84 protein-coding genes (1 of these 84 cut by a window edge) are annotated in these 50,213 nt (G+C 68.2%); 43 read left to right on the top strand and 41 right to left on the bottom strand.

Annotated features, from left to right (window positions below; genetic code table 11):
• The 18 genes from AB0K35_RS28080 to AB0K35_RS27995 form a co-directional block, all read left to right on the top strand.
• Positions 1–242: the 3' end of a hypothetical protein gene (locus tag AB0K35_RS28080; RefSeq protein WP_363889033.1), read on the top strand. 322 nt of this gene lie to the left of the window's left edge; only the last 242 of its 564 coding nucleotides appear in the window; the start codon falls outside the window, past its left edge; it ends in the stop codon at positions 240–242.
• Between the two features lie 108 nt (positions 243–350).
• Entirely contained in the window at positions 351–1,805 is a 1,455-nt protein-coding gene (locus tag AB0K35_RS28075; RefSeq protein ID WP_363889031.1) for a glycine-rich domain-containing protein, read from the top strand.
• A gap of 18 nt (positions 1,806–1,823) precedes the next feature.
• A complete protein-coding gene (locus AB0K35_RS28070) occupies positions 1,824–3,596 on the top strand; it encodes a polysaccharide deacetylase family protein (RefSeq protein ID WP_363889029.1) in 1,773 nt (590 codons plus the stop codon).
• Positions 3,597–3,607: 11 nt separating this feature from the next.
• A complete protein-coding gene (locus AB0K35_RS28065; RefSeq protein WP_363889026.1) occupies positions 3,608–4,018 on the top strand; it encodes a hypothetical protein in 411 nt (136 codons plus the stop codon).
• A 14-nt stretch (positions 4,019–4,032) separates the two neighbouring features.
• Positions 4,033–4,461, top strand: coding sequence for a DUF6093 family protein (locus AB0K35_RS28060; protein ID WP_363889024.1), 429 nt, complete (start codon positions 4,033–4,035; stop codon positions 4,459–4,461).
• 14 nt (positions 4,462–4,475) lie between these two features.
• Positions 4,476–4,829, top strand: a complete 354-nt coding sequence (locus AB0K35_RS28055; RefSeq protein ID WP_363889021.1) for an HK97-gp10 family putative phage morphogenesis protein — start codon at positions 4,476–4,478, stop codon at positions 4,827–4,829.
• Positions 4,822–5,268, top strand: a complete 447-nt coding sequence (locus AB0K35_RS28050; protein ID WP_363889019.1) for a hypothetical protein — start codon at positions 4,822–4,824, stop codon at positions 5,266–5,268. Before AB0K35_RS28055 ends, AB0K35_RS28050 begins: the two co-directional genes overlap by 8 nt.
• On the top strand, positions 5,261–5,584 hold the full coding sequence (locus AB0K35_RS28045) for a hypothetical protein (RefSeq protein ID WP_363889017.1): 324 nt from the start codon (positions 5,261–5,263) through the stop codon (positions 5,582–5,584). Before AB0K35_RS28050 ends, AB0K35_RS28045 begins: the two co-directional genes overlap by 8 nt.
• 172 nt (positions 5,585–5,756) lie before the next feature.
• On the top strand, positions 5,757–5,969 hold the full coding sequence (locus tag AB0K35_RS28040; protein ID WP_363889014.1) for a hypothetical protein: 213 nt from the start codon (positions 5,757–5,759) through the stop codon (positions 5,967–5,969).
• A 5-nt stretch (positions 5,970–5,974) separates the two neighbouring features.
• Positions 5,975–6,475 carry a hypothetical protein gene (locus tag AB0K35_RS28035; RefSeq protein ID WP_363889011.1) on the top strand — a complete coding sequence of 167 codons (501 nt, stop codon included), beginning with the start codon at positions 5,975–5,977 and terminating at the stop codon, positions 6,473–6,475.
• Positions 6,476–6,571: 96 nt separating this feature from the next.
• Positions 6,572–6,781 carry a hypothetical protein gene (locus AB0K35_RS28030; protein WP_363889009.1) on the top strand — a complete coding sequence of 70 codons (210 nt, stop codon included), beginning with the start codon at positions 6,572–6,574 and terminating at the stop codon, positions 6,779–6,781.
• Positions 6,778–7,392, top strand: a complete 615-nt coding sequence (locus AB0K35_RS28025; RefSeq protein WP_363889007.1) for a hypothetical protein — start codon at positions 6,778–6,780, stop codon at positions 7,390–7,392. Before AB0K35_RS28030 ends, AB0K35_RS28025 begins: the two co-directional genes overlap by 4 nt.
• Positions 7,393–7,514: 122 nt before the next feature.
• The gene (locus AB0K35_RS28020; RefSeq protein ID WP_363889004.1) at positions 7,515–7,802 is read left to right on the top strand and encodes a hypothetical protein; all 288 of its coding nucleotides are present in this window, start codon (positions 7,515–7,517) and stop codon (positions 7,800–7,802) included.
• A gap of 408 nt (positions 7,803–8,210) precedes the next feature.
• On the top strand, positions 8,211–10,904 hold the full coding sequence (locus tag AB0K35_RS28015) for a hypothetical protein (protein WP_363889001.1): 2,694 nt from the start codon (positions 8,211–8,213) through the stop codon (positions 10,902–10,904).
• The gene (locus AB0K35_RS28010; protein ID WP_363888999.1) at positions 10,905–12,293 is read left to right on the top strand and encodes an SGNH/GDSL hydrolase family protein; all 1,389 of its coding nucleotides are present in this window, start codon (positions 10,905–10,907) and stop codon (positions 12,291–12,293) included. It begins immediately after the preceding gene.
• Between the two features lie 18 nt (positions 12,294–12,311).
• Positions 12,312–13,730 (top strand): hypothetical protein, encoded by a 1,419-nt coding sequence (locus AB0K35_RS28005; protein ID WP_363888996.1) that lies wholly within the window; start codon positions 12,312–12,314, stop codon positions 13,728–13,730.
• Between the two features lie 44 nt (positions 13,731–13,774).
• Positions 13,775–14,896, top strand: coding sequence for a DUF5047 domain-containing protein (locus AB0K35_RS28000; RefSeq protein ID WP_363888992.1), 1,122 nt, complete (start codon positions 13,775–13,777; stop codon positions 14,894–14,896).
• On the top strand, positions 14,896–15,606 hold the full coding sequence (locus AB0K35_RS27995) for a hypothetical protein (protein ID WP_363888989.1): 711 nt from the start codon (positions 14,896–14,898) through the stop codon (positions 15,604–15,606). The genes AB0K35_RS28000 and AB0K35_RS27995 overlap by 1 nt, the downstream gene beginning before the upstream one ends.
• Here the strand turns inward: AB0K35_RS27995 and AB0K35_RS27990 are convergent, their stop codons facing one another.
• Positions 15,607–16,161 (bottom strand): DUF3152 domain-containing protein, encoded by a 555-nt coding sequence (locus AB0K35_RS27990; protein WP_363888986.1) that lies wholly within the window; start codon positions 16,159–16,161, stop codon positions 15,607–15,609.
• A 68-nt stretch (positions 16,162–16,229) separates the two neighbouring features.
• Between AB0K35_RS27990 and AB0K35_RS27985 the strand changes: the two genes are divergently transcribed.
• The 5 genes from AB0K35_RS27985 to AB0K35_RS27965 all read left to right on the top strand — a co-directional run bounded on the left by AB0K35_RS27985 (position 16,230) and on the right by AB0K35_RS27965 (position 19,419).
• A complete protein-coding gene (locus tag AB0K35_RS27985) occupies positions 16,230–16,754 on the top strand; it encodes a hypothetical protein (RefSeq protein WP_363888983.1) in 525 nt (174 codons plus the stop codon).
• Between the two features lie 214 nt (positions 16,755–16,968).
• The gene (locus tag AB0K35_RS27980) at positions 16,969–17,673 is read left to right on the top strand and encodes an HNH endonuclease signature motif containing protein (RefSeq protein ID WP_363888980.1); all 705 of its coding nucleotides are present in this window, start codon (positions 16,969–16,971) and stop codon (positions 17,671–17,673) included.
• Positions 17,624–18,517 (top strand): hypothetical protein, encoded by an 894-nt coding sequence (locus tag AB0K35_RS27975; protein WP_363888977.1) that lies wholly within the window; start codon positions 17,624–17,626, stop codon positions 18,515–18,517. The genes AB0K35_RS27980 and AB0K35_RS27975 overlap by 50 nt, the downstream gene beginning before the upstream one ends.
• Positions 18,518–18,542: 25 nt before the next feature.
• On the top strand, positions 18,543–18,818 hold the full coding sequence (locus tag AB0K35_RS27970) for a hypothetical protein (RefSeq protein ID WP_363888974.1): 276 nt from the start codon (positions 18,543–18,545) through the stop codon (positions 18,816–18,818).
• A 109-nt stretch (positions 18,819–18,927) separates the two neighbouring features.
• Positions 18,928–19,419 carry a hypothetical protein gene (locus AB0K35_RS27965; protein WP_363888971.1) on the top strand — a complete coding sequence of 164 codons (492 nt, stop codon included), beginning with the start codon at positions 18,928–18,930 and terminating at the stop codon, positions 19,417–19,419.
• Here AB0K35_RS27965 and AB0K35_RS27960 read toward each other — a convergent pair.
• Positions 19,416–19,748 (bottom strand): hypothetical protein, encoded by a 333-nt coding sequence (locus tag AB0K35_RS27960; protein WP_363888968.1) that lies wholly within the window; start codon positions 19,746–19,748, stop codon positions 19,416–19,418. The genes AB0K35_RS27965 and AB0K35_RS27960 overlap by 4 nt on opposite strands.
• Positions 19,749–19,839: 91 nt before the next feature.
• Here AB0K35_RS27960 and AB0K35_RS27955 point away from each other — a divergent pair, with 91 nt between their 5' ends.
• Entirely contained in the window at positions 19,840–20,253 is a 414-nt protein-coding gene (locus AB0K35_RS27955; RefSeq protein WP_363888965.1) for a hypothetical protein, read from the top strand.
• A 308-nt stretch (positions 20,254–20,561) separates the two neighbouring features.
• Here the strand turns inward: AB0K35_RS27955 and AB0K35_RS27950 are convergent, their stop codons facing one another.
• Both AB0K35_RS27950 and AB0K35_RS27945 read right to left on the bottom strand, forming a co-directional pair.
• Positions 20,562–20,879 carry a hypothetical protein gene (locus AB0K35_RS27950; protein WP_363888962.1) on the bottom strand — a complete coding sequence of 106 codons (318 nt, stop codon included), beginning with the start codon at positions 20,877–20,879 and terminating at the stop codon, positions 20,562–20,564.
• A 188-nt stretch (positions 20,880–21,067) separates the two neighbouring features.
• The gene (locus AB0K35_RS27945) at positions 21,068–21,220 is read right to left on the bottom strand and encodes a hypothetical protein (protein ID WP_238670248.1); all 153 of its coding nucleotides are present in this window, start codon (positions 21,218–21,220) and stop codon (positions 21,068–21,070) included.
• Positions 21,221–21,346: 126 nt separating this feature from the next.
• Between AB0K35_RS27945 and AB0K35_RS27940 the strand changes: the two genes are divergently transcribed.
• Positions 21,347–21,568: a hypothetical protein gene (locus AB0K35_RS27940; protein WP_363888960.1), complete on the top strand. Its 222-nt coding sequence runs from the start codon at positions 21,347–21,349 to the stop codon at positions 21,566–21,568.
• A gap of 74 nt (positions 21,569–21,642) precedes the next feature.
• Here AB0K35_RS27940 and AB0K35_RS27935 read toward each other — a convergent pair whose 3' ends face one another.
• The 3 genes from AB0K35_RS27935 to AB0K35_RS27925 form a co-directional block, all read right to left on the bottom strand.
• Positions 21,643–21,849, bottom strand: a complete 207-nt coding sequence (locus AB0K35_RS27935) for a DUF397 domain-containing protein (protein WP_363888957.1) — start codon at positions 21,847–21,849, stop codon at positions 21,643–21,645.
• Between the two features lie 238 nt (positions 21,850–22,087).
• Positions 22,088–22,333, bottom strand: a complete 246-nt coding sequence (locus AB0K35_RS27930) for a hypothetical protein (RefSeq protein WP_363888954.1) — start codon at positions 22,331–22,333, stop codon at positions 22,088–22,090.
• Complete coding sequence (locus tag AB0K35_RS27925; RefSeq protein WP_363888951.1) at positions 22,330–22,587, bottom strand: hypothetical protein; 258 nt, start codon at positions 22,585–22,587, stop codon at positions 22,330–22,332. The genes AB0K35_RS27930 and AB0K35_RS27925 overlap by 4 nt, the downstream gene beginning before the upstream one ends.
• A 141-nt stretch (positions 22,588–22,728) precedes the next feature.
• On the opposite strand from AB0K35_RS27925, the gene AB0K35_RS27920 reads away from it, so the two are divergent.
• From AB0K35_RS27920 to AB0K35_RS27910, 3 genes are read left to right on the top strand one after another with little or no spacing between them, the layout of a single operon-like run.
• Complete coding sequence (locus AB0K35_RS27920) at positions 22,729–23,946, top strand: helix-turn-helix transcriptional regulator (RefSeq protein WP_363888949.1); 1,218 nt, start codon at positions 22,729–22,731, stop codon at positions 23,944–23,946.
• A 56-nt stretch (positions 23,947–24,002) separates the two neighbouring features.
• Positions 24,003–24,245 (top strand): hypothetical protein, encoded by a 243-nt coding sequence (locus AB0K35_RS27915; protein WP_363888947.1) that lies wholly within the window; start codon positions 24,003–24,005, stop codon positions 24,243–24,245.
• Between the two features lie 21 nt (positions 24,246–24,266).
• Positions 24,267–24,809: a GNAT family N-acetyltransferase gene (locus tag AB0K35_RS27910; RefSeq protein WP_363888944.1), complete on the top strand. Its 543-nt coding sequence runs from the start codon at positions 24,267–24,269 to the stop codon at positions 24,807–24,809.
• Between the two features lie 120 nt (positions 24,810–24,929).
• On the opposite strand, the gene AB0K35_RS27905 is transcribed toward AB0K35_RS27910, so the two are convergent.
• From AB0K35_RS27905 to AB0K35_RS27875, 7 genes are all read right to left on the bottom strand, one after another.
• Complete coding sequence (locus AB0K35_RS27905; protein ID WP_363888942.1) at positions 24,930–25,175, bottom strand: hypothetical protein; 246 nt, start codon at positions 25,173–25,175, stop codon at positions 24,930–24,932.
• On the bottom strand, positions 25,172–25,906 hold the full coding sequence (locus AB0K35_RS27900; protein WP_363888939.1) for a hypothetical protein: 735 nt from the start codon (positions 25,904–25,906) through the stop codon (positions 25,172–25,174). Before AB0K35_RS27900 ends, AB0K35_RS27905 begins: the two co-directional genes overlap by 4 nt.
• A gap of 1 nt (position 25,907) precedes the next feature.
• Entirely contained in the window at positions 25,908–26,522 is a 615-nt protein-coding gene (locus AB0K35_RS27895; RefSeq protein WP_363888937.1) for a GIY-YIG nuclease family protein, read from the bottom strand.
• Complete coding sequence (locus AB0K35_RS27890; protein WP_363888933.1) at positions 26,519–28,729, bottom strand: hypothetical protein; 2,211 nt, start codon at positions 28,727–28,729, stop codon at positions 26,519–26,521. The genes AB0K35_RS27895 and AB0K35_RS27890 overlap by 4 nt, the downstream gene beginning before the upstream one ends.
• Complete coding sequence (locus AB0K35_RS27885) at positions 28,699–30,006, bottom strand: hypothetical protein (protein ID WP_363888932.1); 1,308 nt, start codon at positions 30,004–30,006, stop codon at positions 28,699–28,701. The genes AB0K35_RS27890 and AB0K35_RS27885 overlap by 31 nt, the downstream gene beginning before the upstream one ends.
• Before the next feature lie 229 nt (positions 30,007–30,235).
• Positions 30,236–30,493, bottom strand: coding sequence for a hypothetical protein (locus tag AB0K35_RS27880; RefSeq protein ID WP_363888929.1), 258 nt, complete (start codon positions 30,491–30,493; stop codon positions 30,236–30,238).
• Positions 30,494–30,591: 98 nt separating this feature from the next.
• Complete coding sequence (locus AB0K35_RS27875) at positions 30,592–31,857, bottom strand: hypothetical protein (RefSeq protein ID WP_363888927.1); 1,266 nt, start codon at positions 31,855–31,857, stop codon at positions 30,592–30,594.
• 220 nt (positions 31,858–32,077) lie between these two features.
• On the opposite strand from AB0K35_RS27875, the gene AB0K35_RS27870 reads away from it, so the two are divergent.
• The 3 genes from AB0K35_RS27870 (at position 32,078) to AB0K35_RS27860 (ending at position 34,449) form a co-directional block, all read left to right on the top strand.
• Entirely contained in the window at positions 32,078–32,392 is a 315-nt protein-coding gene (locus AB0K35_RS27870; protein ID WP_363888924.1) for a hypothetical protein, read from the top strand.
• Between the two features lie 180 nt (positions 32,393–32,572).
• Complete coding sequence (locus AB0K35_RS27865; protein WP_363888922.1) at positions 32,573–33,994, top strand: helix-turn-helix transcriptional regulator; 1,422 nt, start codon at positions 32,573–32,575, stop codon at positions 33,992–33,994.
• A 20-nt stretch (positions 33,995–34,014) separates the two neighbouring features.
• Entirely contained in the window at positions 34,015–34,449 is a 435-nt protein-coding gene (locus AB0K35_RS27860) for a hypothetical protein (RefSeq protein ID WP_363888920.1), read from the top strand.
• Here the strand turns inward: AB0K35_RS27860 and AB0K35_RS27855 are convergent.
• The 19 genes from AB0K35_RS27855 to AB0K35_RS27765 form a co-directional block, all read right to left on the bottom strand.
• Positions 34,424–34,630 carry a hypothetical protein gene (locus AB0K35_RS27855; RefSeq protein WP_363888917.1) on the bottom strand — a complete coding sequence of 69 codons (207 nt, stop codon included), beginning with the start codon at positions 34,628–34,630 and terminating at the stop codon, positions 34,424–34,426. The two genes, AB0K35_RS27860 and AB0K35_RS27855, sit on opposite strands and share 26 nt — an antisense overlap.
• Positions 34,623–35,012, bottom strand: a complete 390-nt coding sequence (locus tag AB0K35_RS27850; protein ID WP_363888915.1) for a hypothetical protein — start codon at positions 35,010–35,012, stop codon at positions 34,623–34,625. The genes AB0K35_RS27855 and AB0K35_RS27850 overlap by 8 nt, the downstream gene beginning before the upstream one ends.
• A 3-nt stretch (positions 35,013–35,015) precedes the next feature.
• A complete protein-coding gene (locus tag AB0K35_RS27845; RefSeq protein ID WP_363888912.1) occupies positions 35,016–35,249 on the bottom strand; it encodes a hypothetical protein in 234 nt (77 codons plus the stop codon).
• Position 35,250: 1 nt separating this feature from the next.
• Entirely contained in the window at positions 35,251–35,700 is a 450-nt protein-coding gene (locus AB0K35_RS27840) for a hypothetical protein (protein ID WP_363888910.1), read from the bottom strand.
• A 25-nt stretch (positions 35,701–35,725) separates the two neighbouring features.
• Positions 35,726–36,136, bottom strand: a complete 411-nt coding sequence (locus tag AB0K35_RS27835) for a hypothetical protein (protein ID WP_363888907.1) — start codon at positions 36,134–36,136, stop codon at positions 35,726–35,728.
• Positions 36,137–36,235: 99 nt separating this feature from the next.
• Entirely contained in the window at positions 36,236–36,754 is a 519-nt protein-coding gene (locus AB0K35_RS27830; protein WP_363888904.1) for a hypothetical protein, read from the bottom strand.
• Positions 36,755–36,768: 14 nt separating this feature from the next.
• Positions 36,769–37,146: a hypothetical protein gene (locus AB0K35_RS27825; protein WP_363888901.1), complete on the bottom strand. Its 378-nt coding sequence runs from the start codon at positions 37,144–37,146 to the stop codon at positions 36,769–36,771.
• A gap of 79 nt (positions 37,147–37,225) precedes the next feature.
• Entirely contained in the window at positions 37,226–37,495 is a 270-nt protein-coding gene (locus tag AB0K35_RS27820; protein WP_363888898.1) for a hypothetical protein, read from the bottom strand.
• 29 nt (positions 37,496–37,524) lie between these two features.
• Positions 37,525–37,953 (bottom strand): hypothetical protein, encoded by a 429-nt coding sequence (locus AB0K35_RS27815; protein ID WP_363888896.1) that lies wholly within the window; start codon positions 37,951–37,953, stop codon positions 37,525–37,527.
• Positions 37,953–38,216: a hypothetical protein gene (locus tag AB0K35_RS27810; RefSeq protein ID WP_363888893.1), complete on the bottom strand. Its 264-nt coding sequence runs from the start codon at positions 38,214–38,216 to the stop codon at positions 37,953–37,955. The genes AB0K35_RS27815 and AB0K35_RS27810 overlap by 1 nt, the downstream gene beginning before the upstream one ends.
• A gap of 58 nt (positions 38,217–38,274) precedes the next feature.
• Positions 38,275–38,601 carry a hypothetical protein gene (locus tag AB0K35_RS27805; protein WP_363888892.1) on the bottom strand — a complete coding sequence of 109 codons (327 nt, stop codon included), beginning with the start codon at positions 38,599–38,601 and terminating at the stop codon, positions 38,275–38,277.
• Positions 38,602–38,784: 183 nt separating this feature from the next.
• On the bottom strand, positions 38,785–39,042 hold the full coding sequence (locus AB0K35_RS27800) for a hypothetical protein (protein WP_363888889.1): 258 nt from the start codon (positions 39,040–39,042) through the stop codon (positions 38,785–38,787).
• Entirely contained in the window at positions 39,039–39,434 is a 396-nt protein-coding gene (locus tag AB0K35_RS27795) for a hypothetical protein (protein WP_363888886.1), read from the bottom strand. The genes AB0K35_RS27800 and AB0K35_RS27795 overlap by 4 nt, the downstream gene beginning before the upstream one ends.
• A 160-nt stretch (positions 39,435–39,594) precedes the next feature.
• A complete protein-coding gene (locus AB0K35_RS27790) occupies positions 39,595–39,777 on the bottom strand; it encodes a hypothetical protein (RefSeq protein ID WP_363888885.1) in 183 nt (60 codons plus the stop codon).
• Positions 39,774–40,025, bottom strand: a complete 252-nt coding sequence (locus AB0K35_RS27785) for a hypothetical protein (protein ID WP_363888882.1) — start codon at positions 40,023–40,025, stop codon at positions 39,774–39,776. Before AB0K35_RS27785 ends, AB0K35_RS27790 begins: the two co-directional genes overlap by 4 nt.
• Positions 40,022–40,171, bottom strand: coding sequence for a hypothetical protein (locus AB0K35_RS27780; RefSeq protein ID WP_363888880.1), 150 nt, complete (start codon positions 40,169–40,171; stop codon positions 40,022–40,024). The genes AB0K35_RS27785 and AB0K35_RS27780 overlap by 4 nt, the downstream gene beginning before the upstream one ends.
• 138 nt (positions 40,172–40,309) lie before the next feature.
• Entirely contained in the window at positions 40,310–40,444 is a 135-nt protein-coding gene (locus tag AB0K35_RS27775; RefSeq protein WP_363888877.1) for a hypothetical protein, read from the bottom strand.
• 102 nt (positions 40,445–40,546) lie between these two features.
• Entirely contained in the window at positions 40,547–40,765 is a 219-nt protein-coding gene (locus AB0K35_RS27770; protein WP_363888875.1) for a hypothetical protein, read from the bottom strand.
• Positions 40,765–41,460, bottom strand: a complete 696-nt coding sequence (locus AB0K35_RS27765) for a hypothetical protein (protein WP_363888873.1) — start codon at positions 41,458–41,460, stop codon at positions 40,765–40,767. Before AB0K35_RS27765 ends, AB0K35_RS27770 begins: the two co-directional genes overlap by 1 nt.
• Positions 41,461–41,496: 36 nt before the next feature.
• Here AB0K35_RS27765 and AB0K35_RS27760 point away from each other — a divergent pair, with 36 nt between their 5' ends.
• Positions 41,497–41,682 carry a hypothetical protein gene (locus AB0K35_RS27760; protein ID WP_238670281.1) on the top strand — a complete coding sequence of 62 codons (186 nt, stop codon included), beginning with the start codon at positions 41,497–41,499 and terminating at the stop codon, positions 41,680–41,682.
• A 61-nt stretch (positions 41,683–41,743) separates the two neighbouring features.
• Here AB0K35_RS27760 and AB0K35_RS27755 read toward each other — a convergent pair whose 3' ends face one another.
• From AB0K35_RS27755 to AB0K35_RS27720, 8 genes are all read right to left on the bottom strand, one after another.
• Positions 41,744–42,007: a hypothetical protein gene (locus AB0K35_RS27755; RefSeq protein WP_363888871.1), complete on the bottom strand. Its 264-nt coding sequence runs from the start codon at positions 42,005–42,007 to the stop codon at positions 41,744–41,746.
• Entirely contained in the window at positions 42,007–42,162 is a 156-nt protein-coding gene (locus AB0K35_RS27750) for a hypothetical protein (RefSeq protein ID WP_363888869.1), read from the bottom strand. The genes AB0K35_RS27755 and AB0K35_RS27750 overlap by 1 nt, the downstream gene beginning before the upstream one ends.
• Positions 42,163–42,241: 79 nt before the next feature.
• Positions 42,242–42,379, bottom strand: a complete 138-nt coding sequence (locus tag AB0K35_RS27745) for a hypothetical protein (RefSeq protein ID WP_363888867.1) — start codon at positions 42,377–42,379, stop codon at positions 42,242–42,244.
• Positions 42,376–42,753: a hypothetical protein gene (locus AB0K35_RS27740; RefSeq protein WP_363888864.1), complete on the bottom strand. Its 378-nt coding sequence runs from the start codon at positions 42,751–42,753 to the stop codon at positions 42,376–42,378. The genes AB0K35_RS27745 and AB0K35_RS27740 overlap by 4 nt, the downstream gene beginning before the upstream one ends.
• Positions 42,754–42,901: 148 nt before the next feature.
• Positions 42,902–43,102: a hypothetical protein gene (locus AB0K35_RS27735; RefSeq protein WP_238670287.1), complete on the bottom strand. Its 201-nt coding sequence runs from the start codon at positions 43,100–43,102 to the stop codon at positions 42,902–42,904.
• Positions 43,099–43,350 carry a hypothetical protein gene (locus AB0K35_RS27730; protein ID WP_363888862.1) on the bottom strand — a complete coding sequence of 84 codons (252 nt, stop codon included), beginning with the start codon at positions 43,348–43,350 and terminating at the stop codon, positions 43,099–43,101. The genes AB0K35_RS27735 and AB0K35_RS27730 overlap by 4 nt, the downstream gene beginning before the upstream one ends.
• A 2-nt stretch (positions 43,351–43,352) precedes the next feature.
• Entirely contained in the window at positions 43,353–43,580 is a 228-nt protein-coding gene (locus AB0K35_RS27725; protein WP_363888860.1) for a hypothetical protein, read from the bottom strand.
• Position 43,581: 1 nt separating this feature from the next.
• Positions 43,582–44,079 carry a hypothetical protein gene (locus tag AB0K35_RS27720; RefSeq protein WP_363888857.1) on the bottom strand — a complete coding sequence of 166 codons (498 nt, stop codon included), beginning with the start codon at positions 44,077–44,079 and terminating at the stop codon, positions 43,582–43,584.
• Between the two features lie 227 nt (positions 44,080–44,306).
• Here AB0K35_RS27720 and AB0K35_RS27715 point away from each other — a divergent pair, with 227 nt between their 5' ends.
• The 11 genes from AB0K35_RS27715 to AB0K35_RS27665 all read left to right on the top strand — a co-directional run bounded on the left by AB0K35_RS27715 (position 44,307) and on the right by AB0K35_RS27665 (position 50,012).
• Positions 44,307–44,510 carry a helix-turn-helix domain-containing protein gene (locus tag AB0K35_RS27715; RefSeq protein ID WP_363888854.1) on the top strand — a complete coding sequence of 68 codons (204 nt, stop codon included), beginning with the start codon at positions 44,307–44,309 and terminating at the stop codon, positions 44,508–44,510.
• 122 nt (positions 44,511–44,632) lie between these two features.
• A complete protein-coding gene (locus tag AB0K35_RS27710; protein ID WP_363888851.1) occupies positions 44,633–45,295 on the top strand; it encodes an endonuclease domain-containing protein in 663 nt (220 codons plus the stop codon).
• 4 nt (positions 45,296–45,299) lie between these two features.
• A complete protein-coding gene (locus AB0K35_RS27705) occupies positions 45,300–46,067 on the top strand; it encodes a hypothetical protein (RefSeq protein WP_363888849.1) in 768 nt (255 codons plus the stop codon).
• A gap of 23 nt (positions 46,068–46,090) precedes the next feature.
• A complete protein-coding gene (locus AB0K35_RS27700) occupies positions 46,091–46,912 on the top strand; it encodes a tRNA(His) guanylyltransferase Thg1 family protein (protein ID WP_363888846.1) in 822 nt (273 codons plus the stop codon).
• A gap of 87 nt (positions 46,913–46,999) precedes the next feature.
• On the top strand, positions 47,000–47,191 hold the full coding sequence (locus AB0K35_RS27695; protein WP_363888844.1) for a hypothetical protein: 192 nt from the start codon (positions 47,000–47,002) through the stop codon (positions 47,189–47,191).
• Positions 47,188–47,469, top strand: coding sequence for a hypothetical protein (locus tag AB0K35_RS27690; protein WP_363888842.1), 282 nt, complete (start codon positions 47,188–47,190; stop codon positions 47,467–47,469). The genes AB0K35_RS27695 and AB0K35_RS27690 overlap by 4 nt, the downstream gene beginning before the upstream one ends.
• Positions 47,456–47,746, top strand: a complete 291-nt coding sequence (locus AB0K35_RS27685) for a hypothetical protein (protein ID WP_363888839.1) — start codon at positions 47,456–47,458, stop codon at positions 47,744–47,746. Before AB0K35_RS27690 ends, AB0K35_RS27685 begins: the two co-directional genes overlap by 14 nt.
• A gap of 283 nt (positions 47,747–48,029) precedes the next feature.
• Positions 48,030–48,242: a hypothetical protein gene (locus AB0K35_RS27680; RefSeq protein ID WP_363888836.1), complete on the top strand. Its 213-nt coding sequence runs from the start codon at positions 48,030–48,032 to the stop codon at positions 48,240–48,242.
• A gap of 474 nt (positions 48,243–48,716) precedes the next feature.
• Positions 48,717–48,947, top strand: a complete 231-nt coding sequence (locus tag AB0K35_RS27675) for a hypothetical protein (protein WP_363888834.1) — start codon at positions 48,717–48,719, stop codon at positions 48,945–48,947.
• A 279-nt stretch (positions 48,948–49,226) separates the two neighbouring features.
• Positions 49,227–49,700 carry a hypothetical protein gene (locus tag AB0K35_RS27670; protein ID WP_363888831.1) on the top strand — a complete coding sequence of 158 codons (474 nt, stop codon included), beginning with the start codon at positions 49,227–49,229 and terminating at the stop codon, positions 49,698–49,700.
• A gap of 105 nt (positions 49,701–49,805) precedes the next feature.
• Positions 49,806–50,012 carry a hypothetical protein gene (locus tag AB0K35_RS27665; RefSeq protein ID WP_363888828.1) on the top strand — a complete coding sequence of 69 codons (207 nt, stop codon included), beginning with the start codon at positions 49,806–49,808 and terminating at the stop codon, positions 50,010–50,012.
• Positions 50,013–50,213 lie beyond the last annotated feature (201 nt).

Genomic DNA, 50,213 nt, shown 5'->3' with positions numbered 1-50,213 from the left:
CTTTGGCTGGTGGTCCGTACCCGATCGCGGCTGGTGACTACTACGTCGGCGTGTGGTTCAACGGCGCCACCGGCCCGTCCCTGATCCGCTCGGGAAGCGTCAGCTCCGTTGTCACGAACGCCGGCCTGACTGCCCCGAGCCTCGAAGCGGCGACCGCCGACACCGGTCTCACCACCACCGCCCCGGCGTCGTTCGCGGCGCAAACCCCTGGCGTCTTCGAGTTCTGGTTCGCCCTGGCCTAGCCCGCCGGCCGCGCGGACTTCCCCGCCGACCCACTTTTTCTTGCCTCACCCAGCCGCGCCCGGATCACCGCGCGGCCATCCCACCATGCCCCGAAAGTGAGTCCCACCATGCCCGTGCCCGCTGGAGGCAACCCGTCAGGCGCGTCGTCGCGGCTCACCGGGCCGGATGAGGCGTACCGCGTCGTGTACCTGCAAGACGGTCGCGCGAAGGCCCGCGGCTACCCGGTGCCGTTGTTCGCCGACGAGGGCGGGTCGGTTCCCGCCGATGTGCTCACCATGACCGGTGATGACATCCCCGAGTCGACGCTGATTGTGGACGTCCATTCCCGCATCCCCCTGTTCCAGTACCCGGAGGGCGTGGACGTGGTGTACACGTCCATCAACGGCGGCCCGATCGTCCCGCTGTACGCGCGCACCGACGACCGGATGGACACCCTCAGTGAGGTTGTCGCGGCGTCGTTGGACCGGTCGTCGCACACCGGAACCCAGTCGTACACGACGATCACCGGCTTGGGTGACGCCGCCCTGCGTGCTGTGGGCACCGCCAACGGGACGGTCGCAGCCGGCAACGACTCGCGGATTGTGGGGGCGGCGCAGAAGTCGGCGAACTTGGGTGACTTGGCGAACTCGTCGACAGCCCGCGCGAACCTTGGTTTGGGCAACGTCGACAACACCGCCGACTCGGCGAAGCCGGCATCGGGTCCGCAGGTCACCGCGATCAACCAGGCGGTCGCCGCAGCGGCGGCTGCTGGGGCACCGGATGTGCAGACGTTCACCGCCGATGGGACGTGGACGAAGCCTGCCGGGGCGAAGATGGTGCAGATCATCGCGATCGGCGGTGGTGGCGGTGGCGGTTCTGGCCGGCGCGGTGCGGCGACCACGAACCGTGGTGGTGGCGGGGGCGGGTCGTCCGGCAACATGCTGCCTGCGGTGTTCCTGCCCGCGTCGTCGCTCCCGGCCACTGTTGCGGTGGCGATCGGCGCTGGTGGTGCTGGTGGGCCGGCGGTCACTGTTGACGACAGCGGCGGCCAGAACGGCTCCAACGGTGGGCACAGTGTGTTCACCGGGTTCGTGACCGCGTACGGCGGTCTCGGTGGGGGTGGTGGCACCACTGCTGGTGGTACCGCTGGCGGCAACTTCTCCGGCCTCAACGCCGCCGGTTCCGCTGGTGGCACCGGTGTGGGCGTGTCGTCCGGTAACCCCTCATACGGGCCGTCCGGCGGCCCCGGCGGTGGCGGCATCAGCACCGCCGATGTGGCCTCGAACGGCGGCGGCGCGAACCAGATCGTGTTCGCCTCCGCTGCCGGTGCGGTGAACCGTGGCGGTCAGGTTGTTGGCGGTGCAGTCGCCCTGGCCGGCGGGTCCGTCCCGGCTGGCACACCCCTGCCCGGTGGTGGTGGTGGCGGCGGTGCTGCGTCCATCACCGCTGCGGCCGGCGCCGGTGGCAACGGCGGCCTGTACGGGGCTGCCGGTGCCGGTGGTGGTGCGTCGCTGAACGGCAACAACTCAGGCAAGGGCGGCGACGGGGCTCCCGGCATCGTCCAGGTCATCACCTACATCTAGTCGGAGCGGGGTGTAGGTATGGCGCGGCTTATCGGGCCTGACGAGGCGATGCGGTTGGTGTACCTGCGTGACGGGCGAGCCCGAGCGCAGGGCCTGTTGGTGCCGTTGTGGCAGAACAAGGCGTGCACCATCCCGGCGGATGTGTTGACCGTGGATGGGGAGCCAATCCCCACGGCCACGGTCACCATCGACGAGTACTCCCGGATCCCGTTGTTCCAGTACCCGGACGGGCTGGATGTGGTGTACACGGCGGTCAGCGGTGGCCCGGTGACGGAGCTGCGGGCAGGCACGGACGCCCGGGTGTCATCGCTGGCCGCGCAGGTGGGTGGTGTGGTGGGGCAGGTGGCCACGGCCATCGCGGACGTTCCGGCGAAGTCGGCGAACCTCGCCGATCTGCCCAACGCGGCGACCGCCCGCACCAACCTTGGCCTCGGCAATGTGAACAACACCCCCGACTCGGCGAAGCCGGTGTCGACGGCGCAGCAGACGGCGATCAGCCTGGTGCAGGGCACCCTCACCACGGCGATCGCGGATGTGCAGGCCGCCGCCGCCGCGCCGATCGAGGTCGCCGGCACGAACCTGACCGGTGTGGCGTTGCAGGCCAAAGGTGGGTCGATCGGGACGGGCGGCAAACCCGTCGTCAGCATCCGCTTCGATCACCATTTGACGAACCTCAAGAACACCATTTGGCCGCTGCTGGTCGCGCGGGGCATGCCCGCCACGGTGGGTGTGGTGTCCCGGTGGCCCACCGGTGACAGCCTGTCAACGGGCACCACGTGGGCTGATCTGCGGGCCATGTGCCGGCAGGGTTTGGAGGTGTGGTCGCATTCGGCGACGCACGCTGACGCGGCCACCCCGGCGCGGCTGGTGGAGGAAATCGTCACCTCCAAGCAGGAGATCGAGGCGCAGGACATCAAGGTGTGGGGCTGGCAGGTCCCGGGCTTGGAGCCCACGGACCCGTCGTGGCGGCTGGAAACCAACGACCACCTCGCCGGCTTGGCCGGCAGGCTGATCGCCCAGACGTACCCGTTCAGTGAGGGGTACAGCCTCGGCAGCACGTGGCGGTCGATGCCACACCGGTCGTACCACGGCCTCAACCACTTGACCATCGAGCTGATGTCGCAGGCGGCGGTGCAGTCCACCGTCACCCAAGCGTTGGCGTACGGGTCGGGCATCCAACTGATGCTGCACCCCGGGTACATCGGCCTCAACGGCTACATGAGCCTGTCGGCGTTGACCGGCGTTCTGGACTGGCTGGCGACCAAGCGGGACGCCGGGGAGTTCGACATCATGACCGCCACCGGGTTGATTGCCGCCGACCCCAACCACTCCCGCAAGCTCAACCTGCTGGGCAACAGCTCGTTCGACCCGGACTACGCGGCGTTCTGGACCGGCTGGAACCACGGCGCCGGGGTGTCGCTGCGGACCACGACCGGGCACACGGGCGCGAACTTCGTCGAGTTCACCACCTCGGGCACGTCGAAGCTTCAACAGATCACGTCCGCGCTCACGTACACCGGGTCGCAGGGCGGCACGTTCCGCGTGGAGGCGTGGATCCGGGCAACCGGGGCACTGCCCGCCACTGGGACCATGCGGCTGGTCGACAACACCAACTCCGCCCGGTACGACGAAACACGGTCGTTCACACCCTCAGCGCTGAACGCGTGGCAGAAGGTGTGGTGGAACACCACCCTGCACCCAGCCACCATGCAGTTGCGCATCGAGCTGGGCAGGGACGCGAACGTCGCCCAACCCATCCAGTTCGACGACATCACCGTCACCCCCGTGTAGGGAGGGCTGTCGTGCCGGTTCCCGCAGGTGGCGACGAGCTGATTTTCAGCAACGACCTGACCCAACCGGTTGGCATGCTGCGGCTGCTGATCACGGACACGTCCGACGTGCCGGCCGACCAGTTGTTCACCGATGAGCAACTGTCGGCGCTGCTGGCGATGGAAGGCCACGTCGTCAAGCTGGCGGCAGCGTCCGCCTTAGAGATCATCTCCCGGTCTGAGGTGCTGATCTCCAAGAAGATCACCACCCAGGACTTGTCCACCGACGGACCCGCCGTGGCCGCCGAGCTGCGCGCGCAGGCGAAAGCGCTGCGGGAGCAGGCAGCGAAGGATCGTTCGGATGGGGGCCTCGACCCCACGCAAGCCCTACTGCCCCTCTACTCGTTCCCGGCGCCTGTCCCATGGGGTGACAGCTACCTCTGAGCGGGGGTGATGTGGTGCCGCTGCCGAACACCCGCCTGATCCACCCGCGCTTCGAGCAGCACCATCGGCCAGTCGCGGACCGGCAGGCCACCGCCACGTGTCGGGTTGAACGCCCGGCCACGCAGGCGGTGTGGGACGACGAGGCGGGCAAGAACGTGTACCCGCCGCCGGTGCTGCTGTACGTGGGGCCGTGCCGCTACCAGTACCTGTCGCCGGCAGGGCAACCCGTGGTCGCTGACACCACCACACCCCTCGCCGATGTGCGGGTCACCCTTTCGGTCGGCACGGTGGTGTACCAGGCCAACGACCTTGTGACCATCACCGCCACCACCACGAACCCTGACCTTGTCGAACGGACCCTGTCAGTGACCGCCGTGTCGGGTAGCTCCATTTCGTGGCAGCGGGACCTCACCTGCCAGTTGAGGCAGCCCACCACCCGATAGCAGGGGGGTGCGCCGTGGACGACTTCGACGGCCTAGCCGACGACATGGACGGCGCCGGGGACAAGCTCGGCCGGGACGCCCACGATCTGGTGCGGTCGGCAACGCTGCGGACGGAGCACCTTGCTAAAGCCCGCGCGCCGGTGCTCACCGGCCACCTCCGCTCGTCGATCTCGTCAGACTTCGACGGCGGGCCGGGTTCGGCGGTCATCACCGGCGAGACGGGACCAACCGCCTCGTACGCCCATTTCCTGGAGCACGGCACGTCGCGGATGGCCCCGCAGCCGTTCCTGAATCCTGCCGCCGATGTGGTGGAACCCCAGTTCTACGCCGCCGCCGAGATGCTGGCGGGGCAGGTGCTGGATGGCTGACACCGACGTCGGTTGGGCGCACGCCGAAGGGTTGGCGGCCCTGCTCGAACCGCTGCCGTACCAGTTGCACATCGGTCAGGTCACCGAGAAGAACGGCCCGCTTGAGTACCCGCACCTGATCCTGTGGCCGCCGCCCGCCACCCGACCCGCGGTCACGTTGAACGGGTACGGCGGTGAGGTCACCACCGTCACCCAGATCACGGCGGTGGGCCAGGACCCCCGCGAGGCGATCACCGCCTTGGATCGGGCGTCAGCGCTGTTGCACCGCAGGCGCCCCACCATTCCCGGCCGGGCTTGTTCCGTCATCACCCACAACGCGGAAGCGGCGGGTCCGCCTCAACCCCAGCGGGATGAGCAGGCCCGCACCCCCGACGGCCACGCCCCGTTTTTCACGTTCGCCCTATTCACCCTGCACTCATCGCGGAGCCCTGATGGCTGAGATCCCCGTCCGAACACCCTCCTACGAGGGCCTGAACCTGAACCTCACTGCGGCTGCGGCGAGCGACACCGCGAAGTGCGGCCCCGGCTACAGGCTGCTGGTCAACAACGGCTCCGGGTCATCGATGACGGTGACGATCGCTGTGCCCGGCAACACCTCGTACGGGGTGGCCGCACCGGACAAGGTGTTCACCATCCCCGCAGGCCAGTTGTGGGAGATCCCGCTGCTGGACGTGTACCGGGATCCGGCGGACCGGCTGGCGCACCTGACGTGGTCGTCGACGACGACCGTCACCCGCATCGTCGTGAAGCGGTAAGGGGGCTGTCATGCCGAAGTGGATCAGGGTGCGTGACACCCAAACCGGGCACCTTTTCGACGTGGAAGCCCGCTCGCTGGAACACCGTCGTGGTGTGGAACCGGTGAACGATCCGGAGCGGTGGCCAGACATTGAGGGGCCTCGCGTAGGGCCCCGCCCTGCGAAGCCGTTCGTGGGGAAGGACGGCCAGGCCGCCACCCCCGCCCGGCTCTGCGATGGCGTACCGGGCGACGGCGGTGAGGCGTTCATCCCCCGCAACGACGGGCAGCCGCCGAACGCCGAAGCCGAGAGCCCGGATGCCCCTGCCGATGGTGGGCGCACCCGCCGCAAGACCCCCAGCACCCCGGCCGACGCGCCGGCTGACACCAGCGCACCGAAGGAGTAACCCCTGTGACGATGCCCAGTTCGGTGCCGGCTGACGGTAATCAAGCCGTCTGGTGGGCGCCCGCCCTCGCCGACCCCGAGAACCCGACCGTCGCCGAACTCACCGCCCCCTCCGTGGTCGATGCGTCGTGCTACCTCACTGCCGAGGGGTGGACCCCGTCCACCGATGAGCAGGTTGTCACCGATCAGCGGCTGTGCTCGACGTCGGACTACGAGCAGCCCGGCCGCCTCCAACACACCCTCGCGGTCAGCTACGTCCACAACCCGGACTCCCCGGCCGACAACGAGTTGTACCTGGCGTTGACCCGCCTGACCACGGGTTTCTTCGTGGCCCGCATCGGTGTGCCCTACGACCAGGCGATCGCGCCCGGCGACAAGGTGGATGTGTACCCGGCGAAGATGGGCTGGCGGACGAAGAACCCAGGCACGGGGAACGCGGTGTTGACGGTGAACCAGAAGCCGTTTATTACCGGCCCGGTCGTGCAGGACGCCGTCGTCGTCGCCTAACCTTCGCAACCCCCTGAGCTGGCGGTGTGGGCTTACAGCCCTTAGCCCACACCGCCTCCTAACCGTGTCCAAGGGCTGACAGGAAAAGGGCTGACCATGTCGAAAGTTGTGCTCGAAGCAGGCGTTGCTAGCGGTGAATACCACCTCTTCGTGGATGGGGTCGACATCGGCCCCGCCATCAAGGAGAAGGGGGTCTACGTGCGGTGGGAAGGAAGCCGCCCACTGGTTGAAGTCGAGTTGCTGCCGTCGAATCTGCGCCTCGACCTGCCGGACGCGATCGTGCGCGTGGTGGAGGGACTGTCGTGACCCGCACCGCCAAGACGGCGCCTCCGCCGCCGAGCACGAAGGACCGGTTGCAGGCGGCGAAGCTACCCGAACGCACCGTTGACATTTGCCTGCGCGGTGACCTGCAAGCCGAGTGGGAAGACCTCCACCGGCAGTTGGCTGACGCGGAGGTGGCCGCCGCCAAGGACAAGCGGCTGAACAGCACTGGTGCCGTGCAGGCCATCGCCGATCAGATCACCGCCGTGCAGGACCAGATGCGCGCCGACACCATCGTGTTCCGGATGCGGGCCCTCGGCCGCAAAGGCTGGGACGCCCTCCTCAAGCAACACCCGCCGCGCAAGGACAACAACGAAGACGCACAACTGGGCTACAACGTCGACACCTTCATGGAAGCGCTCATCCGGACGTGCACGTACAGCCCCGACGACCTCGACGACGAGACGTGGCGGGAACTGCTGGGTGACAACGACGACGAGCGTTCCCGCTCGGAGAAGGCCGGCGAGCCCGTCGAGGACGGCAAGCTGACCGAGTGGCAGTTCGCCCAGCTACAGAACACGGCCCTCGCCCTGAACGTGCGCAAGGTTGATGTCCCAAACTCGTTCGCCGCCTCACGGCTGACCCAGCCCTCCTAGCGAGGGTTGAAGCTGCGAGGCGGCTCGGGCTGAGCCTCCGCGAGTTCGACGGCTGGACCCCCGACCGGGTCACCGACTACGAGTACGACGACGCCGGGCGTGTCATCCGCTCCACCGAATGGGTGGAGTCGGCGTGGGATGAGCAGGAACGCGCCTGGATGTTGGCCCTCGCCGAATACGAAACGGACGTGTGCCCGCACTGCGGTGGGCCGTCCGACGTGTGCCAGTCGAAGGACGCCGACCGGAACAACCCCCGGGCGCAGTGGATTTACTGGCCAATCACCCCCGCCGAATGCGCTGTCACCACGGCGATGCGCCTGCACGAGCAGGACCCGGACGACAAGCGGGCGTTGATTCCCCGGGTGGTTCGGGTGCGCCGGGGTTCGCCCAAGCCGAAGAACGCCATCTGAGCGGTTGGAGGTGGCGGGGTGCGTCGCATCAGCGTGCAGTTCGTCGCCGAACTCGTCCGCTTCAAGCGGGACATGCGTTCCGGTGCCGACGAGGTCCGCAACGTCAAGAAAGAAGCGGTCGCCGCGCAACGTGAGGTCGCCGGGCTGGGCGCGGTCGGGGAGAAATCTGGCCGCCAGTTGGGCGACGGCATCGTCAGGGGTGCGGACGGGAAACTCCGGGACTCGCGCGGCAGGTTCGTCAAGGCCGGGCAGGAATCCGGTAAGGGTTTCGGTGACGGCTTCGAGAAGGGCGCCCAGGGTGGGCTCGGGAAGGTCGCCGGGATCCTCGGCGGCGGACTCCTCGGTGCGGGCGCGGCAGCCCCATGGCAGGGGCTGGCGTCCATCCCAGCCGTTGCCGGTGCCGCCGCCGTGTCGCTGCAAGGCATCCCACCACTGTTGGCGGCGATCGGCGGCGGCCTCGGTGCCATCCCCACCCTCGCCGCTGGTTCGGCTGCGTCCATCGGCACCGTCAAGCTGGCCACCGCCGGCTTGGGTGATGCGATCAAAGAAACGTTCGCCGACGACCGCGACCCATACCTGAAACTGTCCCGCAGCGGGCAAAAGTTCGTCACCTCGCTGGGAGCGCAACGCCACGCCCTGATGGGGTTGCGGAACCTTGCCCAAGACACCGTGTTCGCCGGGTTGGACCAGGAGATCAACGACCTGGCGTCGGTGGCGTTGCCGTTCGCCCGCACCCAGGTCATCCGGTTCGGCACCACCTGGAACACCACCTTCCGTGAGGTCGCCGCGTTGGGCCGCGACCCCGGTTTCCTGACCGGTCTCGATGCGGCGTTCGACACCGCAGACGGGTTCTTCGACCGGGTCAACTCCCGTATCGCCCCCACAGGACGTTCGCTGGGGTTGCTGTTCACCTCGTCCGTCCCGGCGGTCAACGCCTGGGGTGACGGGATCCTCGAATACGGCGACCAGTTCAACGCGTGGATTGACCGCACCGCCCGCACCGGACAGTTGGACCGGTTCTTCCAGGACGCCGCGGAGCAAGCCGACGCGCTGCTTGACATCGGTCGGGAAATCTTCACCCTGATCGGGCGGATCGGCGGCATGCAGTCCGGGTCGACCCTGCTGCGGGACATGGCCGACGCGCTCGCCCGTTTCAACGCCGAAGCCCACAACATGCAGTCCGTGGAAGGGATCATCCGCACCGGCAACGCCGCCATCGCCGGGGTGGTTGATGTGCTGGTGGTGCTCGGGGAAACGCTGGGGGAAACCCTCGCCGACCCTGGTACTGCCGCCGCTGTTGCCCTGTTCTTCGACGTGTTGAAAATGGGCGCTCAGATCGTCGGCGGTTTGGCGCAGGTGTTCGGTTTGCTGCCCGATCCCATCCAGGCGGTGCTGCTCGCCGGTGCCGCTTTGGTGCTGCTCGCCGGGCGGCTGTTCATTGCGTTCGGGAAAGCCCAAACCGCTGTCGGCGGGTTGACCGGCCGCCTCAACGACGCAGGTCCCGCCGGGCAGCGTGCCGCCCGGGGACTCGAATCGTCGGCGAAGGCCGCGGGGAAGGCGGTGGCGGTCTTCGCCGCGTTGCAGGTCGCCTCCGCTGTGCTGTCCGGGTTCCGCCGGGACGCCGCCGACGTGGACCGGCTGTCGAAGTCGCTTCAGGAACTGGCGGTGAGCGGCAAGGCGACCGGGGAAGCGCAGCGGATTTTCGGCGATGACCTCGACGGCATCGGGATGGCCGCCGCTGGCGCGACCGGTTGGTATGAGAAGTTCAACCAGAAGCTTGAAGGGTCGATCCCGCTGCTGCGGGACATCCGCGAAGGCGTGTTCGGGTCCTCGTTTTCGTCTCACGCCGACGACATCAAAGCGTTGGATGAGTCGTTGGCGCGGCTGGTGGAAACGTCGGGTAAGACGGCGTCGTTTGAGGTGTGGAACCGGGTGCTCTCCGAGTCGGGCATGAACGCCGACGAGTTGATCAAACTGTTTCCCGGGTATGCGCAGGCGTTGCAGGACGCCGAGCAGGCCGCCGGTGGTGCGGCCGTGCAGCAGAAACTGCTGTCCGGGTCGATGCAGGACGCCATCACCACCATGGGGTCGTACACGCGGGCGTGGGAGGTTCTGAACGGGGCGCAACTGTCGTCGGATGAGTCGGCGTTGGCGGCTAAGGACGCCATCGATCAGGTGACGCAGGCGTTCAAGGACAACAAGGATGTGGTCACCGGTAACTCCCGGGCGGCGTTGGAGAACCGGATCGCTGTGGGGCAGGCCGCGCAGGCTGCCGCGTCCGCGGCGCAGAAGAAGTACGACGAAACCGGGTCGATTGAGGTCGCGAATGCCGCGTACGACTCGTACATTGCGGCGCTGCGCAGGACCCTGGATCAGACGAACCTGACCGACGCCGAGATTGCCACATTGTTGGCGACGTACGCGCAGATGCCGCCGGTGAAGCAGACGGAGGTGTCGGCGCCGGGTGCGACGACTGCGACGAGGCAGGCGGAGGATTTCAACTTCGCCGTGCGTAACGTGCCGCCGTCGAAGACGGTGCCGTTTTGGGCGTCCACTGGTGAGGCGACGGCGGCTGTCAACGCCCTCAAAGCGAAGATCAACGACCTGAAAGACAAGCACGTCTACATCTCCGGCACTGTCCGTTGGACCAGCAAGGGTGACTTCAAGGTTCCCGGCGGCACCCTGCTCAAAGACCGGTGGGGTGGGGTCCACGAAGGCGGCTACATGAAAGCCGCCACCGGTGTGTTGCGCGAGGCAGCCATGTTCGGGCCCCGCTCCCCCGGCCGGTACATGATCGCCGAACCCGAAACGCAGGGCGAGGCGTTCATCCCCAAGGTTGGGAACCGGGACCGGTCCATCAGCATCGGCCGGCGGGCCATGGAGTGGTACGGCATGGACGTCGTCCCCAAGCGCTGGCTGACCGGCAACCCCGGCAGCATCGGTGTTGCCGCCGCAACCGCACCGCAGGACAGCGGACCCGTGATCCCCGTGGAAATCCCCATCTACATCGGCGACGAGGTGGTGCGGGTGGTGCGCACGGAGATCAGCGGCAACAACCGGCAGTTGAAGCGGAAGCTCGGAGCCGGGGCGGGGAGGGTATAGATGGCACGCCTCCTCGGCCCCGACGGGGGCACCCGCTACGCCTACCTACCATCAGGTGCACCGGCGGCCAACGCCAACGCCGTCGCGTACACGGACAGCGCGGGCACCCTCCTCGCCGACATTCGCACCTACGACGGGTCGGAAACCCCGGGCGCGGTCATCCTCGCCTCACAGGTCACCACCGACGGAAACGGGCAACTTCAACTGTTCTGGTTCCCCGACGGGCTCGACAAGCTGTGGGTGCGCGTCGGCGACGGCCCCCTGTTTCCGGTGGACGCGGACAACAACCGCCGCTTGGACGCCCTCACCGCTGCGGTGGATGGGGCGGGCCACAACCGGTCGCTGCGCAAGTGGTACGGGGCTCTGGCCGCCCGCCACGAATCCATCGCCTCAGTGGTGGTCATCGGTGACAGCAACTCCGAAGGATCAGGGGTGACCGCGCTGCGGCGCCGCTGGCAGCAGGTGTTGCAGTTGGAGTTGCGGGCACGGTTCCAACCGTCGGGGGTTGCGGGGGCGACGACGGCGTACATTTCCGCGTCGCCGCGCCTGAGCCCTTTGCCGGGTGACTACCCGCGCACGGTGACAGCTGGGGTGACCACCGCCTCGTACGGGTTGGGTATCCGCGCTGCCGCTGTCATCACCGGCGAGTCGGTGACGTTCACGTTCACTGGCACCCGGGCGCGCCTGTTCGGCACGAAGGGCGCGTCGGTCGGCAAGTACTCGATCAAGTTGAACGGTGGCGCCGAAACGGTCGTGGACGGTGTCAACGCCTCGGTGGTCAGCGGGCAACTCATCTGGGACTCCGGTGCGCTGACCGTGGGTGCGCACACGGTGGTGGTTGCTCGTGCCGCGTCCACGGTGACCAGCCCCGGACCCGTCTACCCGGAGGGTCTGATGACCTACAACGGGGACGAGTCGTCGGGTGTGCGGGTTGTTGACGCATCCCGGCACGGCGCGACCCTCGCGACGTTCACCGGCAGCACGGTGTGGCAAACAGCTTTCACCGCCGTGGAGGGCAAAGGGTTGCTGATCATGCCGTGGGGTGCCAACGACTCCACCTCCGGCACCAGCGTCGCAGCGTTCCGCACCGGCGTGGAAACGCTGATCTCCGCCGCCCGCACCGCCGGATTCGCAGGCTCGGTGCTGCTGGTGCAAATGCCGAAGCGGGGCACCGCCGACCCGCAGGTGTGGGCCGACTACCTGGCACAGATCGACGCCATCGCCGCCGCCGACCCGGACGTGGCCACCCTGAACCTGCGGGCGCGGATGCCTGATCAGGGCACCTCGGAGGCAACCACCCTCGGTCTGTACGCCGACGAAGTGCACTACAGCGACAAAGGCCACGGGTGGATCGCCGACCAAATCGCCACCGCCATCCTGCCCCGCTAACCGAACAGGGGTGAACCTGTGCCGATTCCCGCAGGCGGCGGAACCCCACCCGTCATCCCCACCGGTCCCCTGTACTACGACCCTGTGTTGTCGCGGGTCCGGTTGACCGCGACGGGCCTGCTCGACTCGGAACCGTGGACGGTGCAACGGTCCACCGACCTGATCCGCTGGGCGACCGTGCGGGGCGGCTCACAGCTCACACCGGTCGCCGGCACGGTGCAGGTGGACGACTACGAATTCTCCCCCAACGTCACCAACCACTACCGGGTTGTGGGCCCCACCTGGTGGGACACGTTCAGCCGCACCGTGACCGGCGGGTGGGGCGGCACGTGGGTCCACTCGGGTGGCGTTGGCGCGAACTACGCCGTTCCTGGCGGGGTCGCCCAACACCTCCAGACCGGCCCCGGAACCCTCCTCACCTCACTGGTGGATGTGGGCGTCACCTCCGGCACCCTCCGCGTTGACGTGAACGTCCCAGTCACACCCACCGTCGCGCCGATCACCGTGTGGGTGCCGGTGCGCGCGACCGGCCTCGGTGACTACTACGCCGCGCATCTCACCTTCGGCACCGACGGTTCGGTGAAACTGTCCCTCGGCAAACGTGTCGGCGGGACGCTCACCTTCCCCGTCAGTCTTGTGCCGGTGGGCACCAACAACACGGCGTTCCGGTGGCAGATCCGGGTGAACTGGCAGGGTTCCACGGTGCGGGCGCTCGCCTTCCAGGGCAACTTTGTGCCCGACTGGCAGGCCACCATGACGGACCCGGACATCACCGTGGGCACCCAAGCTGGGGTGTTGACCCGCCTGGAATCGGGCAACACCAACGGCGCGGTCACGATCACCGTCGACAGTTTCGTGGTCACGTCACCGCTCGCGGCGGCGTTCACCGGGTCGATCGTCCCAGCTTTGGACACGGTGTGGTTGAAGTCGATCGCCCGCCCATTCCTGAACAGGGCTGTGGTGGTGCGGGACTTCTCGGACGTGTCCCGCCGTTCCCGCGCCGGGGTGTTCGACGTGAAAGGCCGCACCATGCCGGTGGCGGTCACCGACGTGCGCAGCTCCCGGCAGTGGACGTTGGACGTCAACACCTACGACGAGCAGGAACGCACCGACCTGGATTCCCTGCTGGCCGCCGGGGACATCCTGCTCGTTCATGTGCCCGTCAACGCCGGGCGGATCTCCGCCGTGCCGGGCGGGTACGTGACTGTGGGCGACACCCGGGAAGCGACACCGCCCACGGCGGAACTGGTGTGGCGGGTTTTCTCCACACCAATGACGGAGGTCGCCGCACCCGGCCCTGACGTGGTGGGGTCCACCGGCACATGGCAGACGGTCCTCAACACGTACGCCACGTGGGCTGAGGTGATGGCCGCGCACCCGTCGTGGACTGATCTGCAAGAACTCATCGGCGACGGCACCGAGGTCGTTGTTTCCTGACCCTGCCGGGTCGGTGCCAACCTCAGCAGGCCGGGGGTGGGATCATGCGCCCGGTAACTGACGCCTTTCTCGCCACCGTCCGCGGCTCTCACAGGGCTGTGTTCGACGCCCGCGTGGTCACCCCCGGGCAAACCGGCGTTGACCCTGACGGCACACAGCTCGTCATCCTTGACGGGGATGTGCAGCTCGACGGCACCGCCGACGTCCGGTCAACCCTGGAGTTGACCACCGACGGCACCAACATGTGGCCCACCGGTTCCGGTTCGCTTCTCGCCCCGTACGGCAACGAAGTGTTCGTCCGCCGGGGCATCGCGTACGGCAACGGGGTCACCGAATGGGTGTCCCTCGGGTTTCATCGCATTGAGACTTCCGAGCAGGACGACGCCCCTGACGGGCCCATCCGACTGTCCGGCCGCGACCGGATGTCCGGGATCATCGAAGGACGGCTGCCGGGAGCCCGAGCATTCCCAGCCCCGACCACCCGCGGGGCAATGCTGGCCGCGCTGGTCACCGAAATCTACCCGTGGGCGACCATCGAGTGGGACGAACCGGCGGTCCGTGATGGGGCAATCGGCCGGCAGATCATCGTCGAGCAGGACCGCCACGCCGCATGCGACGAACTCGTAACGACGGCCGGGAAGTCCTGGTGGTGGGACCACCGCGGCGTCCTGGTGGTCCGCACGCCAGCGGATGCCACCGCACCCGTGTGGGAGGTCAACGCCGGGCAGGACGGTGTGCTCGTGTCGCTGGGCCGCCGACTGACCCGGGAGGGCGTCTACAACGCGGTCGTGGTGACGGGCGAGGGTGCGGACAGGGCGGCACCCGTGCGGGCGGTCGCGTTCGACAGCGGCAGCCAGTCACCCACCCGTTGGGGTGGGCCGTTCGGCCGGGTACCCAAGTTTTACAGCTCACCCCTGATCACCACCTACAACCAGGCGTGGGACGCGGCCAGGAACATGCTGTCAAAGGAACTGGGCCTGCCGTACGCGGTGGACTTCACTGCCGTCCCCAACCCGGCGTTGGAACCGGGCGACCCGGTGCGGGTGGCGTACCCGGGACGGTCGGAGACGCACACCATTGACCGGTTGACCATCCCTTTGACGTCGGACGCACCACTGAAAGCGTCGACCCGGGAACTGACCACCGTGTTGATCCGGGGGCTCTGATGACGTACCCCACCGACGACCTGACACCCCTGTTCGCCGCCCAGCCGGCCGCGACCCTCGGCTACCGACAGGGCATCGTTCGTGCGTGGAATCCGACGAACGCGGAGAACACCGTTGAGGTCGATGGGACGTTGGTGGAGAACCTGACGATCCTCAACACCAACAACGACGCCCTCCAACTCGCCCCCGACGATGTGGTTGGCATCCTGACCACCGGGGCGGCAGCCAGTTCGTGGATGATCCTCGGGCGGGCCACCACCCCCGGCACCCCCGCCGCCGAGTCGTTGCTGTCGCAGGTGTCCAGTGGCATCGCATCCGCCGTCATCAACACCCAGCAAAGCACCACCTCCGGCACCTACACAGACCTGGCCACGCCTGGTCCGTCGGCGACGGTGACAATCCGGGCCACCGGAAAATGCCTAGTGATCCTCAGTTCACAGATGGGCTACGCAACCGCGGGGTCCATCGGTGGATGCAAGGCGTCGTTCGTCGCCTCAGGCGCCAACACCATTGCCACCTCAGGGCAACGGTCCATCAACATGGTGTCCAGTGTCGGCGCACCCAGCACCTACCGCATCGACCAGTTCGGGGCCACGTTCTACCTCGACGGGCTCAACCCGGGTGCCACCACGTTCACCATGAAGTACGGGGCGCAGAACGGGGCCACCGCCGACTTCTCCGACCGGGTGATCGTGGTCTTCCCCCTCTGATCAGGGGTTCGGCCACACGTTGTACGCGCAGCCACCCAACTTCCAGTTGGTGCCGCGCATCACCGGCGCCGGCTGGCCGGGGGCAGGGCAGTCGGTGTGCTCACGGTGGCCGAGCATGTGCCCCAGTTCGTGCAACACAATCCAGGTCCGCTGATCTTCGAGGGTGCCCCCGACGGCGGCGAACCTTGAACCCAGGACCGTCCACGCTTCCACGGTGACCAGTGCGATCCGCGCGTTGAAGTGGGCCATGCCGATGTAACCGGTGCTGTCCATGCGGGTGGTGCCCCCAACACCGGGTTGCACGACCCGCAGCGTGAACAGGTCCATGTCGGCGCGCCACCCCCGCTGGTCGTTGACGAGCCGCCCAACCTCGGCGGCCACCTCAGCGTGGGTGAGGCCAACACGGTCGTCGATTTCGATGGTTGGCGGGGCGTACACCACCACCAGTGCGGTGCCGCCCTTGGCTGGCGGCCCGGCGAGGACGTTCACCCACGCGACCACAGCCGCCGCGGTGAGCGCCGCCGCTATCACACCTGAGCCAACGATCCGCCTCACTGTCACCCCCTGACCTGGTGTCGGGACTGACGGTAGCGACCCCGTACCACCTGTGACAGGAGGCGCGCATGTCCGGCACCACCAGCGTTTACGGTTTGCCCTATCAGACGACCGGCGACGCCCCGAACGGCCCTGTGTTGGGTCAACAACTGGCGGAGGCTGTTGAGGCGCTGCTGTTGGCGAAGCAGCCCATTCAGGCGACCGCCACCCTGTCCAGCCAGTACACGTTGACGACCACCACCACCGACCTGTCCGGCTGCACGATCACCAAGAACGTTCCCCGGGCGAGCGCGGTCGCGTTGCTGACGTGGACGGCGGACTGTGTGCTCACTTCCGCCGGCACCGCGTCCCTGCTGGCGGTCGTCAACGTGATGGTGGACGGGGTGGATCAGGCGTTTCCGCAGTCGGTGTGGGGGCCGGGCAACCTGGCGGTTCAGGCGAACTCGCGGGGCACCACGTCCGGGTCCATGACGGTGGTGTTGTCAGGGTCGGGTAATCACACGTTCAAGCTGCGGGCGGCGGCGGCGAGCGCAACAGGGCAGATCAAGCTGAACGCGCAGCACACCAGCCTGTCGGTGGTGATTTTCCCGTGACCCGCGCACCCGCGAACCTGCTGGCTGTCCGCAACCTGCTCCTCACCCACCTGGACAACGCCCCTGGCCCAGACGACCTGGACCCGGGTGAGGTCGGCGTGGTGGGGGGTCCACAGAGGTGCGGAAGGCGCTCTGAACTGCGATAATTAGGCGGCCCCGGCGCGATTGCAGTCGCCCGGGGCCTGACGGAACACCTATCTAGGAGGTGCCCGCGATGGGCGATGCTACCTGCTGCCTGCCGGAGTGCAACCAGCCGCGCGACTGCCGCGACATGTGCAAGCCGCACTACGAGCCTCAGCGTCGGCGCGGACTCATCAACGTCCGCCCTCGCCTTTCACCAGAGCAGCGGTTCTGGGCAAAGGTGAACGCGGACGGCGCTTGTTGGGAATGGACCGCCAGCGCCGATGCGGCCGGATACGGAACCTTCAACACGGGCAGCCGCACGGTGAGCAGCCATCGCTATGCGTGGACTGCCTTGGTCGGCCCTGTCCCTGACGGTCTTGAGCTTGACCACCTCTGCCTGAACCGCAGATGCGTGTTCCCGGACCACTTGGAGCCGGTGACCCACGCGGAGAACGTGAGGCGGCAGGGCAGGAACCATAGGACGCACTGCCCGAGCGGACACAGGCGTGCCACGAATCGCTATGCCTCCGGACGCCCCGGGTGCAGGGCTTGCAACCGGGAAGCCAACCGTCGCCGGTACGTCCCTCAGCCGGCGGTCGAGGTGACGCACTGCAAGAACGGCCACGAGTTCACGCCGGAGAACACGTACTTCCAGCTCAAGGCTGGTGGGCGAAAGAGCCGGCAGTGCCGCAAGTGCAAGGTCATCAATCAGCGCCGCTATGAAGCAAATCGAGATGGGAGCATGCATGACAAAGGCACCCGCAACGCTCCTCGGGGCGCGCAAGCTGCTGCTTGACCACCTCGGCTCTCACGGGCTTCAGCCCGCCGAGGTCGGCGTGGTGGGCGACACCGCCCACCAGAAGCAGGGCGACTCGTATCACCTCGGCAAGCCGGAGCAGCGCTCTACCGGCTACTCAGTGTCAGAGTCGCCCCGGGATAAGGCCGGGCTGAGTGAGCTCGCCGCCGGCTTGGACATTGGCGACTTCGCCGTGTCGGTGGCAGGCAAGCGGCACACGTTGGCGTCGTTCAGCATCTGGCTGGTCGCCCAGTGCAAGGCGAACAGCCCTGACACCCGGGACATCCGGGAGGTCATCTACAGCCCCGACGGCAGCACGGTGAAGCGGTGGGACCGGCTCGGCAAGCGGTCGACCGGCGACAGCTCGCACCGCCGGCACACGCACATCAGCTACTTCCGCGACGCCATCAAGGCCGGGCGCGACCAGACGGCGCTGTTCCGCCGCTACCTGCAATCCATCGGCCTGATCAAGGCCCCGACCACCAGCACGGAGGGCGACGAGATGACCCCCGAGGAACACAACTGGCTGGCCGCCGTCCACAAGAACCTCACAGTGCTGGACGGCCGCAACCCGATCGGGCAGATCTACACCCGCATGTCGACGGGCGAGGACGCCACGGACGCGAAGTACGTGCCGGAGACGCCGACGCTCAAGTCCCTCGGCAAGCAACTCACCGCGTTGCAAACCGCGCTGACCGCGCTCGCCGGCCGGGACTTCACCGACGAGCCCGCCATCGTCCAGGGCGTGTTGGCGTCGCTGACCCCGGAGAAGATCGCCGCCGCGATCCCGGCGGCAATGGCCAAGCAGGTCGCCGACGAACTCGCCCGACGCCTCACCGCCTGACCCAACAACACACACGGGGGCCAGCGTGAGCACCGCCCGCAGTCGGCCCGAACAGGTCCGCGACCTCATCATGATCCTCGTGCTGGCGATATGGGTGATCTACGCGGGCGCGGCCGTGACACAACTGTTCCTCTCCGGCGCGAAAGTCCTCGAATCGCTGCCGCCGTTCTGGTTCTGGGGGATCCCCCTCGCGCCATATTCGGCCCTGTACACGCCGTGGATGCGCACGTCAGCGGGTACAGGACCACCTGTGGAACCATCACCGCCTGTCCCGCCGCAACCGTCGGAGTCCGCGCCGTGAGCCCCGTCCTGTACGTGCTCCTTGCCGTTGGCAGCGGAGTCATCTACTGGGGTGCCGGTCGGCTTGCCCGCCGCGCCTACTACTACAGCCGAGAACAAGGAGAACCCCGATGACCGTGCCGGACGCTATCGCCCCCCGGCGGGTGTGGACGTGGCTGGGCACACCCGGGTCGGTGCGTGTGATCACCGCCGGGATGGTCGTGTACGCGCTCCTCATCGGCGCGTTGGTGTTCGGGTACGCCCGGGTGTCGGGGTGTCTCGCCCAGTACGCGGACGCGTCAGCCCGGTCGACGGCGGCGCGTGCCACCGCAGCGGGTGAAGACCGCGCGGTTGATGAGGCGGACCGGAGGGTCAACGAACGGGACCGGGCGGCGTCGGCGCGGGCTGATGACGCGTTGGACCGGGTGTTGTTGGCGATGGCCCGCCGTGATGAGGCGGCCACGCAGGCGGCGTTCCGTGACTTGTTGAAGGTGCGGGCGGAGGTTGCGCAGGTTCGGGCGGAGTCCGCTGCCGCCCGGGTGGCGAACAACGAGACTCGCGCCCGCAACGATGACGCTCGGAAGCAGAACCCGGTGCCGCCTCCCCCGTCGCAGTCCTGCTAGCCGGCCCCGATGCCTTCGTCGCGCATCCACGTGTTGCCGCGCCTAACCCACCCTTCGGCGTGCCCGTTGGCGTCGAGCGCGGCGGGTACTTCCTGCCAGTCGCAGGCCCGCATGTGGTTGGCGGCTTCCTGTTCGGCGCGTTCCCGGCTGCGGTAGGCGTGCGAGCCGACCCGGATGTCGGTGTGCTCAACCAGCCAGCGGCCGTCGGCCATCAACCCGAGGGTGACGTGGCGGGAGTCGGAGCCTGAGGTGTGCCCGTGCTGCCAGCGGCGGACCCGTCGCAGGCCAGACAGCAACCACGGCTGCACCTGATCCCCGTCGCCTGCCACGCCGCTGATCGTAGGGCGACTTTCATTCCGCCGACCCGATTTAAAGCTTCGGGCGGTTTCCTTTACATCCAAGATCACCCCGGGAGGGGTCATGTCCGACGTCTCAACGCCCACCAAGGGCACCATCCTCGGCCGCGAGCCCGCAGTCCTGATCGGTGGTGTCGTTTCCGTTGCCGCCGTTTTGGTGGCGTTCGGGTTCGACTTCCTCACCGCCAAGCAGGCCGGCGCGGTGGAGGCGTTCCTGACCGCCCTGGCTGCGGTGTGGATCGCGGCGAAGGTCCGCCCGGTCGCCCCGACCCTGCTGGTGGGTGTGATCACCACGGGCGCGACGCTGGCCGCCGCGTACGGATTCTCCCTCAACCAGGCGCAGGTGGGTTCCATTGCCGCCGCGTCGGTTGCCCTGCTGACCGCGCTGGTGATCCGCCCGCAGTCCACCCCGAAGTCCGACCCGCGCACCATCGACGGTGTGGTGGTTCCGGGCCCCACCGGGAGCGACGTCGTCTGACGCACTTCCCCTGATCTGGCGTCCCGCCTTCCTCCCCAGCAGGCGACGCCACTGGCCGCCCCCACATCTCCACGCGCCCCCCTGGTGCGGGCCGGAGATGCGGGGGCGGCTTCTTTCTGTCGTTCAGGGGGTGACGGCTGCTGGGCGCAGCTCAGCTTCGGCGCGCAGCCGGTACCAGCATGGCCAGTGGGCGGCGCAGTCGCGGCATCGGCGAGGCTCGCTGTCGCAGCGTCCGTGTCGTGCCGCGAGCGCCCGCCAATGCTCACGATCCACGGTGGGGTTATACCCGTGACCTGCGGAAACGAAGCTCAGCGGGCGAAGCGGTCGCGGTCTGCTCGGTGTGAGTTGCTGCCGAGCACATCAGCGAGTTGACCGATAACCACGTCGAGGGCGTCAGCACGCTCGCCGCACTCAAGCCGAGCCCGGGTGATGCTGTCAGCAGAGGTGGCGAAGGGGCCACGCGTGAGGCTCTGCCAGGCGTCGCGCTGCGCCTGCACGAGGCCCTGCCGGATGGCCGGGTGAGTGTGGAGCTTCGCGGCAGCGCGGGCGATGTAACGGATGCAGTCGGTGGCGGAGGTGCCGTTGCGCCGGCTGCCCATGTCCCGGTTGGTGTGCTCGTGGGACACTCGGCGACGATTTCTCGGCCCGCACGGAGCACCCCGATGTGCCGGTAGCCGCCGGCAACGGCGATGCGACGGGTGCCGATGGTGAGCGCGGCGGCGGTGGCTTGCATGTCGGCTCCTCTGGCGTTGGGGCGGGGTGGGGGTGGGGCGGGGTGGGGGTGGGGGCCGGTTGCCCGGCCCCCCGGTGGGTGTCAGTTGACGGTGACGGTGGCGCTCGCGCCGGCCGGGGTGTTGGTCCGCGCCCAGTTCCGCAGGTGCGTGATGTGTTCGGTGGTGGCATTGCGGACGGTGCGCCGCTTGATGCCCTTGGCCGACTCGATCTCGATGCGCACCGTGTAGGTCATGTCCGTCTCCCCTGCTTCGCTGTCCCTTGTGCCACTAGCCTACTGCTAGCGCTAGTACCAGCACAAGCACTAGCACTCATCCGAACGGCTGATTTATCGCGCTAGTGCTACCGCTAGCATCAACCCATGAGCGACCTCGACGACCTCGGCCAACGCCACAAACAACTCCTGCGCGACCTCGCTGAACTCAAAGCCCCACTCCACGCCGCGATGATCGCCGAACGCGCCACCGGCACCACCCAAAACGACATCCGTGAACGCTCCGGATACAAGACCATCCAGCAGGTCCGCGTCATCCTCGGCGAAGCCCAGCCCTCCAAGCGGAGCGGCAGCAAGACGGCCGAGTAACCCGGCAGCACAGAACCGGCCCGGACTCAACGGGGGAAGAGTCCGGGCCGGTTCCGTTCGGGTGGGAGGAAAGATCAGACAGTGCCCGGCATGTCGAACTCGCCAGCCTTGCTACCCGCGCCGAACGCCACCCACTCGCCGGGGGTGAACACCAACACCGGCCCGCCCGGGTTCTTGCTGTCCCGCACCTCAATGTTGCCGTCGCCGTTCAGCCGGCACTCGACGCAGTTGTCGCAGTTCGGGCCGGAGAACGTCGACTTCGCCCACGCTTCGGTGATCATGCTTTGGCTCCCTCAACTTCGCCAGCGGATCGGGTTTCCGCCGGACGTCCATCAGCGATCAGTACCCGCCGCTCCCCCGACGCCGCAGCCATCTCCCGCAACATCGTCTGTGCCCACCCGGGCTCCGTGCAGCCAACATCAGTGCACCGTTGACACCGCTGACCGCGCTCATGACTGTCGATCACCTGCCGGGCGATGTGCGCGACGAACGCCGGGTCGGTGGGCTCATCCATGCGGCTCACCGGGCACCGTCCACGTTCGCGCGGATCGCCGACACCAACACCCGGGCCTCAAAACACCAGCCGGCCGCGCAGTCACCATCCGGCCCGCACGCGTGCGCCTGAAGTTGCGCCCAACCTGCGGCGGCGTCCCTGTACACGGCGACCGCCCACACCACCTCATCACGGCCGGTCGGGTTGGGGTCAATCGCAGCGGCAGGCAAGCGCAGGCACGTTCCGCGCGGCACATCCGCTTCGGCGATCACCGCCGCGCCCACCGAGACTGGCGGGGCTGGTTGGGGCGGATCCGGTTGACGCGGGACACACCCACCGCGAAGTCGTGCCGCCCATCCAGCACACTCAACCCGTGGTCGTCGGCGCTGTCTGCTGGTGTGGTGTCACCGCGCACCGCCCGACCGTTGTGCAACCGCCACTGATCCACGTCGCCCCCAAGGTGGGTGGGGTGGCGGCCGGTCAGGCTGGGGGTCCAACCGGCCGCCACACCGAAGGTCGGCAACACCAGCCCCCGCCGTCCCGGCTGCGAGCCAGTGCGCCATTCGGTCAGCACATGTACTGACAAGTTCAGGATTGCCGATACGCTGGGGAAACGGCAGGAGTGGCGTGTGTGCACACACTCCTGCACACACGCTGGGGGGCGAAAATGGGCAGATTCGGGCAGACACTCAGACGGCACCGCGAAACAGCCGGGCTGTCCCTGCGGCAGCTCGACGCGCTCATCAACTTCCAGTTCAGCCACATCTCACAGGTGGAACGCGGCATCCGTCCCCCCACCGAGGCGATGGCAACTGCCTGTGACCGTGAATTGAACGCTGGCGGTGCGCTGATTGAGGCGTACCGAAACGAGCGGGCAGGCCACACGGACATGCACAGACGAACCATGCTCGCAGCCATGGCCGGGTTGGCCGCCGCACCCGCCGTCGCACCCCTGGTCGGGTTGGAAGCGTTGCGCCACGGGTTGGGCGCCGCCGTGGGCAGCGATGTGGACGAGTGGGAGCAGATCGTCGCCGACTACGGGCACGGCTACTACGCCCAACCCCACCACCTGCTCATGTCCCAGCTCAACGCCGACCTGACCGTGTTGCAGCATCAGATCGCCGCCGACACGGGCACCCACCGGCCCCGCCTGTTGCGGGCCGCTGGCCGCCTGTCCGTGATCGTCGCGTTGGGGTTGGTGGCGTCCGGGCAAACAGTGCTCGGTCGCCGGTGGTGGCAGACAGCGCAGCGGGTCGCGGACGAGTCCGGGGACGCGGACACTCAGGTGCTTGTCAGGGCGTGGGATGTGGTGAACGGCTGCTACGACGGGCGGCCCCCTGGTGCGGTGGTGGCCCTGTCCGATGAGGTGCTGCCGCTGCTGGGCGGGCAGGCCACGTCGGCGGCGTGCGGGCTGCTCGCCGGACGGGCGCAAGCCCTGTCCCTGGCCGGTCGGCACACCGAGGCGGTGGACACGGTGCGGCAACTCGCCGACGTCGCCGGCCGGCTGCCCGCCGCCGTGGTGGGCGATGTGGAATCACTGTGGGGGTGGCCCGAACATCGGCTGCGGCACACCGAGTCGTGGGTGTACACGCACGCCGGCCGGCTGGGTGACGCCGAGCAGGCGCAGGATCGGGCGTTGGAGTTGTACCCCCGGTCGCAAGCCCGCCTGCGAGCCCAAGTTCAACTGCACCAGGCGGCGCGGCTCATCCGGGGCGGGCACATCCCCGACGGACTGCGCCTGGCCGCCGACCTGCTCGACGGACTGCCCGTGGAGCAGCACAACCACCTGCTGCGGTCGGTGGCCCGGCAAGTCGTTGATGCGGTACCCGCGTCGGAGCGGCGCCGGCCGGCGTTCGGGGAACTCACCGACCGGGTCACCGCCTGAACGCGATCTTCACGAAACGCACCCACCCCCACCGGTAGGCGGCTGATGATCGCAGCATGTGGGAGCGCACCGAAGTGCCGGCGGTCGGCGGACCGGTCGACGGGCGTGACCTGCTGGTGCCCCTCGACGACGACGGAGTACCGCCCCCGCTCATCGACCAATCGTGGCTGTGGGTTGAGTACGGAGGCGAACTCCTCGACGCCGACATGGACGGTGTGTACGAACTGGAACCGGTCGCCGGAACAGGGCCACCGTGGGTGTACGTGTGGGCGCCCCACCAGCACCCCACCCCCGGGTGAGCCGGGTTCTACGATCGGCGGATGGCCGTCACGTTCACCGCCCACACCGGCCCGTCCGCCGCACCCCTGTTCCCCGCCCTGACCGACTTGTACGCGGTCGTGTACGCGGAACCCCCGTACGAGGAAGGTCCGGAGCAGGTGGCTCGGTTCCGTGACGGGCTCCCCGACGAGGCCGCTCGACCCGGGTTCACGCTGGTCGCCGCCGAACACGCCTCAACGCTGATCGGGGCCGCCTACGGGTGGACGATGCCCGCCGGCAGGTGGTGGGGTCGCGCCGACCAGGAACCACCCGACGACCTGCGCGACGTCGACAAGTTCGCGGTGATGGAATGGCTGGTGCACCCAACCCGCCGCGGTGAGGGTGTCGGCGCTGGGCTGATGCGGCGGCTTCTCGCCGATCGACCGGAGCGGGTGGCGACCCTCGCATCGAACCCGCTCGCACCGGCGCGACGCATGTACGCCCGCGCCGGGTGGCGACCGGTCGCCGGATCGCAGATGCCCGACGGCACACCGATGGACCTACTCATTCTCGGCCTGCCGGCGGCACCGATCCAGGGCGGCTGACCGCTGCGCCGCATCGCCAAGGTTCAGCATCCGCCACAGAACCCACTTGAACGGGCCAAGGTGCCGGGTGAAGATCACCGTCACCCCGGGCGTTAACGGATGCGCTGCCATCCCCGCAGGTTAGCGGCGCACACCCTCATTGGCCTGCAACCACTCATCGGCGTCCGCCCACGTTTCGACGCCGTCCCCGCACACCCGCACCCGCCACCCGGACAACCGGCGGTACTCGGGTGCCGCCTTCACCATCCAACGGGCCAACATCAGGTTGGCGGCCTTGTCGGGGGTGTCCGCCCACGGATCCGACAGCACGTTCCCACCGCGCAGCACACCGGACGCGTCGAACACCTCCCACGCCCAGGTGCTCACCGACGGCGCCTGCGACGTCTCTTCGGCTTCGACGCCCACTGCCACGCCGCGGCTGCCGACGCCATCACCACCGACGCGCCGACCGCCGAGTTGCGGGGCCCGTACCAGCCCGGCCACACATCCCAGCCCGCCCACCAGAACCCGGCGAACATGACCAGCCACACCACGGCGAGCACGGCAGCGCGGACCCGGCGGCGCGTCCACCGGTACCGGGGTCGGCGCCGCACCACCCGGGCCACGTTCTGCGGCGGACCGTACGTGCGCTGCCGGGGCACAAACGAACCCTTGACCGGCTTCACCCAACCCGGCTCACGGGCCTGCCGCTGCTCGACGGCCCGCCGCACCTCGACGCGGTTCGGGTTGTCCAGGTTGAACTCGTAGTTGTAGACCGGCCGTTGCGGCTTGCCCCCGAGCAGCAGCACCGCCCCGTTGCGGATCCACCATTGCTCACGGGCGGACAGCTCCGCGTCCGTCCAGAACCCCTCTTCGATCACCCACGACCCGCCGACGATCAGGTCGGAGAACGGCTTATCGTCGCGGTGCTGTTCCTGCCGCTGGTAGACGGTCTGCACGCTCTTGCCGATGTACCCGACGATCGGTGGGGCGCCGGGAATGACGCGGCCGTTCTCGTCCACCGGGAGGGTGGGGATGCCGTAGACGACGCTGCGGCGGCGCACATGCGGCGCGGGCCGAGACGACCGCCCCGACCCGCGCACCTGCGACGACACCACCTCAGGACACCCGGGCCGGATAGGGGTAGCCAAGCCTCGGTCCTGGGAAGTAGGGAGTGCGGCTTCCGCCAGGCTGAATGAGAATGCCCGCAGCAGCGTCGGCCTTGAGCCACCCGTTGACAGTCTGAAAAGTCGTCGGATACCCCTCAGTTTGAAGCTTCTTGAACACCTTTCCGGGCCCCATCCCCGAGATGTGAGCAGCCTTGACGATTTCACGTACCCGGTCGCGTGGGTGCTGGCGCAGCCGTCCGGTCGCTAGGTCAATCTCCATTCGATCTAGCTCACCCCCAGCCGGAGGTGTCACAGGCGTCGGCTGCGACGGTGGATCGTAGGTCGGAGCCGGGGCAACTCCGTCTACCTCAGCCGGGCGCGGCATCGGTGGAGGCGAAAGCGCTCGGTTGTACACCGGTCGCGACGTGGCGATCACAGCCCACTCCGCCCACTCCGCTTCATGCCGCGTCTGGAAAGCCATCTTGGTGGTGCGCTTGACGTCGCCCCACCAGAACTTGTCTTTCGCGTGGTCGCGCATACGGCGCTCAACGTCGTCGGTGATGCCGACGTAGATGAGCTGCCCTTCGCGGTCCCAGAGCCAGTACAGGTAGGTGAGGGGCTTCACGGCTTCACCCCACGGGCCCACTTGCCGTACTGCGGCTGGAAGGCGTCGCCGGCCTCCTTGGCTGCCTTCAACATCTGGTGCAGCTTGTCGCGCGACATCGGCTTGCCCTGCTCGGTCAACTTCTCCCGCAACTCCTTCGGCTTCATGCCCTGCGGCCCGGCGTTGCCGAGGATCGACAGCATCAGCGCCTGCTCGTCCTCCGACACCGGGACGGTCGCGCCTTCCGGCGGGCGCGACCACACCGCCGGGTCGTTCCAATCCTCCTCCTCAGGGTCAAACCCGGCCTCACGCAGTACGCGGGCGAAATCGTCCTTGACCTGCTCCGACTGGCCGACGGTCATGCCCTGCGACTCGGCGATCCGGGCGGACAAAGCAGCGTCGCCTTCCTGGGCGGCCTGCAACACGTCGTCCACGGTCGCGACGCTGCCTTCCCGGGCCGGCATGGGTGGCACCGGCGGGATCGCGGGCTGCGCCATCTCCACCTCGCGTGGACGGTTCGTGCGCTCCCAGCCCGCCCACCGGCGCTCATACCAGTCAAGATCCTCGTCCGGTACACCCTTGAGGGGGGTGCCATCGATGGTCCGGCCGTTCGCGGCGGCGCGGGAGATCGGATCCAGTTCCGGAATCCAGGCGTCCGCTGCTACGGCGATCCGGTCAATGACGGACGGTGTGAGCCGCCACGCCCGGAACGGCCGAGGCTTGGTCGCCGAATCGTGCTGGATGAACCCACAGCCCGGGTAGGGGGCGTCTTCGGGGGCAATGCCCTCCGACCAGCCGAACAGGTACGACATCTCCGACTTGCTGGTCATCTTCATGCCGATCTTGATGGCGCACATGGCCTGGATCGACGACGCCACCACATCGTCGGTGGCCCGCAGACCGAGCAGCACCACCCGCACGCCCGACGCCCGCAGCTCATTGATGACCTGAACGATCAGGTCCCGCAGGTCCGGCCACTCCGACCGCGTACCGGTGATCTTGGCGATCTCGTCGACCATCAGGATCACTTCGGACAGAATGTTGCCGTCCGGCAGGAGGTGCCCAATCGGCAGCTTGTCGTCGTCGACCTGCGCCATCAGATCCTGATAGCCGGCCTTGCGTGCGTGGCCGACCCGCAGCAGCGCCCGCAACAGTTGCATGGCCTTCTGCGGGGTGTCGGCGACCGTGTTGACGGCTGGACGCCCCGCGCGGCCTTCCAACCACGGCTTGATCCAGGGGCGGGACAGGCCGGCGCCGGTGAGGTCGATTTGCATGACCAGCGTGTCGACGGCCCGCACGAACCCGCCCGTCAGGCCGTGGCCGAGGTTCGTCTTTCCTGACCCGGTCTCACCGACGGCGAGCAGGCACTTCGACCGCATCTCCACCGTCTCCAAGTCGCTGTTCGGCTGGACACCGAATGGCACCGGGTCGTTGATGGTGAACCGCGTGACGTCCTGCGGGTACTTCTGGTCGTCAGCGAGGGCGTTCTCCGTGGGCACGTCCATCAGGAAGTCGCGGCGTCCTGCGTCGGGGCCTACCTTCGCGTAGATGTTGATCGCGCAACCGGGGGGTAGGTCGATGTCCGACGCCAGGTTCGCGGCCTGCCCGCGGAGTCGGTCGAGCAGTACGCCACCCTCCGGCAGCCGGCCGGCGAGGGTGTAACCGTTGCCCTTCTCCCACTCGTCGAGGCCATGGAACTCGACCTTGATGCCGCAGACCCGCTCGATGCGGGCTTCCCAGTCGAGGGCGATCGTGACGCGCTTCGCCTCGCCGGGGTCGGACGGCAACACCGGCTTGTCGTCCTCCTCGTCGTCCTTCGGCTCGGTGGCCAAGCCGACGATGACCCCGGCGCCGGTGGCGGCACCCGCCAGGTAGAGCACGCCCTCAGCCCACGACCGGAACGACCAGTCGGGGTTGTCGAGCATCCACATCCCCCACGTTCCCGCCCCGGCCCAGCAGCCCAGCCGGTACAGGACCGTGGAGCCGGGGATCCGCTTGCGGGAGAACGCGGCCCGCACCAGATTGAACAGGACGGCACCCCCCACGGCGGTGCCGATGATGGCACCGCCGTGGGGGGTGGTGAAGTGCGCGACCGTGGTCGCGGTGACCGTGGTCAGCCCGGCGTTGAACGCCCCCCACGCGGTGCCGTGAGGGCCCGCGAAGTCGAACTCGATCAGACGGTTCTTCTTCCCCGCCATCAGGCCCGCCCGTTCGCGGACATGTCCCACATCTCCTCACCCACACCCGGGTTGCGGAGCCGGCGGAGCTGCTTCTCGTGGATCGTTTCCACCGCCTCGGGGATCTTCCGGGACATGGCGGCGGCGGTGTCCAACACCTCCACGATCTTGCCGATCTGCTGGGCGATCTCCGGGTCGACCGGGAACCGCTTCATCGACCGGTCCATCAGCACGCCGATGGTGGCGCGCATGTACTCCAACGTCTGCGGCAGGTCGTGGTACTCCTCGACAACAACCAGCATGCCTCGCGGCTGCCACGATTCGACGTTGGCCCACATACGGGCCGCCATCTCCCGGGCGCCGCTCGGCGTGTCTGCGCTGCTCATGGTGTCCTCCTTCGCGGCGGCCGTGTTGTCGCCGGGGATGATGGGTCGGCCGGGGGCGGCCGTTGGGTTGCTGTTCTGGTTCGGTTTGGCAGTCTGGGTGGGGGTGCCCCGGTCGACAGTCGGGGCGACGGTCTTTTTCGGCGCCGTCTTCTTCGCCGCGTTCTTGACCTTCTTCTTGGGCTTGCGGCGCAACACGAACCGGCGGAACCATGCGCCGGCAGCACGCCATCCGTTGCGGGTAGCTGCGCGCGTGGCAGCGCCGAGGGCGGTAGCGAAGCCCCGCTTGCGGTTCCGCTGGTAGGCGGATCCGGTGGTCGCCTTCTTTCCGGGGCGGGTGGCAAGCCCACGCCCGAAGCGACCCAGGCTGCGCATGGGGGCGGCGGCTGCGCGGGCGAGACGGCTGCGGCTGGCGCTGCCGCCGCGGCGCCCTCCGCCCTGACCGCCCCCTCCCGCCTTCGCCTTGGGGTTGGTCTTGCGACTGCCCGGCGTTGCCGTCGAACTGCCGATGCCAAGCTTGCGCAGGATCCCCTGCTTGCCAGTGGACCCGCCGCCGCTCGGACGCCCACCCCGGGGAGCACCGCCCGCGTTCGCGTTGCGTCCGGTGGCGCGGCTCGCGAGTCCACGCAGCGCACCCGCCGCCCGGTGCCGCCCGGAGCCAGCCCCACCTCCGCTGCCGCCGAGTCGCGGCACACGCGGGCTGCTGGCCGTGCGCTGCGCGGTGGTGGTCGTAGTGGTGCGCCGCTGCCGGTTCTCCTTCCGCCGACCAGCGGCCTTCTTTGCGGCCACTGCGACAGGTACCGCGGCGGCGGCACCTGCGACAGCCCAGCCGACCGGGCCGGCGACGACAGCGGCGGTGCCTGCGAGGGTGGCGAGGTTCGCGGCGGTGATCGCGGCGGGTTTCGCCGGGACGGTGAGTGTGGTGGTGGGGGCGCTGCTAGTCATGTCGCCTCCTTTCCGGTGACTTTGGGTGACTGTCATTGTGTCGGTGTCGACTGTCGACGACAGTCGAGGAGAGGGCCCATTTGCGCTGCTCATAGGACCCCTGGTCCGCACTGTCTGTCCGCTGACAGACAGTGCGGACAGTTACCTCACGTGGTGGCCAGCGCGAGGATGAGCCCGCTGGCAAAGGCGACCAGGAAGGCCAGCAGGACACGCGCGACGACTCGACCGCTCATCGATTCACCTCCCGCCACCGTTCGACGCCGGCCACGATCAGCAGCCCGAGCGCGACCCCGCTGGCCAGCACGGCCTGCACCGCCCGGTCGGCGACAACCGACACCACCGCAAGGAACGCGGCGATCACGGACACGATCAGCAGGCCGGTGGACAGGCGCAGCGGCGCAGGCTGGGCAGGTTCGGCGGTGGTGCGCTGCTGCGGCACGGCCAGGGCGGCGCTGGTGCGCACGGCGGGCAGGTTGCTAGTCGTCATCGGGTTCCTCCTCGTCATTGGGCTGGTCGAGTAGCTTCGGTCCGTCGTGCCAGGCGGCACGGGCAAGTCGGATGAGTTGGTCTGCGTCGCGGCGGATCTCATCGGGCATCCGCGAAGGGTCGAGCACCTGTTTCGGCCTCCAAGTCGTCGCCGTCGTCGGTGAGAACCGACCGGGGCACGTTGTTCAGCACCTTCCGGACCGTCCGGTCCGAGGTGCGGGCGAGTTGCGCCAAGCGCGGGTTCTTCGCGTCCGGTTCGGTCTTCCACGCCGCGATCACGCGGGCCACCAGTTCCGGGTTGACGCCGTCCACAGCCGGCACGTTTTCCACCGCCGCGAGCGGAATGGGGGCAGGGCCCGCCGTGACGCCCTTCCGGGTGTTCCGCCTTGGGGCCGGAACAGCGGAAGGCGTGTTCTTCCGGGCGGCGTCGTCCACCTTCCGGGCCAACCGGTCGTGCGCGGCGCGCACCCTTTCCAGCTCATCTACAACCGCCTGCCGGGACTCCTGGACCGCTGCCGTGCGCTGCTCGGCGGTCAACTTGTCGGCGAGGGCCCGCTCTGCGATGGCCCGCGCCTCGTCGAGCTGACCTGCGGTTCTGGCCGCATGCTCGGATGCTTCGGCGGCCTGCGCGCGGGCGTCGCGGGCCGATGCGCGTACCTCGTCCAGGGTGGAACGGAGCCGTTCGGTGGTGTCGTTGTGGGCGGCGGTGAGTCGGTCGACTTCCGCCCGGAATCCGGTGTCGGCTTCCGCCTGCTCTTCCGCGACGGCAAGCCGGAACGCTTCGTGCTCGTTCCGGGCGCGCACCGCATCGGCTTCCGCCTTGGTGCGGGCGGCATGTTCCGCCTCGGCCTGACCCTCGGCGGTCTTCCGGGTGACCTCTTCCGCCCGCAGCTTCGCGGTGATGTCGGCGTTCTTCCGGGTGGCGTCGGCGAGGTCGGCGCGCGCCTTCCGGAGGTCTTCCGCCCGCCGGGTGCTTTCCGCTTCCGCCTCAACCTGCGCGGCGGTCTTCCCGGTGAGCGCTTTGACTCGCACCATGACGACGGGTGCGATGCAGACGACCGCCATCACCAAACCCCACGGGGTGTGCTCGTCGTCGGTGATGAACACCGGCACGAGGTGAACAGCGATCTGGCAGAACAGCATCAGGGTGAGGCTGATGACGACGTCGAGCCACCGGCGCTTGTGGAACGCGGTGATGACGTACACGTCGATCATGACGGGGAACATCCAGGCGACGTACCAGGCGAAGTTCGCCATGACGGCTAGGTCGAACTCACCTTTTGCGGTGAGGAACACGGCGGCGCCGAGCGCGATGCGCTGCCCCCAGACGGCCAACCCGTCCGCTTCCTGCTGGTCGTTGCTCATCGCGTTACCTCCTCACGCTCTCTCGATCAGCCAAGGTCACTCGTAGACATTAGCACTGTCCGGGATGATCGGGCCACTAGGGCCACTAGGGCCATGCGGGTCACTAGGGGTACAAGGTATGGTCTAAGGCGTGCAGGTTGCCTCACCACCGGAACCAGATGGGCAACTCGCCTCGGATTCGCCGTTACGATCACCGCGAACGAGGGCGAGGGGGCGAAACGTGGGCGGGCAAGAGCGAGTCGACGAGCAGGAGCGGGCCGACATCGAGCGGCGCCTCAACGCCGGTGAGTGGCTGAAGATCGGCGAGCTGATGGTTCTGTTCGCCAACCCGAACGGGAAGCCCGCCGGGCGGTCGAGCGTGGACCGCTGGCTGCGCAACGGGGCGACGTTCGGCAAGACCCGCATCGTGATTCGCTACACCACCGACCCGTCGGGTGACCGGTACAGCAACCCTGAGGACATCGCCCAAGTGCTGGTGGAGTCCCGCAAGGTTCGGAACGCGGATCACCCTGATGGCGTGCCCGACCAGACGTAGCCGCATCGCCTGCTTCCCTTCGCTGACCTGTCGTGCTGCTGAGGCCAGCGTGATCCAGGCAACACGGGGATGGAACGGCTTCTATCCGGCCTTGCCACGGCCACCAGTGGGCTCGTGCACAACACCGCCCATACGCTGGGCAGTGCGAGCCGATTCGCAGCACACAGTTGGGCGGGCACCATGAGCCAGCAGGCAGCACCACCGAACCGGATCCGTCAGCTCCGTGAGGCGGCCGGCATGTCTCAGCAGGAAGTTGCCGACGCCATCGCCACCAGCACGGGCGGGAAGGTGTCGACGACTGCGGGGACGGTGTCGCGGTGGGAGAACGGTGTGTCTCCGCTGCCCGTGTTCCGGCGTGCGTTGGCGGACGTGTTCGGGGTGAAGGTGCCCGAGCTGGGTGTCCCGTCGGCGGCGCCGGTTCCCCGTCCACGGTCGAGCGCAGAGGACTTCATGCCAGACGTTGAGCAGGACCAGCGGGTGGTTGACTCGCAGCGGTCGTGGAAGTCAACCCGCACCCTGTTGAACCAGAACCGGCACCGCCTGTCGCAGGTTGCCGCCGGCTTGTACCCGGATCACCAGTTGGGGGCGACGGGTTTGATCACCGGCCCTGGGTGGATTCCCGACGCCCCGGTCGACTTGGCGGACATCGCGCTCACCGAACTGCCGGGGGCGCCGGAACCTGTGTTGGATGGCACGGAGCGGGAAGCGGCCCGCATGCTGCCCGACCTGACGTTGACCCGCCCCTACCCGAGGTACACCCAAGCCGTCCGGGACCTTGCCCGACCGCGGCTGTTTGAGGATCGGGTGTCGTGGCGGATGACCGGGGTGGACTGGTCGGACGGCGCCGGCCGGATGGGCTTCGCCGCCACCACGTATTTCGCCGCGGTGGATGTGTTCGAGCCGACCGCACACGAGTTGGCGTATGTGGCGTTGGACGCCGATGGGGGTTTGGCCGAGCGTCCGACGTTGCGTGACCTGCCGTACCGCAAGCTGATCGGGGCACCGTTCACGTTCGCCCGCCGCCCGGTGATGCCCGCGATCTCCACCCTGACGGTCCGCCGTGACGGCGACCGCGCTGAGTTCCTGATGCACCGCCGTGACCCGCGTGCGGTGGCTGCGGCCGGCGGCATGTTGCAGGTGATCCCGTCTGGCATTTTCCAACCGTCGTCGATCCTGCCGGCGGCCCGCGCCTTGGACTTCGACTTGTGGCGCAATGTGCAGCGGGAGTTCTCCGAGGAGCTGTTGGGCATGCCCGAGTGTGACGGGCACGGCAGGCCGGTCGACTACACCTCCGGGCCGTTCGCGGTGCTTGATGAGGCGCGGGCGTCCGGGCAACTGTCGGTGCACTGCCTGGGGGTGGCGTTGGACGCGCTCACCCTCGTCGGGGAAATCCTGACGGTGCTGGTGGTGAACGCCGACGTGTTCGATGGGCTCGCGGCGGACTTTGTGGACCGCAACGATGAGGGCCAGGTGGTGGCTGAGCGGTTCCCGTTCACTGAGGGCGGGGTGCGAGGGCTGCTCAGCTCTGGGCGTGTCGCCCCGGCGGGTGCTGGCTGCCTCGAACTAGCGTGGCGCTGGCGGGAGCACCTGCTACCCGCGTAGGCGCAAGGCTGGGGGATGGCGTGGATTTGTTCGCTGAGTCGTTCGACGACTTGAACGAGGTGCTGGCGCGGCAGCCGTTCGACACGATGAGCACAGCGGAGCGGTTGCAGGTGGTGCAGATCCGCGCGCTGGCCGGCGGCGTACAGGTCGTTGGGGCGGGAGTCCAGCCACAGGTGCCGGGCGAGGCGTTCCCGCGCGTCCGGGGCCACCAGTCGGCTTGTGGTGTCCAACCGCTGGGGGGTGGCGTCGTGGGCAACCTCCATCGCCTCGTCCAGGCCAGCGTCCAACGCCACCGTGTGGCAGGCGTCCGCCACGTACTCGCCGACCACCTTCCGCAGGTTGGGATCCACGATCAGCACCCACGGGCCGTTCTCGACGGTGCCGATGAGCGTGTCGTTGACGTCGGCAAGTCGCTGCGCGTCGGTTTGCTCAGCCACCGTAGATCACCACCTTGATGACGATCGTCCACACGATGACGTAGGCGCAGGCGGCGATGGTCGCAGCCAACCGGACTGGGGTCGCCGACAACCACTCGATACCTCTGGACAACCAGGACAGCGGCGGGTACCAGTACGGCCAGGACAGGACACGCAGCAGGGCGAGGGTGCGCGCGTAAGGGAGCCTGCGGTCAGCCACGGGTACCTCCGAGCCCCCGGAACGCCACCCGCCGCACGTCACTGACGAACGCGGACACCCGGCCCGGGTCGCGGGGCGTGTCAAACTGGTCGACCATCGCCAGCAGATCCCGCAACGACTGCTCGGCGACGAGCTGCGCAGGCGTGGACGGCACGACGTCCTCCGGCCCGGACATCAACTGGTAGTTGACGATCACCACGTTGGCGTTCTCCATGCACGGCTTGTCACGGCGGACCGACCGCACCAGCACTTCGGTGACGAGGGAAATGTCCGACCACCCTCGGATGGGCTGGGACAGGTTCAGCTCGTGGGATCCCCATCCGCCGCCCCAGTTGTAGGAGACGAAGTATTTGTACGGACGGTCGGGCTCGCGTGAGGTCATCGGTCAGTTCTCCTTCTGTGCGATCCGGGCGAGCGCTTCCCGCTTCGCCTGCGGACCCACCGGCACACGGGTGACCATTCCGCCGTTGCCGAGCAGGTCGTCGATCTCAGCGTCGGTCATGGTGTCGTCCAACCCGTTGGTCCACGCGTTGACGTCACCCTTGGTCCAGGTGGTCCAGAACGTCTGCACCTCGGCGCCGACGGGCAGATCCTTGGCGGTCTTCGTCTCGTACGGCACGTCACTTCTCCTTCGGGTCGGCGGCGTCGGCCAGCACGGTCAGGGTGTCGTGGTTGACGTTCGGGTCGGCGGCGGCCAAGCGCAACAGGTCCCCGCCGGTGAGAGCCCCAGGCTGGGCGGCGATGTCCGAGAGCAGCGCGTCGTACGCCTTCACGTCCGCCTCCGCCCGGCCCAACGCGGCGAGCGTCGGTTTCCACAGGCCGCGCAGGAGTCGGGCCGGCACTGCGGCACGGCGCACCTGGCCCCGCTCGTGCAGGTCCACCAGCACGGCAGTGCCGTCCGGGTCGGGGTGCCATGACACGAACCAGAACGGGCCCTGCCGGCGGCGCGCGATGGTGTACGGGTCGGCGGTCACGACCACGGCCCGGGTTGGTGGGGCGTACCGCCAGTCGGCGCCACGCCCTTCGGCGTAGTACGCCTCGGCACCGGGTTGGATGTCGGCCTTGCGCATGGTCGCCTCCGGGTCAGTCAGGTGGTCAGTTGGCGGGCAGGGCGGCGATGGTGTGCAACTTCGCCTCCACCTGCTCCGAGGTCAGCCCCACCACCTGACCGCCCGGCGCGTTGAGAGCGTCCGACAGGATCTCGAACCGGAACAGGCGGTGCGGGTCGTTGATCACGCTGGCGTCGTGCCCGTTGGGGAACTCGTACCGCCAACCCTGAGTGGTGGGAACCCGGTGCTCGTCGAGGCGCATCGCCGCCAGGTGGGCGATCGCCCACTCCACGGCCCGCGCCCCGTCGCCCAGGTAGCAGCCGGTGGCGCCGCGGAGCAGCTTCACCGCCCACAACTTGGGGTTGTCGGGCCGGTCGGTTTGCGCCTGGCGTACGGCGGTGACCGCCTGCGGGCGGAGGTCGATAGCCGGGTCGGTGGTGGTGGTCTGCTGGTCCATCTCGGTGCTCCCTGCTACTGATCGGGATGTTCGGTGTTGTCGCCGGTCCGGACCATGACGTCCGGGCTTGCGGCCTTCGGCGGCCGACCGGCGGGGTGCTCAGCGGTTGCGTTTGTTGCGGTTGCGCAGGCTGCGGGCGCAGTCCGTGCAGTTGGTGTCGTTGTTGCCGAACAGCGACTCGTACGCCTTCACGTCGGCGTGCGGGTCGGCGGTGATGTAAAACAGCGGCTTGCCGCAGAACGTGACGTGATCCCCGGCGAGCATCAAGTGAGTGAGGTGGTCGGGGGCGCACGTGTCGCACCAGCCCTGCTGCTTGCGGCTCGGCTTCACGCCGGGTGCGTTGAGGCGGGCGTTGCAGCCGGGGCAGAGCGCGTCGGCTGCGTCGTCGGCGGGAAGAGCGGCGAGGCCGTCGGTGGTGATGGCGAACATCCGCCGGTAGCGGGTGGTCGGCCCGTCGGTGATGTAGTCCAGGTCGGTGAGCTGCCGGATGTGGAGGTCTTTGACGGCGGCACCGCCGAAGCTGAGGGTGACGTCGCCGCTGTTGTTGCGACCGAGGGTGCCGTCGGCGGCGGCCCGGAGCGCGCGGATGGCGGCTTTGGACAGCTTCGGCGCGATCATCACTGCGGCCCCTTTCAGGCGAAGTAGTTGGGGTTGGTGGACATGCGGCGACCTTCGGCGATCAGCTGGCCCCGGAAGGCCCGCTGCTCGTGCGACGGCTCGTGCTCCGTGTGCGACTGTTCGGCGGCTTCCCGGTTCACCGCGTACTCGGCGAGCCCGTACCAGATGCCCTCATCGCCACCGGCCAGCCAGTACAGACGCAGGTCGTCGGCGGATTCGGCGTCGCACTCGTAGTCGAACAGGGCGCACTGCTCGCCGTCGCAGGCGGGCAGGTGCACGAGCAGGGTGTCGATGCGGGCGTTCTCGGTGAAGAACGACCGGAATTCGAGGATGCCCTGAGGGGTGCCGTACAGGTAGCGGACCTGCTCGGCGGTGTGGCGGGCCTCCTGCATGTCGACTCCCTCGGGTTGGCATCTCCGACACCACGAACATTACCCGGGGGTGATGTCACGTGTCAACACCCATGGGTAATTACTTCTTGCGGATCCGCAACGCCGGATTCCGATGCCGAGACACCGCCTTGTTCACCGATGCCACCGACGTCCCCACCTGCTCCGCAACCTGCGCATACGTCATCGACGACGCCAACTCCACCACCGCCTCATCAGCAGCAGCCGACAACACCACCCGCGCCACCTCAACCAGCTCGCGGGCGGCAGGCACGCGCTTAGCCGGCGGCATCTTCGCCAAAGCGCCGATCAACCGAGCCAACTCACGCACATCAACATCACCAGGATTCATGACCTCAGGGTAATCGCCGGCAGCGTCCATCACGCCTCCCGATGCTCGGCGATGATCTGCCGGTACCGGGCGAAGTCGACCAGCCCCGGCGACGCCAGCTCGGCGCGGTCCACCCGCGCCAACGCACCAGCCCACCGGCCTTCGCGAAACGGCACCTCGGCCTCAGCGAGACACGCCCTCGACGCCGCAGCCCGAGCCTCCTGCCGTTCGGCGCGCTGCCCATCCGTGAGCGGACCAGCCGCCAGAATCTCCGGGTGCGCGTCCAGGTGCTCGCGCACTGCCGCCCACACCACGGCAAGGGTGTAGCGGTCACACAGTGCTGACAGGCAACCCTCCGCCACATACCGACTCACCGAAGACGGTGAGCCGGACGTCGCCGGGTTCGCTGCCCATTGGCCCGCGTAGTCCTCGCAGGCGTGCGCCATCCGCACCCGGTCGACCGGATCCATCGCCGGCATCACTGCCACCCCCCGTCGACGACAGTGATGGTCCGCGATACCACTCGGGGGTTGCTGGTCGGCCGCCAACCCATCAGCTCGGCAGCGTCACGCTCTGCCGCATCGCGGGTCGACAGTTCGCCGCCGCTGGCACCACGCGCAACAGTGACATGCGCGGTGCCACGGGCGCCCTCGTACTGCACACCCCACAGGGTGTACGTGCCGGCAGGAAGCTGACGCATCCACCGGTCCAACTCTTCAGCGGGGACGTTGAAGCCGGCCACGGCGGTGGTCCTTTCGTGGTGGGTGGGGAAAAGATCAGCGGACCCGCGCGGGCTGGGACTAGTGCCACTCGACGGCCGCTTGGTTGTCGACCGCCCACGTGGCGAGCCGGTGCAGGTCGGTGAGCCGGTCGGCCAGGTAGCCGGGGCGCCGCCCGCAGTCGGTCCAGTTGCGCTCCTGTACGGCCGGAAGGCCGTTGGCGTCGTCGGTGGCGACGGGTAGGAGCGCCTGGGCGATGAGCACCCGGCCGAGGAAGTCTTCGGCGGAGGCGTCAGCCCAGTCACCGTCAAAGGTGTAGCCGAGCAGATCGAGGATCTGCGCGGCGTTGCCGTTGGCCATGTTGACCTCGGGGGCACCTGTGATGGCGGGAGCGAAGGTGATGGACATGGGTGCCTCCCTGGGTTGGGTGTGTGGTGCTCGCGTCCCTTCGCGCCCGTGGCGCTGGGGAGGCCCCTGTCCCGCTCGCGCGGGTCCGCTGTGGAGTTGTGTGGTGCTGTCGTTTCCGACACCACGAACATTACCCCCGGATGATGCCCGTGTCAAACACTCGGGGGTAATGACGTGGCGATCTCAGATGCTGTCGGCGAGCACGTCAGCCCATGGCACGGTTAGCGACGACCGGTCCCGCCACACCTCGAACGTGCCGTCGCCGACGGACAGCACGAACCAGCCCCGGCCCATACCGGTGATGGTGACAGTGACGGCCTCGTTCTTGGCGAGCCGACGGCGGATCTCGGCGGCCTGGTCGACGTGCACCTGACCGGGCTGCGACGGGGTCACACGGCGGTGCAGACGGGCGGGCTGGGCGGTGAGCAGGGGCGGGGTCACGACGCCACCGCCGCGAACGCCTCGTACTGCTTGACGAGGTCGTCCCACAGCATGCCGTTGAACGTGTCGTTCCCGCCCCAGTCGCGTTCGAAGGGTTCGACGATCTCAGCACCCACCTCGTGCGCGCACCCACCATCGGTGAGCGGGCACGGGTCGTGGCCGGGCCGGTGGATGATGGGTCGCCCTGACGGGAACACCCACCCGTCGTTGCCGTCGTACCGGGTGTCGTTGGGCAGTTCACATTCGGGGCGGGCGACGGCGACGATGCTGACCATGCCGGATGGTCCGTCGACCACCCAGTGTCGGCCGCCGGCCACCTCAACTGTCACGGCAGTGCAGTCGATGTCGCGGTAGAACTCGACGTCGTCTTCGGTGAGGGCTTTGCTGATCATCGCTGGTGATCCTCTCGGGTGGGGCAGTTCAGGGGGCGCGTCTCGGTCACGGTGTCGGCTCCGCAGTCGCAGCGCGTCGGCTTCGGGGTGAGCTGCACAGGCCGGCGGGTGGTGCGGGGGCGACCGTAGGTGGCCACCCCCGCGATCTGCTCCCCCGCCGTCACCGGCCACCGCCGACGGTGCGCACGAACCGGCTGGTCGACGGGACCGGCCCCGAATGGTCGGTGACGTACTGCCCACCGTCGAGGCGGGTGCGACCACGGCCCGGATCCTGCGCCGGCCCCGGGAAGCCGTCGAAGCGTCCCCGGTCGCCCAGCTCGGCGCGCGGCTGGCCGTCGCTCACCGCTGCACCTCGCCGTCGGTGACAGGCTCCCGGTACCGGCCGGCGAGATGCCCGCCGACGATCGACACGGCAACCGCCGGAACACCAACCATCAGCCCGACCCACCACAAAGACGCGGTGACGGTAAACAGGCCGCCGACGACAGCGAACAGCCCGATCCAGATGAGTACGGTGGCCACGTCGGCGACGGTCTGCGCCCGGTTGGCTTTGCGGATCCTGGCCGGGTCGACACGCTGCGGGGCGGTCACTTGCCGCGCCTTGCCGCGCCGTCGGCCTGCGCCTGGCGGGCGATCCGCGCGAGCGGGTAGGTGGCCTTCGGGTCGTTGAGGGAACGCGTCTCGTTGCGCACCGCATCCATGTTCGGCATGTCGTAGGACGGCTTACTCTTGGCCATGGTTGATCACTCCTTCGGGATGGATCGGTCGGCCCGGCCGTCGAGTGGGTGCTCCTTGGCCGGGTGGATTCCGTGATCGGGATCGGCGGGGGCGGCCTGCTTCTCTAGGGCTGGGCCGCCCTCGCGCGGTCGTGGCGGTTACTTCGCCTTGGCTCGGCGCTGCGCGTCGTCGCGCCGCACCTGGTCGCGGAGTGCGTCCCGCTTCGCGTCCTGCGCGGCCTTGAGCTGCGCGTCGTCGCGCCGCACCTGGTCGACCATCTCTTTGCGTCCCATGTCTGGGTCCTTTCGTCGTGCCGTCAGTGGGTCTGGCGGCCTCCGAGCGGGCGCCCTGTGGCGGGCGGGCGCCCTACGGAGGCGGTCATGGCGGGCTCGCTATCAGTAGCCGTGCCGTTTGAGGGCGTCACACGCAGCGGCCTGATCGGCCGGTGTCGCCGAGCGCATCGCCCGCTCGAACTTCACCTTGGCGACGTCGAACTCCGGGCTGTCGATGTCCCGGTCTGCGGCGTCGGTTTCGTCCATGCCAAGCTTGATCAGGTTCGTGACCTTGGTGCGGTCCACCGGCGCCGGCTTCGGGGTGCGGCTGAACAGGCCCATCAGCGCACCACCAGCAGCACAATGCCGGCGGCAGCCCCAACAGCGCAGGCGACCATGAACAGCAGCAACCGCACCGGCAGGCGCGGCAACTGGACGGCCGCGGCGGCACGCTCTGCCTCGAACGCGATGATCTTCGGTTCCACGGCGGCCCGTTGGGCTTCCGCATCGGCGAGCGCGTGACCGATCACCGGATCGCGCCTCAAGTCCCGCAGCACCTCATCGTCGGTGCGGTAGTCGCCGAGCAAGTCGCGTAGGGCGCTGACCGGCACGTCCATAACCTCGGCCATCTGGCAGGTGACACAGCACCCCCACGCTGTCCGGGACGGGGCGACCCGGCAGCGGACGCACACGTCCGGGTTGTGGCCTCGCGGTGGCCGTGGGCCGATCCCGCCAACTGGTGTCCCGTCGGGTGCGACCTGGGAGGTGGGGTCGACCACGTCGTATTCGACGTCAGTGCGCACAATCTCGCTGTCGCCGTCGATGTCGCTGAACCAGACGAGGCGGGATCCGGCGGCGAGTTCGGTGATGTGGTGGATGGTGCGGGCCCCGGAGTGGTCGAGGGAATCCAGCCACTGTCCTGGCCGTAGGTCGCGGCCGTGCACCTTCTCAACGCGGGTGTACCAGTTGAGCCCGGGGTGGCCGTCGATCTTGCCTGGGTCGAGGTATGCGGGCTGCTCGTAGTCGTCGGCGGTCATTGGTGCTGCCAGCGCAGGTGCTCGCGGGAGCCCTGCATGACGTCGTTCCCGCCGGCCGACTGGATGGGCTCGCACCGGTTGTCGCTGCACCGGCCGGTCATGCTCCCGGAGGGGCGGCTGACCACCTCCACGGTTCGCTTCGTATTCCAACTGGTGACGGTGGCTTTGGGCGTTTCCTTGGCCATCGGTTCCTCCTGCTCGTCGGGTGGTTGGCTGCGGTGACCCTGCGCGGGCTCGGACATGTGTGGCCGAGCCCGGCAGGCTTACCGGCAGGCGGGAGCTGTTACCGCTTGACGGAGAACACGTCGTGCCAGGCGCGGCGGACGTCGTCGTTCTGGCTTACCGACCCGTCGTTCCAGCGTTGGCCGTCGACCATGGCGGCGGTGCGGGCCAGGTTGGCGTGCAGGTGTGCGCGCATCAACATCCGGTCCCGCTGCGCGTCGCTGGGCTTGCCGTCTTCCCAGGTGGGCTGCTCGGCGAGGTCGGCGAGTTGTAGGGCCAACTCGACGTGCTGAGGGCCGGTCAGGTTGGGGCGGTCGCCGGCCATCAGCGGCCGAACCCGGACGATGCGGCGATGGCGGCACGGCGGGCGGTGCTGCGACCGGGCCGGACGCGGATGGTGCGCACACCGTCCCCGGCGTCGACGGTGATGGGGCGACGAACCTCGCGGGTGGTGTGGGCCATCGTGGCGGACGCGTACATGGTGATCTCCTCAGATCAGGATGAAACAGGTTTGAGTGGGTGTGCCGGCCCCGCCCCCTCGACGGGGCCGGCGGTGCTGCTACTTGCTGTTGCGCTGCTTGTCGGCGGGTGTGGTCAACCCGTCGCGGATCCGGTCCGCTTCGATCAGCACCTGCTCGTCGCGCCCGGCGGGGGTACTGGCCCGCTTCTCGTCCAGGCGGACCACCTTCGCGGTCACGACTGCGGCTCCACGTCCGAGGTCACCTGCGGCTTGTGCGGCAGCGACATCGGCGCCAACCACGACCCGACCAGCCCGAACATGGACGCCGCCTTGCCTGCGTCGAGTCGGGAGACACGGCCGCCCACCTCAACCGCCACCTGGGGCTGCGGGTCCTTGCTGATGGGGTTGTAAACCACGGTGACCTTGAATCGGACCCCGTCCGGGTCGGTGGCTGCGGTTGACGTTTGGCACGGTCCGTCGTGGCCGGTGTTGTGGCACCACAGTGGGTGGGTGCCGTAGTCGGCGGTGACGGGTTGCGGCTTGAGGTCGTGGAAGGCGGGCCCGTCGTTGCGGCCAGCGTGTCCGGGGCGAATCCTGTCGAAGAAGCTCACAAGATCACCGCCATGACCATCGTGTCGGTCATCGGGTCGTCAGCCTCACCCTTGGCCCACGGGTCGGAGGTCGGGTGGACGTCCGACAACGGGCGAACCACACCCGGGCGGTGCGCACCGTGCAAGCCGAGGATCCTCCGCAGCCGGGTCACGACGACACCACCGCGGAGTTGTACGTGCCGGTCGGCTGGTCATAGCCGTACGACACCCGCGACTCAAACCGACCATTCACTGCCTGCGGAACGGTCACCTTCCGGCCGTCCGTGTACGTGACCCGCAGCGTGTTGTTGCGGCGCCGCACCCGGGCAACCTGCGCCTTCGGGGTGTTCGTGTTCGCCTGAGGGCTCATCGGGCCACCACCGAATCCAGCCACACAGCCAGCTCGGCGGGAACCACGGTCGGGTCAATGCGGTGGTTGAACCAGCACACCGACTCGGCTTCGCCAGCGGTGACCGCGATCAGGTGCCACACACCTGCCGGCGTCCGGTGGTAGTAGCGGTTGCCGGGGGTGCCTTTCTCGGCGATGGCGACTGTCACGCCGAGCAGCGGCACAGTGGGGCGGTCCGCCCACACCCACGACAGGGTTGAGGTGTCCATGATCAGGCCACCCCCGCCCGCACGTAAGCGGTCAGCTCGTCCAGGTCGGCGGCGGTGACCGTGTCCACCTGGTCCATGGCCGCGTCCAGTTCGGCAACCCGACCCTCGTAGCGGGCGCGACCCCGGTAGTCGTTGGCGAGACGGATCAACGTCGCCATGACCTGCGCGTTGTCGCCAGCCTTGTTGACGGCGTCCCGGTCTTCCGGGTTCGACAGCATCAGCGCGACCATTTCAGGCCACCGCCTTCACGCCACGCTCGGTCAGGGTCGCGGAGGCGACAACCCGGCGCAGGCCCGTACCCGACGCGTAGTTGAGGGTGACCAGGCCCTTACGGGCCAGGGACTTGAGCTGCACGACCGTCGCCGCAGCGGACCGGTTGACGGTGCCGCCGTTGTTCAGGGCGGCCCGCAGGACCCGGTTGCCGGCGTCGGACGGGTTGGTGAGGTGCGCCCCCGCCATGGTCGGCGGGACCTGCCGGCGGCGAACACCCGTGGTGGTCGGCTCGGCGGGGTTCTCGTTGCGGTACATCTCCGCGTAGCCCCGGGCGACCAAGCGAGCAGTCTGCTCGTTGTCGTAGCTGCCGCAGTTCGCGTCGATGCGGAGGGTGCCCTGCATCGTGGTGACCGTGTAGGCGTTCTCGCGGACGTACTGGAGTGTGATGGTGATTCGGCCGTTCGGGGTCGTGTAAACGACCTGCTGGCCGGGCGTGCTGAGAACAGTGGTGCTCATCTCGGGGTACCTCCCGATTGGGCTCCATCGGTGCGCCAACACCTCGGGAGCGGCTTGCCTTGCTAGAGACAGTCTTGCACGGTCTGACAAGTTTGACAAGGAAGTCGGGAAAGACAATAATGATCGGCATGACAAGCACCGTGCTTCACACGACACCCCGAGGTCGGTCGCCCGACCCGACCACTTCGCTAACCTTGTGCGACTTGACAACGTCGACAGGGGGACAAGTGGCAGGCGACGAACTCACGCCATCCGAGGTGGCAGCCGAACTAGGCGTGTCGCCCGCGACCGTCCGCCGATGGGAGAAGCGCGGCGTCCTCACGCCCAGCCGGCGACTTCCCGGCGAACACGGACATAGGCGTTACAGCCGCAGTGCGGTCGACGCGCTCAAGAAGAAGTTCGCCCCGAAGCCCGAGAGCGACAGCGACTAAACAGCTCGGCCGGACGACGCCGGCCCGCAACGAAAGCGGGCCGGGCAGGAGTTGGCGCTCCTGTGATCCCGGCCCTTGACTCGGAGGTACCCGAGCCCGTGCGACACCCTAGCTCAACGAACGTGGGGAACATCAGTGCGACTGATGGGCGCAGATTCCCGCCTGTCGGCCTGCCGCGATCCCCTCGCAGCCAGGTCAAGCAGCACCAGAACAACCAGTGCCCGACCCACCGGCGCTACCTGCTCCACTGCCCACAGTTCGACGGACTGCGGGCGGAGGTCGGCTACGCATGTCAGATCTGCGGGACCCCCGAGGCCGAAACTGCCCACGGCAGGCTCGTCATCGACCACGACCCGGAGCTTGGCTATTGGGCCATCCGAGGGCTGCTGTGCGGGACTTGCAACACATCCTTGGGGCGCGACCCGGAACGCCTGCCTGCCGCTGCCGGCTACCTGGCGCAGGCATGGCACGTGCGCGCCGGCCTCAACTACCTGCCGGTTCCAGTCCCCGACATCCCACTCTTGGCCGAGGCGGATGCGCTCCGGTTGCTTACGGAAGCGAAGGGCCGATACCTCGCTGCGGAGGGTGGCGTCACTGGCGACATCCGAAGCGCGCGAGAGGACCTGAAGCACGCTGTCCGAGTGGCAACCAAAGCCGGGATTCGCCAGTGCGACATCGTGCTAGCGATAGATCGGATCTGGACGCGCGAGCTGGTCTCGTACCGACTGCAAGAGCGCGGTCGGTGGGTTGTCCGGAACGTCAACCAGCCTGAAAACTGGCGGTGACTGCGTGGCCGGGGACGGGCGGGCTACCGGCCGATGGTTCCGCGACGTCTACCGCGACGCGGTGTGGGAGTCCGAGGATTTGAGCGCTACCGAGAAGGCCGTTGCGGAGACGTACGCCCGCCACGCGCGTGACAAGGACGACGACAAGTCTGCGACCGCCGACCTGGCCTGGCTCACCTATCCCCGGCTCATGGTGAAGGCCGGCATCGGTCGGCGAGCGAACGTGAGCGCCGCAGTGGTGAGCTTGGTTGCTCAGGGGTGGCTGACCGTTGTCCGCGAGGCAAGCCGCCGGCCGACCCTGTACCGGCTGACAATCCCGGCCCGTAGTTCCGATGGTGGAACTAGTGACCGTGGTTCCGACGTCGGAACCACGGTAGTTCCAAAGATCGCATCTGGTAGTTCCGCTTCCGTCGCTGGTAGTTCCGACGGTGGAACGCAACCATTAGGACCATCAGTAAAACCACCATCAGTAGTTGAGAGAGAGATGCCCGCGAAGAAGTTCACTTCGCGGCAGAGGGCTGACGCCGAAGGCTTTCGGATGCTGACAGTCGTTCGCGACTACAACGAGCCGCAGGCGCTCCACTTGATCAAAGAGCTGAACCGGAAGTACGGCATCTACTCGGCTGCGTGGTGGATCGAAGCCGACGAAAACGGCAGCCTTGACACTCGCATCAAAGAGGTCAAAGCCGAATACCTTGCCGAGCAGGCGGCGAAGAGGGATGGCCGCACCCCGCAGCCCATGCGCGGCCTACCTGACCCGTGGGCAGCATGACAACCAGCAACGAGGGAGACGTGATGACGACCGACACCGACAGTCTCGGCGACCGCATGAAGGGCTACGAGCGGGCAACACTCACCCTGCTGCCCCGCCGCACCTACACGATCATCCGAGTGGACGGCCGCGCCTTCCACTCCTACCTGCGGGGAGCGGACAAGCCGTACGACCAGCAGTTCATGGCCGACATGGACGCCGTCGCCCAGGCACTCTGTCAGGAGGTGTCCGGCGCGGTGTTCGCCTACACGCAGTCGGACGAGATCAGCCTGTTGGCCTGCGACTTTGCCACCCCGGGCACGCAGCCGTGGTTCGGCGGGGTGGCTGCGAAGGTGGTTTCGATCACCGCCGCTGTCGCCACCGCCACCCTGAACGCACGCAGGCCAGGTCGGACCGCCCTGTTCGACTCGCGGGTGTTCACCATCGCCGACCCGCGCGAGGTCGCCAACTACTTCATCTGGCGGCAGCGTGACTGCGTGCGCAACTCGATCACGATGGCCGCGCAGGCGCTGTTCTCGCACAAGCGGCTCCACGGGGTGAACACCAGCCAGATGCAGGAGCTTCTGTGGTCGGGGCATGGCGTCAACTGGAACGACTACCCGGACGGGTGCAAGCGCGGCCGGGTGGCGGTGAAGCGCTCCGGCGAGCGCGAGGTGACGTTCACGCACAAGCGCACGCAGGAGGTGGAGACGGTGCAGGCGCTGCGGTCGTGGTGGGAGGTCGAGCCGGCCCCGCACTTCACCCCGTCGCCTGACGGCTTCTTGGCTGCTGCGATTCCGGTGATGCCCGGCCTGATCGAGCATGGCCGCATGGACTTGCTCGCCCCCGCCGTGTCTCGCGGCTAGCAACCCGATAGCAACCCGATAGCAACCCGATAGCAAACGCCACAGCAAGTGCTAGCACCTGACAGCAACGACGAACGGAGCACGACCATGACCAGCAACGTTGACACCATCCCGCAGCCCGGCACGGTCTGGGAGCGGAACGACAGAACCACCGTCACCGTCACCGAACTGACCACCATCAACAACAAGCCTAACGTGGCGTACGAGGTCGGTGCTGCTGGCGCTGGCGTGGCCGACCTGGACTATTTCCTCAAGCACCACACGGAGGTGACCGGATGACCACCCCGACCGGATCCGGCTACGCGTTCCGCTGCGAGGTTTGTGACAGCGACCCCCGCTGGACGATCACCCGCATCGGTGACGTGGCCACCACGTGGGCGTGCGACACCGACCTTGCCGCCGCCTGCGACCGGATGCAGCGCGACTTCGAAGTCACCGAGCTGCGGGTGACCCACTACGCGAAGGCTTTGGAGTGGGCGGAAGTTGCGCGCACCCTGGCGAAGATGCCCAACAACCCGAACCCGGTACACGACGGGGGACGCCATGACCCGTACTGAGGACGAGATCCGCCGCGACGAACGCCGCAAGGTGGCCGAGGAAATCGCCCGCGCGATCGAGGTCGCGGAGGGCCGCCGCTGCCCGGTCTGCTGCGGCCCGTGCTTCGCCCTCAAAACCCTGCTCGACGCCGGGCAGCTCGACGACATCGTCCGCGCGTACGGGTCGGAGGGCTGGGATTGGTGGGACGCTGACACCGGGCAGGTGGATCGTGGACTGTTGGCCCGCGCCTGGCGGATGACCGAGTGCCACGCCGAGCGGACGGTGGGTGAGGCGTGACCGCCGAGGACCGCGCCGGATGGTGGGACGCTCCCGCCTCCGACTCGTGGACGTGCCCCGACTGCGGTGTGGCGAGCCCCGTCGAGCGGTGGGCGGAACAGCCGGTGGACTGCCCGGACGGCGGAGGCTGCGGCGATCACGACGGTCGGGAATGCCCCGCTTGCGGTGAGGCGCTTGACCACGTGTTCGGTGCGCCGCGAATCCTGAAAGCGACCACCGCTGCCGCCACCGCCCCGCAGGGCACCCAATGAGCGGCACCCCTCAACGCCGCACCGGAGGGGCGTTGAACGAGTTCCTAGGCTGGCTTAGCCTGCTGGTGTTGCTGCTCATCGCCGCACTACTCGGCTTCGGGGTGGTCGCCTACGTGACCGGTGGTGAAGTGACCGACTGGGAGATGCGCTGGCTGGCCCGCGGCATGGTCGCGCTTCTGCTGATGGTCGGGCTCGGCTACATCCTCGACCCGAACGCGGAGCCCATGAAGCGGCGGCGCCGATGATGGCCCGCATGCCCGGTAGGGCGCACCCGCCGTGGTGCCCCGCCTGCCACAAACCGCCTGGTCGGGACTGCATGTCGCAGGTGTCGTTCTTCGACTTCCCAGTACCGGATGAGGAGTGGCGTCGTGGCTGAATCCCCTCGCAATGCCCTGGCCGTCGCCGCCGTGGCGAGCACCCTCGGCCGTGCGGTCATGGCTATTGGTGACGCAATCCGCGACGCCCGTCTGACCCGGAAGCCGTGCACCCCGTACTACTGCCCCACCTCGGGCGACACCGAATGCTGCCCCGCCCATTCCGGGTGGGATGTGTGCTGCGACCGGCCTGACCTTCACCGCCCGATCGGGTCGGCAACGCAGCACCCGACGCCGTGATCAAACCCGGCGGCGTTGAGACGTGGCCAAGTCGCTGACCTGATCGCGGACCTCCACCACCTACCGTGTGTTTCCGACACGATCCCCAACGTGAGGAGACACACGATGGCACGCGGCGCCGACAAACCCCTGTCGACCACCATCAGCTGGCCCGCTGTTCTGGTAGTCGCCCTCGCCGGCCTGTGCCCCGCCTTCCTTGGCGTTTACTGGGCGATCCCCGTCACCGCGGCTGCCACCGCAACCGGCATCGGGGTGTGGAAGGCCGTGCAGTTCCTCGGCCTGGTGCTCGAACACCAGCGGTGGCGGGACATTGAGGTACCCGCCGCCGACGACTGACCGGCGCTCGCACCGACCCGCCCAACCCGCGCAGCCCGAATGCACCTGTTGTGGCCGCCGCGAAGCCGCTAACCTGGCCGTTCGTTGATCACAAAGACGTTTCGGGGGTGGCACGTGGCCGGCAGGTACCGCAGCGCCCCACCCGCGCACCGGGCCCCACCCCTGCACGACCCGTGGACACCCCACGACTTTCCCGACACCACCACACCCATCTGCCGCGGCTGCTCCTACAGCCCTGACGGCACACCCCTCACCCCCGTGCCGTTTCCCTGCCCCGTCGTGGCCGTCGAAGCGCCCGACAGTGGCAACAAGCCCGACCCGGTGGCGTTGCTGGCCCGCGCCGTCCGGAACCGGCGCATCGTGCTCGGGTTCAGCCAACGGCAGATCGCCGCACGTGGCCACCTTGCCCCCCGCACCGTCGTGAAGGTAGAAAACGCGTACCCGGAGACGCTGCGGGCCCGCACCACCGCCGCCCTGGAACGCGCATTGCAGTGGGACGCCGGCAGCATCCAACGTGTCCTCGACGGCGGCACACCGGTTGAACTGTGGACTCCCCCGGCCGCCGGGAATCCTGAGGTGGCGGTGGTGTTGGAGGCAGGGTTGCCGACGAACGCTGAGGACTTGTTGGTGGCGCACATGACGGCCCGCCGCGCCGACATGGAGGCGGCTTTGGAGGGCGAGGCGAGGATGCTGATCGAGCAGGTTCGCAAGGTGCGGCGGATCGTTCGATGGGATGCCGGTGCGGACTCGTGATCAGTCCCGTGCCGGACGTCTTTGTGTGGGTGACCTGCGCTGACACCGCGAACGTGAACACGTAAGAAATAGACAAAGCACGTTCTGTGGTCGCACAATGAGCACATGGCGACGAAGACGCGCACCGATGGCTTCACCTACGCCGTCCCGTACCACGTGTGGGCGACGCGCCGCGCCAGCACCATCCAGGCTGCCCGGCAGTCAGCCCGACGGAAGCGCAAGCGCGCCGACGGCGACCCGATCGTTCACGTCATCCTCGAATGGCCTGGCGACGACGACACCGACGACCAGTTGCCGCTGGAACACTGCTGAGCGGGGCAACCACCCCCTCACCCGAGGCACCGCATGTCTACCTGTCGACAGCCTGCGGCTCGGTACCTGCAAGTTTTGCGGCGCCGCCTGTGTGTGCATGGTGTGCGAACACGGCATGGTTGGGTCGCTCCGCGGCTCCGGCCGGAGCCGCGGAGCCGCAGGGTGAAGGCAGGCGGATCAATAGATTAAAAACGAACATGA

Source organism: Micromonospora sp. NPDC053740 (assembly GCF_040677775.1).
Classification (GTDB): domain Bacteria; phylum Actinomycetota; class Actinomycetes; order Mycobacteriales; family Micromonosporaceae; genus Micromonospora; species Micromonospora alfalfae.
Note: the sequence above shows the minus strand (reverse complement) of the source record. Positions and strands in the feature narration are given on the sequence as shown.

Excerpts from the sequence above, each read along its gene's own strand:
- AB0K35_RS28075 (WP_363889031.1), top strand. The coding sequence starts at position 351 with ATGCCCGTGCCCGCTGGAGGCAACCCGTCAGGCGCGTCGTCGCGGCTC.
- AB0K35_RS28070 (WP_363889029.1), top strand. The coding sequence starts at position 1,824 with ATGGCGCGGCTTATCGGGCCTGACGAGGCGATGCGGTTGGTGTACCTG.
- AB0K35_RS28050 (WP_363889019.1), top strand. The coding sequence starts at position 4,822 with ATGGCTGACACCGACGTCGGTTGGGCGCACGCCGAAGGGTTGGCGGCC.
- AB0K35_RS28045 (WP_363889017.1), top strand. The coding sequence starts at position 5,261 with ATGGCTGAGATCCCCGTCCGAACACCCTCCTACGAGGGCCTGAACCTG.
- AB0K35_RS28030 (WP_363889009.1), top strand. The coding sequence starts at position 6,572 with ATGTCGAAAGTTGTGCTCGAAGCAGGCGTTGCTAGCGGTGAATACCAC.
- AB0K35_RS28010 (WP_363888999.1), top strand. The coding sequence starts at position 10,905 with ATGGCACGCCTCCTCGGCCCCGACGGGGGCACCCGCTACGCCTACCTA.
- AB0K35_RS28000 (WP_363888992.1), top strand. The coding sequence starts at position 13,775 with ATGCGCCCGGTAACTGACGCCTTTCTCGCCACCGTCCGCGGCTCTCAC.
- AB0K35_RS27995 (WP_363888989.1), top strand. The coding sequence starts at position 14,896 with ATGACGTACCCCACCGACGACCTGACACCCCTGTTCGCCGCCCAGCCG.
- AB0K35_RS27985 (WP_363888983.1), top strand. The coding sequence starts at position 16,230 with ATGTCCGGCACCACCAGCGTTTACGGTTTGCCCTATCAGACGACCGGC.
- AB0K35_RS27980 (WP_363888980.1), top strand. The coding sequence starts at position 16,969 with ATGGGCGATGCTACCTGCTGCCTGCCGGAGTGCAACCAGCCGCGCGAC.
- AB0K35_RS27975 (WP_363888977.1), top strand. The coding sequence starts at position 17,624 with ATGACAAAGGCACCCGCAACGCTCCTCGGGGCGCGCAAGCTGCTGCTT.
- AB0K35_RS27965 (WP_363888971.1), top strand. The coding sequence starts at position 18,928 with ATGACCGTGCCGGACGCTATCGCCCCCCGGCGGGTGTGGACGTGGCTG.
- AB0K35_RS27955 (WP_363888965.1), top strand. The coding sequence starts at position 19,840 with ATGTCCGACGTCTCAACGCCCACCAAGGGCACCATCCTCGGCCGCGAG.
- AB0K35_RS27945 (WP_238670248.1), bottom strand. The coding sequence starts at position 21,220 with ATGACCTACACGGTGCGCATCGAGATCGAGTCGGCCAAGGGCATCAAG.
- AB0K35_RS27940 (WP_363888960.1), top strand. The coding sequence starts at position 21,347 with ATGAGCGACCTCGACGACCTCGGCCAACGCCACAAACAACTCCTGCGC.
- AB0K35_RS27935 (WP_363888957.1), bottom strand. The coding sequence starts at position 21,849 with ATGATCACCGAAGCGTGGGCGAAGTCGACGTTCTCCGGCCCGAACTGC.
- AB0K35_RS27920 (WP_363888949.1), top strand. The coding sequence starts at position 22,729 with ATGGGCAGATTCGGGCAGACACTCAGACGGCACCGCGAAACAGCCGGG.
- AB0K35_RS27915 (WP_363888947.1), top strand. The coding sequence starts at position 24,003 with ATGTGGGAGCGCACCGAAGTGCCGGCGGTCGGCGGACCGGTCGACGGG.
- AB0K35_RS27910 (WP_363888944.1), top strand. The coding sequence starts at position 24,267 with ATGGCCGTCACGTTCACCGCCCACACCGGCCCGTCCGCCGCACCCCTG.
- AB0K35_RS27885 (WP_363888932.1), bottom strand. The coding sequence starts at position 30,006 with ATGACTAGCAGCGCCCCCACCACCACACTCACCGTCCCGGCGAAACCC.
- AB0K35_RS27880 (WP_363888929.1), bottom strand. The coding sequence starts at position 30,493 with ATGACGACTAGCAACCTGCCCGCCGTGCGCACCAGCGCCGCCCTGGCC.
- AB0K35_RS27875 (WP_363888927.1), bottom strand. The coding sequence starts at position 31,857 with ATGAGCAACGACCAGCAGGAAGCGGACGGGTTGGCCGTCTGGGGGCAG.
- AB0K35_RS27865 (WP_363888922.1), top strand. The coding sequence starts at position 32,573 with ATGAGCCAGCAGGCAGCACCACCGAACCGGATCCGTCAGCTCCGTGAG.
- AB0K35_RS27850 (WP_363888915.1), bottom strand. The coding sequence starts at position 35,012 with ATGACCTCACGCGAGCCCGACCGTCCGTACAAATACTTCGTCTCCTAC.
- AB0K35_RS27840 (WP_363888910.1), bottom strand. The coding sequence starts at position 35,700 with ATGCGCAAGGCCGACATCCAACCCGGTGCCGAGGCGTACTACGCCGAA.
- AB0K35_RS27835 (WP_363888907.1), bottom strand. The coding sequence starts at position 36,136 with ATGGACCAGCAGACCACCACCACCGACCCGGCTATCGACCTCCGCCCG.
- AB0K35_RS27830 (WP_363888904.1), bottom strand. The coding sequence starts at position 36,754 with ATGATCGCGCCGAAGCTGTCCAAAGCCGCCATCCGCGCGCTCCGGGCC.
- AB0K35_RS27825 (WP_363888901.1), bottom strand. The coding sequence starts at position 37,146 with ATGCAGGAGGCCCGCCACACCGCCGAGCAGGTCCGCTACCTGTACGGC.
- AB0K35_RS27820 (WP_363888898.1), bottom strand. The coding sequence starts at position 37,495 with ATGAATCCTGGTGATGTTGATGTGCGTGAGTTGGCTCGGTTGATCGGC.
- AB0K35_RS27815 (WP_363888896.1), bottom strand. The coding sequence starts at position 37,953 with ATGCCGGCGATGGATCCGGTCGACCGGGTGCGGATGGCGCACGCCTGC.
- AB0K35_RS27805 (WP_363888892.1), bottom strand. The coding sequence starts at position 38,601 with ATGTCCATCACCTTCGCTCCCGCCATCACAGGTGCCCCCGAGGTCAAC.
- AB0K35_RS27795 (WP_363888886.1), bottom strand. The coding sequence starts at position 39,434 with ATGATCAGCAAAGCCCTCACCGAAGACGACGTCGAGTTCTACCGCGAC.
- AB0K35_RS27780 (WP_363888880.1), bottom strand. The coding sequence starts at position 40,171 with ATGGCCAAGAGTAAGCCGTCCTACGACATGCCGAACATGGATGCGGTG.
- AB0K35_RS27775 (WP_363888877.1), bottom strand. The coding sequence starts at position 40,444 with ATGGGACGCAAAGAGATGGTCGACCAGGTGCGGCGCGACGACGCGCAG.
- AB0K35_RS27770 (WP_363888875.1), bottom strand. The coding sequence starts at position 40,765 with ATGGGCCTGTTCAGCCGCACCCCGAAGCCGGCGCCGGTGGACCGCACC.
- AB0K35_RS27765 (WP_363888873.1), bottom strand. The coding sequence starts at position 41,460 with ATGACCGCCGACGACTACGAGCAGCCCGCATACCTCGACCCAGGCAAG.
- AB0K35_RS27760 (WP_238670281.1), top strand. The coding sequence starts at position 41,497 with ATGACGTCGTTCCCGCCGGCCGACTGGATGGGCTCGCACCGGTTGTCG.
- AB0K35_RS27755 (WP_363888871.1), bottom strand. The coding sequence starts at position 42,007 with ATGGCCGGCGACCGCCCCAACCTGACCGGCCCTCAGCACGTCGAGTTG.
- AB0K35_RS27750 (WP_363888869.1), bottom strand. The coding sequence starts at position 42,162 with ATGTACGCGTCCGCCACGATGGCCCACACCACCCGCGAGGTTCGTCGC.
- AB0K35_RS27735 (WP_238670287.1), bottom strand. The coding sequence starts at position 43,102 with ATGAGCCCTCAGGCGAACACGAACACCCCGAAGGCGCAGGTTGCCCGG.
- AB0K35_RS27730 (WP_363888862.1), bottom strand. The coding sequence starts at position 43,350 with ATGGACACCTCAACCCTGTCGTGGGTGTGGGCGGACCGCCCCACTGTG.
- AB0K35_RS27725 (WP_363888860.1), bottom strand. The coding sequence starts at position 43,580 with ATGGTCGCGCTGATGCTGTCGAACCCGGAAGACCGGGACGCCGTCAAC.
- AB0K35_RS27720 (WP_363888857.1), bottom strand. The coding sequence starts at position 44,079 with ATGAGCACCACTGTTCTCAGCACGCCCGGCCAGCAGGTCGTTTACACG.
- AB0K35_RS27700 (WP_363888846.1), top strand. The coding sequence starts at position 46,091 with ATGACGACCGACACCGACAGTCTCGGCGACCGCATGAAGGGCTACGAG.
- AB0K35_RS27695 (WP_363888844.1), top strand. The coding sequence starts at position 47,000 with ATGACCAGCAACGTTGACACCATCCCGCAGCCCGGCACGGTCTGGGAG.
- AB0K35_RS27690 (WP_363888842.1), top strand. The coding sequence starts at position 47,188 with ATGACCACCCCGACCGGATCCGGCTACGCGTTCCGCTGCGAGGTTTGT.
- AB0K35_RS27685 (WP_363888839.1), top strand. The coding sequence starts at position 47,456 with ATGACCCGTACTGAGGACGAGATCCGCCGCGACGAACGCCGCAAGGTG.
- AB0K35_RS27675 (WP_363888834.1), top strand. The coding sequence starts at position 48,717 with ATGGCACGCGGCGCCGACAAACCCCTGTCGACCACCATCAGCTGGCCC.
- AB0K35_RS27665 (WP_363888828.1), top strand. The coding sequence starts at position 49,806 with ATGGCGACGAAGACGCGCACCGATGGCTTCACCTACGCCGTCCCGTAC.